Raw genomic sequence first — 57,671 nt, 5'->3', positions numbered from 1 at the left:
TGCTTTTTAGTGTTAAGTTTATCCAATCAGGTTCTTTATAATATAATAAACATCATTTAATCAATTTTTCTTTTCTTATCCTTCTTAAATTAATAAAACCTGGAATTGCTATAATATTGACAATAAAGCTGCTTAGGATAAAAACACATCTTACCTAAAATTTTTCTTCTAATAGCTTTAACTGCTTTTATCTTCAAGCCTATTTTAACTATTTTTTAAAGATGTCTATAAATTTTTATTTTTTATTATGTTATTTAAAATACTTTACAAAAAAGTTAAGATAAAAAAGCATGCCACCTTACCCCTATAGACGATGTTCCTATGAGAGAAGATGAATATCCATTTTTTAAATTAAGGCAATACTTTATTTCATTATGGAAAGGCGGATCTTAAGTTATCCAGGAAAAATAAGATAAATAAATATTAGCCCCCCTGATAGTATTTATCTTTTATTTGCAACGTATATTTTATAAGAAAAAAGCTAATTTTTAGAATTTTTACTTAATTAATTATAAATCTTAATTAAATCTAATAATATAACATTGATTATAATTTTATGCATATTATTAATCAAAAAACTTTATTTCCCTTTCAAAAACAATATAAATTGTGAAGAAATAATTAAAAATAAATGAAATCTGGTGATATAATGATAAAAGTTGAAAAATACGATGATGAAAAATATGCAATAATAGCAATAAGTAGACCTGAAAAATTAAATGCAATAAATTTTCAAACTGGATATGAATTAGTACAAAAACTTAGAGAGGTAAATGAAAATCCTAATATTAGAACAGTGATAATTACAGGAGAAGGAAGGGCTTTTTGTTCTGGGGCTGATGTTAGCGAAGAAGTTGAAGATATAGGGAGAGATTTAAAGTTATCATTTCACCCAATTATAAAAGAGATAAGATTTTCAAATAAAATTTATATTGCTGCTATAAATGGGGTTGTTGCAGGAGCTTGTATTGGCATTGTTCTATCTACAGATTTTAGATATGCAAAGAAAGAAACTAGATTTATAACAGCATTCCAGAGAATAGGCTTAGCCCCAGATACTGGTGTAGCTTATTTCCTTTTGAAGCATGTGAAGGATCAAAAAGCATATGAATTAACTGTGTTAGGAGGAGAATTTTCTGCTGAAGATGCGGAAAAGTGGGGATTATTAAAAATAGTTGAAGATCCCTTACAAGAAGCCAAAAAGTTTGCCAAAATGATAGCAAATGGACCATTCCAATCTTATATAGGTGGGAAAAAGCAGGCAAACTTTGTTCTTTATTCAGATCTTGAAAGATTTTTAGATTATGAGTTGTCTATACAAGAATATGTGGGTACAACTAAAGATTTTAGAGAAGGAGTGTTATCATTTAGAGAGAAAAGAGAACCAAAATTTAAGGGAATATGAGCAAATAGTATTTTTATTAAATAGTTAGAAAGATGATCTAGAATCTTCATAAAAAATCTTTAGAGAAGTATTGATGGTCCTTATGGAAAGGTTTTTGTGGGAGAGAAAATGATAACCAAATTAGGCCTTGGCTGAGATAATTGGCCCGTATCCTTAAGAGTAAAAACTTTAAGCCTGAGAAAGCAAATCCTCCCTAACCTTTCTTGCATATGGAATATAACAAAACTTTTACATTAATAAGATCTTTTAGTTGAGAGAAATCAACATCTTTCTAAGAAACAAGAAATCCCCATCATGATATGTAAATACTCCATATTAAAGATCGGAGTGGTTTTCTATATACCATTAAATATTTTGAATTAAAAAAAGATAAATACTTTAGCGAATACAATAAAAATAGGTAGGTTAATATGCCCACTAGCAAGATTATGAATTTAAATGAAGCAGTAGATTTAATTAACAACGGGGATTTAATAACAATTAGCGGTATAACATTTTTTAGAAATCCTATGAGCTTTATTTCAGCATTAATAAAATCGGATAAAAAGGATTTATCTTTTGTTGATAGAGAACCAGGATTTGGTTTAGACGTTTTAACAGCATCAAATAAACTAAAAATGATTAGGGCTGCAATGGCCACATTTGAGCATTTTGGTTTATCCCCAAATGTTAGAAAAGCAGCAGAAAGAAAGCAAGTTGATTATTTGGAAGATACTTGTGGGGCAATAATAGCAGGATTTAGAGCAGGAGCTCAAGGAGTTCCCTTTATGCCAGTTAGAGGTATAATTGGATCAGATCTCGTTAATATTCATGAAAAAAGAGGTACTTGGAAAATTATTAAAGATCCATTTACAAATGAAGATATTGCAATCATAAAAGCAATCGAACCTGATGTTGCTATAATTCATGTACATATGAGCGATGAATATGGGAATTCAGTCATTTTAGGACCTAGATATGAAGACGAATTAAAGATAAGGGCAGCAAAGAAGGTTATTATTACAGCTGAAAGGATTGTTGACAAAGAAGAACTAAAGAAAAGAAATACCGAGCAATTATCTTCAACTTCGATTCATGTTGATGCCGTAATTCATTCTAAAAATGGTGCATGGCCAACAGGTATGTATACAATGTATGAGGCAGATTATAAAGCAATAAATGAATATTATAATTATGCTAAAGATGGTAAGGCAATTGAATGGATAAACAATAATTTATTAAAAAGGTGGTATTAATGTCAGCAAGGCCGACTGATCTAATGATAAAATGCATGGGTAGTTTTATTGAGGATAAAGATTACGTATATCATGGATTGGATAGCATATTACCACAATTAGCTATGGTATATGCATCATTATATCTTAAAAAAGACTTTATATTTCATAGTGTAGCAGAACCATTTCTTGTTGATGCAAGCCAAGTATTAATTAGACCTTCAACTGGGGATCCTCATTCAGAAAGCAGTGGTATTGCTACTGTTACAACTATTGATGCATTTGATTTGGCTGCAAAAGGTAAAATGGATTTAATGTATTTTGGAACTGCTCAAATTGATGAATACGCCAATATAAATTTAACATCAATAGGTAGTTATGATAATCCAAAGGTTAAGTTACCAGGGGGTGCAGCAACTGCATATTTATATCCTATTGTCAAAAAGATAGTAATTTGGGCAAGACATGATCCTAGAGTATTAGTGAAGAAAGTTGATTTCATAACTGGTAATGGTAAAATGAGAATAGATAATAATTTGAAGACAGTATTATGCACAAATAGGGCATTGATAGAATTTACAAAAAATGGACCAATATTAAGAGCTGTATTCCAAGGTTATGATGTTGAACAAGTATTAAATACTGGTGGAATGAAGATTTCTGTTCCAGATAAGGTTGATATAATCAAAGAATTAAATGAAGAGGAATTAAATGTAATTAATAAGGCAGATCCAAATGGATTAAGATATGAAGAAAACTACGGGTAAGAATTATGGAGGATGTTTTTTGTAGGATAGCTAAGGGAGAAGAAAAATCCTATACTGTTTATTCAGATGATAAGATAATGGTAATTATGGATATATATCCTATGTCCAAAGGACAAACGTTAGTAATACCAAAGAAACATTTTGTCTTCTTTTATGAGATGCCTGATGATCTGATATACAGTTTCTATAAAACAGTAAATATCATTGGAAAAGCCATGATAAAGGCATTCAATCCAAAAGCAATTGCCTTAATAGCTAGAGGTTTAAGAGTCCCCCATTATCATTTAATACTTGTACCTATTAGAGATGGAGATATTAATGATAAATACTTTTCCGTTATGGATGCGTATCAAGGATTTCCAAAGGTTTCATCAGATGTTTTACTAGCAAGGATTGAAGATTTTAAGTCTTTAGCCATGAAAGGAAGACCCCAGGTTAGCGAAGATGAATTAATTGATGATATGAATAAACTTAAAATATCTTTAAAAGAAATTCAAAACACTTAAATTTTTTGAAATAAAAATTTATATTATTTATAGTATTTATATTCTTCATAGATATTTATAGTATAACAAAGTATAATAAAGATACAATTCTCCTATAAACTCAATATAGGTTAAAACTTTTTTCTGACTACCGTATTAAATAAACACTTCTCTTTCCAATTATACACATTTTTTCTTTATGCTTATTAGATCCTTTAGTTAAAATACAAATGTAATGGAACATCTTAAATTTCAAAATTATTATGTATTTTTAATAGTATAAGATATTGTATATTATAAAATATTTAACCACTTCTTTTACTTATAAATAAAGGTGAAAAAAGTGGATCCTATGCAAACATTTAAAGAACTATGGAAGAAAGCCTATGAAAATCCTGAGGATTTTTGGAATAATAAGGCCAATGAAAGCGAAGAAGATATTTATTGGTTCAAGAAATGGGACAAAACATTTAAATGGGAATATCCAAAGTTTAGCTGGTTTATTAATGGAAAAACCAATATTAGCTATAATTGCTTAGATTATAAAGTTAAAAGATATGGAACGAAGATTGCTTATATCTATGAAGCTCCTGAATATAATCAAAGTTATTCAATAACTTATAGTCAACTCTATTACATGGTTAAAGATTATGCAGCGTCTCTCAGAAAGGCTGGTATTAACAAAGGTGATAGGGTTTTGATATATTTACCTAATTCTATTGAAGCTATTGCCATGATTTTAGCAAGCGCTAGGATAGGAGCAATTTCAGTTACTGTCTTTGCAGGTTTCTCACCAGGTGCAATCGCTGATAGAATAGAGCTAACTAGACCCAAACTCATATTTACGCAAGACTATGCATCAAGGAGAGGAAAATTAATAGGATTAAACGATTATATAGAAGAAGCACTTAAATTAGTTTCTAAGGAAGTCTCTGAAAACATAAAGTATATCATAGTACGCAGGATGATGCCTGAGCTTGAAATAAGAATGAAAGAGGGAAGAGATCTGCTTATAAAGGAATTTTTAAATATGGGTAAAGGAGAAAGTAGTGATTATGTTGAAATGGATGCAGATGATCCAATATTCATTATGCCTACTTCTGGAACTACTGCGAAACCTAAACCTGTAGTTCATGTTCATGGAGGATATCAAATTTGGAATTATTGGGCCGCTAAATGGATTTATGGTCTAGAACCAAATGATATCATATTAAATACATCTGATATTGGATGGATCGTTGGTCAAAGCTATATTGTTTTTGGTCCTCTTCTGGCTGGTTCAACGACTATTGTTTACGATGGCGTGCCTGATTATCCAGAACCTGGTATGTGGTGGAAGATTATGGAGAAAAATAGGGCTACTCTCTTATGGACATCACCAACTGGTGCAAGGACTCTAAGAAGATTTGGTACTGAAAAAGCAAAAGAATTTGATCTAAGTTCCTTAAAAAGAGTTGTAGCTGCTGGAGAAGTATTAAATCCAGAGGTATGGAATTGGTTATATAAGGATGTTTTTGATGAAAGAATACCTGTTATTGATCATATGTGGCAAACAGAAACTACAGGTGCTCTTTTTGGATATCCTTATGGGATTGGGGGCGATGAAATTAAAAAATATGTAAAACCAGGGTCTGCAGGTTTACCATTACCAGGAGTTATTCCAGTTATAATAGATGAAGTCACTGGGAAAGAAGCAAGTCCTAATCAAAAAGGTATACTTTACTTAAAAAGACCATTCCCTGGACTTACACCAAGACTATGGGGTGACTTTGATAGATATGTTAAATCTTATTGGGAAGTTGGATTTGGAAAAGGCTATTATTTCACAGGAGATGCTGCTATGATGGATGAAAACGGTTTTCTATGGTTCAGCGGAAGATCAGATGAAGTAATGAAGATTGCTGGACATAGAATAGGGACAATTGAAGTTGAAAATGCATTAATTTCGCATCCAGCTGTAGCAGAAGCTGGAGTGACAGGAGTTCCTGATGAGCTAAGAGGAGAAGTAATAGCTGCATTTGTAGTTCTTAAGCAGGGTTATAAACCAAGTGAAGAACTTAAAAAAGAACTTATAGAGCATGTTAGGAAAACTTTTGGTCCAGTAGCTGTATTTAAAGATATAGAATTTGTAAATATGCTTCCAAAAACTAGAAGTGGAAAAATAATGCGCCGTGTGATGAAAAGATTGTTCTTAGGACAAGATATTGGTGACGTTTCAACGCTTGAAGAAGAGGCATCAATAAATGAAATAAAAGAGGCAATAGAAAAATTCAAGAAACTCTCTATTCAATAAATTTTTAATAAGATTATGAATCTATATTAAAAGATAAAAAATAAAATAAACTATATTTTTTATTTATTTCTTATGCATATCTTTTGTAACATAATTATGTTAAATTTATTAATACTAATACTCCACATTTCATAGTTATCAACTCCATAGGCTATAAGCATCACGTTTGAAATATATTGAGGCTTTAATAGATATGATTATTTAAATTTCATGAATAGCTGAAATAACTATTCAAATAATTGTAAAATTATTTAATTTAAAATTAATAAAAAACAAAAGAAATAAGGCCTAATGGCACTCTTTGTATCAGATATTCCTTTTAACTTATTCTCTTTTTATTATATTGATGAGTCCTTGACCTTCATATAAATGGGAACTTATCAGAATTTTAAAATTGAAATAAAGCTCATTAAAATTTTTATGTGGCGGACCCGGGGGGATTTGAACCCCCGACATTCGGCTTAGGGGGCCGACGCTCTATCCTGGCTGAGCTACGGGTCCTTATGGACCCTTTAGCTGGCACATTCTTAATGTGCCATATTATAAATTCATGAATAAAATTTTAAAGCTTTACTTATCCATATCTTTTATATAATTTTTTATTATTTCTTTTGCCCTTTCTATGGCTTCATTTAATTTTCCTTCTTTAACATATTTTTCATAAATTTCATCCTTTTCTACTTCAAAATATAACCTATACCTTATTTTTGGATTTTTAATTTTTTCTTTAATGTATTTTTTAAATTCTTTCATAGAATCATAAAGGGTTTTGATTTCAATATCATTTTCTAAGCAATTTTCAATTTTTTCTAAGCTTCTTCTTGCAGCTATTCCAGTATATCCTAAACTGGTTACTGCAACCTCCAAATTATCATATATTTTCTTTCTAAAAGGAACAATAACATTACCCATTGAAGAATTTGTTGCGTTATTTATTAACTTGCCTTTTTCTTTTGCAATTTTATAAATTCCATTATTGATAAATTCATTGTCTGTTGTTAAAACAATTAAATCATTGTTTTCTATAAGTTCATTTAAGTCTTCTGGTTTTTTAATTTCCATTTTTATTAGTTTTAGTTTTTTATCATTAATTTTCAATAAGCTCTCATTAAAATATGATGCTACAACAGTTACAATTGCCCCTGATTCAAGAAATGTTATGGATCTCCTTGCGCCTACATTACCTCCTCCTATTACCAAAACTTTCAAACCATCAAAATCAATGTATAAAGGAATGTGAGTCAATAATCCCCCACCTTTTTGCAATATCATTATAATCTATGAAACATAAAGGTTCGTCACCCCAAAAGTTATTATTTATTACCTTAGCCCTCCCCCTACTCCCACCACCACATATTTTCTTAAATGCACATTTGCTGCATCTTTCCCCTTCTAAGTTTTCTGATAAGTTGATAAACTTTTCAAGATTTGGATTTGCAATTTGAAGAATTTCTTCCAATTTTTGTTTTCTTAAATCACCTATTATATAATCATCTATAAATTGGCATGGCCTAACTGTTCCATCTGGATAAATGCTAATAGTTTTCCTTCCACAATCTCCCTGAGCTTGAATCATTTTTAAATATTTTAAGAAATCCTCTTTATTTGATGAAATTTTGTCTGCAACATAAATTCCTATAAAGTTTCCTCTAACAATTTCTATCTCAATTTTTGATTTGTATTCCTTTGCTTTTTCAATAAGAATATTTGTTAAACTTATTAGCTGATCCTTTGTTGGCAGATCAGATGATATTTTTACTGCCCTACCTATTGTGTCTAATAAATATAATGAAATTCTTCTTATGCCTTTTTTTACAACAAAATCTATCATTGCTGGTATTTCGTTTACATTATATTTAGTTATTGTTGTTCTAATCCCTACATCTATTCCATATTTTATTGAATTTTCAATACCTTTCATTGTTAATGAAAAAGCTCCATCATACCCTCTAAATTTATCATGATTTTGAGGGTAGATGCTGTCTAAAGAAATACCTATATACATGTATCCTAATTCCTTTAACTTCTTAGCATTTTCTTCAGTAATTAATGTACCATTTGTACTAAGAGTTAGCTTAGGCTTTTTTCTATTAGCTAAAACTTCAGAAACATCCCAGAATTCTTTCCTATAAAGAGGCTCTCCACCAGTAAATACTATCAATGGTAATTCCAATTTAACTATTTCATTTGCAACCTCGATTAATTTTTCTTTACTTAATTCTTCTCTATTGATTTTAGATGACGCATCTATATAACAATGGACGCAATTTAAATTGCATTTATATGTTATATTCCAAAATACTGCAGGTTTTAACTCATTAGTAAAAGTTGATGGATTATCCTTATTATAATGACCCTTTATCTTTGAAGATACAGTCCCTTCCCCTGTTACCATAACAGTTATTGGTATCATCTTATTACACCTGGCTTTAAATCCTCTAGGCTGTAGATAACCATAATATCTTTTGGCTTGCAATTTTTCCTTAGCTCTTCCACCATTTTATTTATTTTTTCCTTATCAGTTGCATGTATCATTGCATAACTAACATGCTTCCATCTACCTTCTGGTATTGATTGTCTTAAAACTACATGGGTAGAAAAGCTCATAGACGCTGCACACTCACATATTGATTCCTCATTATTATCTGGTTCCATAACTGCCATTCCGTTTTCTTTAAACCCAAGTTTTTCTCCATCCAATGCTGCTCCAGGATCTGCTAAAACTCCTTTATCCAATAACATTTTCAATGAGTTTTCAAGTTCTTCTTCTGACATGTTGTATTTCTTTAATATATATTCATAAGGCTTTTCATTTATTGGAAGGCTTTTAATTGATAATGGAAAATCTTTATCAATACCCAAATCTCTTAGCAAAGGTGGATTCTTTGGTAACAATGCATATCTGCCAGCCTTTGAAATTCCATTATATAAATCAAATTTTACGCTTAATTTATATGTCCTTTTTGATAATAAAACAACATAGGACTTTGAATTTGAATCCTTCATCATTCTTTCTGCTAACTTAATTAATTCATCATGACTAGATCTTTTTGCAACAATCCAAACATTATAAATAGGGTGATTTCTTAGATAGCTATGAGTCACTAATGGATCCTTCATAGCTATTTCAGCTAATTTTTTATAATTTTCACCGGATTCAAAAGCAATTAAAGCTGCCTCATTTCCTTGGGATCTAAAATTATAATAAAATCCTATTCTTTTTATTATTCCTTCATTTTTTAGATTATTTATTCTATTTAATAACTCATTTAATTTTATTCCTAGCTTATCAGCTATTTCATCATACGGTCTAGAATTTAATGGAAAATTATATTGCAACTCCATTAAAATATCTTTATCTATTTGGTCCATTTGCTTCACCTTAAATCATCATAACTAAGGCCATATTTTCCCAAGATTTTATCATATTCTCCTGGATTATATGAGCATGCTGGATCATCAGCAAAAGGATCTCCAGTATATGAAAATGCCCTTGCCCTGCTTCCTCCACATATATTTCTAAATTCACATAAACCACATTTTCCTTTAAATTGAGCTGACCTTAGTTTTTTAAACAATTCGGAATTCCTATAAATATCAACAATATTTTGTTTCCTTACATTACCTGCAGGATATGGTAAAAATCCACTTGGATAAATATATCCGTCATAAGAAACAAATACTATTCCTCTTCCATCCCTCGTTCTAAAAGTTTCAGCCTTTGTTTCTTTATTAGGCTCTCCCATATTTTCTCTTAGCCTTCTAACTAGGTTATAATAAAGTTCACCATGAAGAATTTCTTTATTGTAATCAATATTTCTAATCTCAAGATTTCTATACAATAAGGCAATCCTTCTAAACATAGGCCCCTCAGTTGTTCTTATTGTTAAACCATATTTGCTAGCCTCATATAAAAAAGCACCTACATCTTCCCACTCTTCTTTTGTGAGGTCTTCTTCAAACTTAGCCCTACCAACAGGTATCAAATAAAAAACTTCCCAAACGCTTATATTAAGCTTTTTTAACAATGAAACCATATCAGGCAATCCTTCTACAGTAGACCTCATAACTGTTGTGTTAATCTGAACCTTGATTCCCTTATCAACCATCTTTTTAATGTATTCAATGCTTCTATTCCATGTACCATTTATTCCCCTAATTTTATCATGAATTTCAGGATAAGGTGAATCAAGGCTTATTGATACAGATGATATTTTATGATTAACAATGTTTTCTATAGCATCATCATTCAACAAAGGAGTTACACTAGGAGATAAAGCTGCTACAACTCCTTTTTTATTTGCATAATCAATTAAATCCCAAATATCTTTTCTAGATAAAGGATCTCCTCCAGTAAAGACAAGAATTGGCGAGGGCTTGCCAAATTCACTAATTTGATCAATTAGTTTTTTGCCTTCTTCATTATTTAATTCATTTGGCAAAGGATTGTGAATTGCCTCGGCCCTGCAATGTTTACATGCGAGACCACAAGCTTTTGTTGTTTCCCAAAATATGAGTAAAGGTTTCTCATCTAATGGCCATTCTTTATGACTCATTTTTCAATCCCTATGAAGCAAAAGCATTTCAAATAAAAATCAACTTGTATAGATATATATAGAATAAATAAGTATATGTCTATATAAATATTTATTGTTTACTTAGATTTTTGCCTTGCTTTAATGATCTCTTCTGATATTTTAATTAATAAATCTCTTTTTTTAGAGACCTTAGGTATTACTATTCTTTTTGTTTGATCAATCCATAATCTTGGGTATTTTTTCTCCTCTACAACAGCATTAAATCCCAACTTTTTTGCTGCATTAATAATTTCTTCAATACTTGGTTTTAAAACAGCTTTGCCTTTGGAAATTTTTCTTCCATTATTTTTTGATATTGCTGAATCAATGTAGCATGGCCAAATAATATATTTATCTTCTTTAGGCATAATTCATAACCCTACTCAGCTTGTTGCATTAATTGTTTTTTTCTAATAGATGCAAGCTTAACTTCTTTCTTTAACCATAATTCTATTAATGGACAGGTCGATGGCTCATAATATCCTCCTAACCCACATTCATCTATATGAGGACATGTTGTACATGGTATATCCAAAATCGATGATAAGCTTATGTTTAATAATTTAGATTCAATAGGTTTTTCTGTAACAAATAACCTATAGGTTCTTCTGCCATTAACAATCACTTGCTCCCTTTTTATCAAGCCTTTCTTTGCTAATCTCAAAACAAGCCTTGAACCCTCTCTGCTATCTAAACCCATCATTTTCCATAGCTCGCTTTGCAAAACCCCTTCCTTATGCTCTTTAATTGTTTCCATAGCAGCCTTTTCTACTTCATCTGAATTGCGCGGCATGTCTTAAATCCCCTTTTCTAATATTAACGCTTTGAAGTCGATACCTCTAATAATATATGATTCCTAAAAGATTTATATTTTTAGTATAATGTGTATTAATAATAATTTTTCTAACAGTAAAAAAGATAATTTATAAATATAAAATAAAAATTATTTAATTAAAGTTATCTTGATATATTAATTAAAACCAATTATAATAAATATATTTTTTACCCCCTACTCTATAATTAAAAATTGACTTAATAGGTGATCGAATTGGAAGACTCAGTAAAAGAAGCTAAGAAATTGCTTGATGAAACAATTGAACTTGCAAAAAAAATCTACGGTAAGAGATGGATGAGAGAATTAAATATGATTGAAGATAGGTTTGGTGGAGATCCTTACGATGTTCTAGAATTCCTAAAAAAGGAAGCAGAAAATAAAGGAATTAAACTAGATCAAAAATAAATTTTTATAAAGTGTTTTATCTATAATTCTTAAGGTAACATAATAATATAACAAAAATAGCAAAACACTATATATGTAAAATTTATTTAAAAGTATTACCCTTGTATACCAATCTTTTTCTATAATTGTTTCCTTATGAAAAATATATGAAATATATGAGGAATTTCAATTATGATAATACATAAAACTATCTAGTATTACCCTTACCATACCTGGAATATAAGTAGAGAGGGGAGGTATTATTGCCGGTTCCGCCTAACAAAAGAAAGCTAGAAATACTTGGAAAACCTAAAAATAAGGTGCTAAATTACATTATAGTAAGCATAGATAATAAAAATACTAAAATAAAATTAAACAGTAATGTTTATGATAGCAAATTTAATTTAGTAGGAAAAATTTTTGATATAATAGGAAATGTAGAAAAGCCATATGCTGTTATTAAGCCTTTAAGTGAGAACATCAATCTTAATGATATATATTTTGTGGAGATTAAAAGATTTGGGAACCGGCATTATAAGAGGTGAATTTCTTGAAATGCCCAAGATGTAGTTCTGATAATTTAGTAACAACTATTGATGGTAAATTGGTTTGTCAAAATTGTGGTTTAGTTGTAGATGAAAATTTATTAGCTGATAGACCAGAGTGGAGATCATATAATGAAAAAGGAATTCAGAACACAAAAGGTGTAGAAAGAGCTTCTCAGCCAGAAACCCTGTTAAGACATGATAAAGGAAGTGGTGCTTTAGTATTTACACCCCCTAAATCCAGAAATCTTTTAAAATCGTTTAATAGTAGAAGAATAAGCATGAGACATGCAACTTCTAGATCAGAAATGCCTCAAATAGCTATGTTCTCTTTAGCAAATAAACTTAGCGAATATTTTAATTTACCCAGGAGCGCTTCTCAAACACTTGGATTGATTCTTCACGAATATATAGAAAAGAATGGGGGGTCCGTTGGTAAGTATAAAGAAGCGATAATTGCTGCTGCATTTGCTAAAGTTGTTGAACTATATAATCTAAACATATCTCAATCTGAAATCGAAGAGTTCATGGAAATAGATAGTAATAAATTATGGGAAGGTAAGAAGAAACTCAACGATTTAGGCATTTTATCCAAATATAGATTTATAGAAAGCGAAAATATGGGTTATACTGATAGCAAAGATAGAATGTTAACTAGAGTTGTTACGTATATAAATAGAATAGTATCTTCATTAAATTTAAACCAGACAATCATAGAACAATCAATAAGCTTTGTAAAAGAATCTTTGTCATCTGGTAAAACACTTTATGGTAAAAAGCCAGAGGCAATTGCTGCAGCAACAGTATATTTAATATCAAGATTAAATGGTCACGATATTAGTCAAAAAGAGATAGCTGAAACTGTTTCAATAAAGGAATCAACTGTAAGGAAGCTTTACAAATTCTTAATCACAAACATGTCAATAGTCGTTTATGTTTAACTTTCGTTTTTACCCTTTTTTCCTTTTAAATGTGAAACTTAGTAATACCTATCGGTGCAAAAATTGCTTACGATGATCATTACTATAGCAACTATAATTATAATAATTGGAATAATTTCATATATATTATATTATAATTCTAAAAAAATTTTATTCCAAAATAAAAAAATTCCAAAAAAATTTTTAAAAAAGATATACATTAATACAATAGAATGGTATATAACTACATCAAAAAACTATTTTTCAAACTATGCCAAATTAATTTTAGAAAATAAAGAGGATCTTGATGTAATCAGATTGAGTAAGTTAATAAGAAGATTAAACGATTGCCCAAAAGATTCAGAAAACTTATCATTATATTTACCTAAACTTGGGTTATATGAAGATGTTATAATGCTATCATCAAAAGGATGCAGCGTTTCATCGGAATCATTGTTAGAATCAAGAAATGCCCTCGTTGCATTAGGTATATCCAAATGGGAAAAAGAAGCATCTATAAAGCTCGGTAAAGAACCCATTTTATCAAAAAAAGCAGATATTATATCATTATATTGTTCTAAGGATAAAATATCAGCTTATGTTGATGGTTTAGAAATTGATATACCTCCTAAGGGATCTGAATGGAGAATAATGGACCCTAAAGAAAGCTTAGAACTTTTATTATCCTCATTAAAACCATCGAAAATCATGTATTGGGGGGATTGCGAAACAAAGTTTGATAATTATAATGCTATAAATGTAAAAAATCTTTATTCTATAGCCTTTCCTGATTCTGAAACATCAATAGTATCTGCATATTATCATTTAATGATACCATTTTCAACCAGTTTAGCAAAAGCTGTTTATACAATAGCGTTGTTATCAAAGAAAATAATTGAACTCGTTAATGTAGATTGGAAAAATATGCCTGATGATGTAAAATATGCAGAAACATTGCCAGATGTACAATTACCAAAAAATGAGGAAAGTTATGTTATAATATCGGATAAACCTAGACTAATTTATCCAATTTGGAAACCTTATACAATAAAGCCATTACCATTAAATGGAAATAAATGGGATTACGCAGCAAGGATATCTATGGCAATTTTAAAAGAAAGACATGGAGATATAACAAAAGCAGCGTTAATAAGGAGAGGTATTGAACTTGATAAATCATTACCATATCTAATTGTAGGTAATATAATTAAAAATAATGAGCAACTAAAAGATGGTTATCAAGTAGAACCTTGGGATTTAGATTGCGTAGAAAAAATTAACAAGGCAAAATTAGATTGCATTGGAAGCAATGAAGATTGTCTATTTATGCATGGTCTAACTATATGGGAAAAAGAATTAATAAATATAGGAGCATCGATTCCTTGTAAAAATAGCCTAACATCAAATGATCCTAGAGGAATAGAAATAAATGATTCAATTAATATTAAATTTAATGAATTATTTACAGAAAGTTTTATTCCTTATGAAATATCAAAGTCTCTTAATATAAATGGACCTACAAAAACTAAAGTAAAGGTGATCTCATATTCTTCAGATATAAAGGATCCAGTAAAAGCGTCTGAAGCTGCTTTAAAACTTCTTGGATATGAAGGAAAAAGATTAATTATTACACCAAACAATGCTTTAGCCAAAAACATAAGTAATATAATAGATGGTGTTTATATTGAAAACCCCAATGATATGGATTATTGGTTTAATGGAAATAAGGTTGGAGTAATCTCATATGAAAAGAACTTATTTTTACCTGAGACTTCATTTGTTGCAAGCAATGTTGTATTAGTATTTCCAGAAAGGATGATAAACAATTTAAATAAAACAATAAAAAATATTGGAAATTATGATTTTTATATTTATAGAACACTAGAGCTTTCATCAAAATATGGATCTAAAGCTATATCAAGAGCTCTTTCCTTGCATGAAAATAGAGAATTTATTGAATTGGTCGAACCTAAGGAAGATGTATTCATTAAAAATGAAATAAATTATAATTACTTATTAGATGAGGTAAATTCTTATTTCAATAAGTTATGGAAATCAAAACCAAGACCATATCAACAATTAAGCATATCATCATTTTTCAAAATGCTTGAAAAAGGAAACCCAACAGTTGAAATCGTAATTTTGCCTACTGGAGCAGGAAAAAGTGCTATATTCCAAATCATATCTAAAGTTCTTCAGGATTCCGGCTTTGGAGGATCGGCAATAATTGTTTCACCTCTTAAAGCATTGATACATGATCAAGTTGAAAATGCAAAGGCTAAGGGATTCAAAACGTTATATATAGATTCTAGCATACCATTGAGCAAAAGAATTGATGCAATCAAGTCTACCAAGGCTGGTTTCTTAGATTTCCTTTATATAACTCCAGAAAGGTTTGGAACAGAATTAATAGATGATATATTTGAAAATGGTTCACCATCTTTAATTGTATTGGATGAAGCGCATACATTATCAAAATGGGGTTTTAGCTTTAGACCAAGTTATTTATATATGGCAACAAAACTACAAAAAATTAGAAAAAATGGATATCCGCCTATAATAGCTTTAACAGCAACCGCACCGAAGGATGTAATAAATGATATTTTAGAAAGTTTAGGTTATAATCCTAATGATGCAGAAACTCATCATATATCTTTAAAAAATGAAGAAACACTAAATATAGATTACAATGGTAAACCTTTGGTTTTAATCGCCCCAACTATAAGAGATGAGCTTAAGTTCGATGTTATTGCAGTTCCAGATAGTGGAGAAGAAAGATTAAAGATTTTAGCAGAAAATGTAAGAAATCTAGAAGAATGGGCTGATAAATTTAACAAACCATGGTTAGGTTTAATTTTTGCTCCATATGTTGAAAGCAAAAATGCTTGGTGGTTTAATGCTGAGAATTTGTCAAAATGGTTATCTGATGAGCTTAATGAGGAAGTTCTATTCTATCATGGAAAATTAAATGAACATAAAAGAAGAGAAATAGAAAAACAATTAATGGAATTATCAAAAAATAGTAACGGACCGAGGATTTCTGTAGTTACAAAGGCTTTTGGTATGGGTATTGATATACCAAATATTAGATGGATAATACATAGCATGCCTAGCGAAAGCATAGAGGATTTCTATCAAGAGTCAGGGAGAGCTGGTAGAGATGGTAATGAAGCCAAGATAATAACTCTTTTTAATCCTAATGATATATTGAGAAGGAAAGCTCTTGCACAAAGATCTTCCATAAAAGCTAGTGAACTTCTGAAAATTTACAATAAAATACTTGCTTATAGATCGTTTTTCTCTGAAAAATCAGGAAAGGTAGAAATAATACCTGTTCCTTTAGATGTATTAAGTAAAGATGAATGGGCTTCTGTAAGATATTTAGATGTTTTAAGGAATGCAGGAGTATTAGATTATTCATTAATTAAAGGTCCAATAAAAGCGTATCAGGCTAACAAAAAAGAGATAGAAATGATATATGGTTGGTGTATACCTTTTGAAAAAGATTATTGTTTAACAAAAGGAGGCCTTGAAAAGATAAATAATGAGTTAAAACCTATAGATGTTTCTACAGCATTGTGCCAAGTTAACAATATTAAATACCAAGCATTTATAGCATTAAATAAAAACCTTAACATATCAAAAGAATATTGCAATAATTCGTTTTCATCTGATTACAACAAGAATTTAATAGCATTAATATCATTATCTCCTGGAGAGAAAAGGCAAACAAAATTCTTAGATGAAGATATATTTAATGAGGTTTTAAGATTTTCAAAGAGAGAAATTCAGAAAATTGAAGATATGCAAAAGATAATAGAAGAGGCAATAGCTATTAGATCAAGAAATGGACAAAATAGCGTTGACCCATTTATTAAGAAAAAAGTTGAAGAATACCTTACAAAGGATATGGAAAAATTCAATTATAAAAAAATTAAAGATCTAGGAAATGTAATAGAATGCACTCCACTAAAAGATTGTGCTAACAAAATAGCTCAAACCATAGTTGATATGGAAAATACATTTGGTAAAGGAAATGTTACAATTGCAGTTAATTCTATAGAATCTCTAGAAGAGGTTGAAAAAGAGTATAGAAAAATAACGGGAATAACTCCTAAATTCTCAAATGAGGCCTATAGAAAAATTTTAACTTATATAAACAAAGGAAAAGAGGAAAAAATTATGGACTTTGGTTATATAGTTGTTATTGCTAAGAAAAATAGCAGAAATGAAATTATGGAAGATTTCTTAAAGAAATATAAATATGCAGTTTCTTATTTTTACAAATTTTAAAAGGAAGTAATACTAACCATTTCGCTTTAAGTTTTTTAAATATATATGCTAATTAATGAAGGTGGTAAAAATATGTCTCTTCAGGCTTTACAACAAATATTTGGTACAATTGTTTCCCACATACCTGGAGTTTCAGCTAATGGACTCAGCTATTACATAGCGCTTGCAGGAATGGCTATATTGTTAACGTTTGTAATAACAGGGGTAATAATATTATTGGTAAAGGCGTTTAGAGCCACTTGGAACCTTACACCATCAGGATTCTTAAAACTATTGCTGACATTAGGGATTATATTAATCATCGTGGGGATTGTTGTTCCATAACAACCTTAGCTTTTTCTTCTTGTTCAACGCGTTTTCTTTTTAAGATCTTTAACCTAACAAAGTCTTCTCTCATGCGCTCATCCAATACTGCATTTATATACTTTATGGTTCTTAAATAGCTAGGTAATATAACATAATCTAAAGCATTTATTAATCTTTGGGTTTCTTTAAGCTCATCAATAAGCCTTAATATTGTTTCCTCATACATAGCTAAGTTAAGAATTGATGGTAATAATTCCTTCAACTTTATATATGATATTGTTAAATCAGGAGAACTTCCAGGCGGTAATGATGGTATTGCAATTGTATCCATAATTGGAGTAAATGTGGGAGTTCTTACTGAATATAATACTCTTAAACCAGTTTTTATTGTAAAGCTCTCGGGAATTGATGAGGCATAAAGGTCAACTTTTGATAAACCTTCACTTGCAACTCCTCTATAATACATTGTAAACAAATCTGTAATGTTCTTAAATACTTCGTTTTGATATTTATTATAATCTTCGGCAGTGCTTCTTATGTAATGGAGCAGTACTTCTCTTTTTTCTTCCATTATTCTTCTAACTCTTTTAATCATAGCATAATCTCTTTTTAATCTAATTAAGTTAATTTTTGTTGGCAAAGTTTTACGTGGATCTACGCTCAATTTTAAACTACCTTGTGTTAAATGTAAATAAAAATATTTAAGTTTTAAAATATTTTTATATTTGTTAAAATTAAAATAAAAATATTATTTAAAGAATAGCTATTAATCTTCAATAAAAATATAAAAAAGGATGAAAAATGAAAATAGAAGTAGAAAAGAATAAAGAACAAATAAAGATAATACCGGAAAGCGAAGAAGATCTATGGAATTTAATGCTTATATTAAAAAAAGGAGATTATATATACACAAAGGTTTTCAGAGACGTTTCTATGAAAAATTCAAAAAGAAAAGAGAGAAAGCCAATAGATATAAAGCTGAAATTAGAAAACGCAGAATTTCAACCACTTACTGGTAAACTAAGAATTTTTGGAACAATAGAAGAGGGACCAGAGCAATTTGGAGTAAAAGGAAGACATCAATCAGGGTATATATCATTAGGACAAGAAATTATTATTGAAAGAAAAGAATGGGATGAGAAAACACTAAATAAATTAAAGTCTAGTGGACCCAAGGGAAAGGCATTGATTATTGCCCTTGATTATGACGAATATGCAATTTCTTTAATTACATCATTGGGTGTATATAATTTAGAAAGCAGCAGTTTCTACTTTAGTGGAAAAGAAGATCCAAATAGAGAAAATGAAATAGAATCTGCATTAAACGATTTGGTAAATAGAATTATAGGTTATTTATCAAAAGAAAGAGCAAATGTTTTAATAATTGCTGGCCCTGGTAATTTAAAGGAAATTTTATATGATAAAATTAAAAAAATTGTAAATAACATAAAAATCATAATAGATAATGTCTCAAATGGAGGTATCGCTGGAATAAATGAAGTTTTGAGAAGAGATACGATTATTGAAGTATTAAAAGAGTTTTCATCAATTAAAGCCCAGGAAATTGTTAACGAATTCATGATGTTAGCAGCTAAAGATAAGGAAATGATAGCATACACTTTGAATGAAGTCTACAACGTATCAAAATTAGGCGCTATTAGTAAATTGGTTATATTAGATAAGCTAATTTATAGCATAGATGATAAAGAAAGAACAATGGCTCAAGAAATTATTGAAAATGCTGAAAAATACAGGGCTGATGTTGTAATTGCTACAGAAGATTCATTGGTAAGCCCAACATTATCTAATTTAGGAGGGGTAATAGCAATTTTAAGGTATAAATTACCTAAAAAGAATTATTAATTATCATGAATTTATATAATTTAATATTTCATCTAATCTATTTTTATTATTAGTTGCAATTATATCCCCTATAACATCAACTTTTTCTGCATTAACGTCTGCATTTTCACCTTTAGAATTAACAACATAACCTTCGCATTCTCTAATAAAACCAATTGCAGCTGCTACATCAACATTTCTTAACTTACCCCTTAAATCTATAAATGCATACGATCTTCCTAAACCAGTAAATATTAATTCAAGGGCAGAACTTCCAAGACTCCTTATTTTAAGGCCTTTTTTCTTGGAAATCAACTTAGCTAATTTGTATGCCTCATCTTCTTTTTCTAAATAGGCAAAAAGTATTTTAGATTCCTCATTGCTCATTTTTACCTTATTATTTCCTTCAAAGCATCCATTACCTTTAGAATATGAAAAAGGTAATCCGTTAAAATAAACTGGATAAACTACCCCTGCTATTGCATCGCTAACCTTATTTTTATTTGGAGGCAATACTGCTAATGAAACAGAACTCCATGGAATACAGTTTTCAAAGTTAATACTACCATCAAGAGGATCTAAAATAAAGGTATACTTTCCATTACCTATAATATTAGATTCTTCAGTAACTATTTTATAATCTAAATCATAACTTTTTATAACTTCATTGACAATTTTTTCTGACTCCAAATCAGCCCTTATAGTTTCTCCTCTTATTAATTTTATTGCATCATTATTACAAAAATTATTTCTTAGATATTTAACAGATTCGTAAGCTACATCAATTACTATCTTTCTAAGCTCTTCATTATCTATCATTATTCCCTACCACTTTCACTTAAAATTAATAGTTTAGGTTTTATATACTATTCTGCTTGAAATGCCTGTGAACCATTTTTTCCTCCGAAAAATCTTTTATATAAATATATGTTTAATGCCATAAAAACACTATAAGATACAAATGGCAAGTATATTAATGATATATCCATAAATGGTGAAGCAATAAATGTTCCAATTGATGAAAAGCCTAATCTTGATCCCTGATTAAGCCCAGAAATTCTTCCTCTTTCTTCTGGAGGTACCATGGAAAGCATGGCCGATTGCTGTATGGGTATTGCAATGACCCTTAATGCTGGAAAGATTATATAAATACCTAAAGAAACAGGTAAAATTCTAATGAATGGAAATATCAATATTAATGGTATTGTTAACCCTCTAGTTATATAAATACTCCTTAAGAACCCAAGAGCTTTATCAATTTTAGGGGCTAAAAGCATCGAAAATGTAGCGATTAATGATGCTATTGTTGTATATATGCTCATATACGATCTTGAAACATCGTAAAGAACTATAAATATTGGAATCAAAAATGGTGTAACTAAACCGCTTGTTAATCCATTTAATATGCCAGTTATAGAAAACTTTAATGTCACATTTCCTGATTTCATTTTAATTGATTTTGCTCTTATATGTTGCGATTCTATGAAATAGACAAAGATTAAGGGTATTATACTAATTATTGTTGCTAATTCTAACTCGATCCTATAAGAAAATATTCCTCCTAATAATGTACCTCCAGCAGCTGCTATATTTCCAAAAAATGCCATTAATGATATTAAAGTGGTTCTATTTTTTCTAGTTGTAAAATCTGCAATTAATGCATTTTGAACTGGAGCTACAGCCCCGCCTATTCCTCCACCTGCCATTGCGCCAGTATTGCTTATTCCTCCTAAAATTGCTGCAATCACTGCTGTAATAAAATTAATTTTGATTAATAAAATTAAAATGGATATAGTCAATACAAGCGATGAAAAAAGAAGGCTCAACTTTCTACCTATGAAATCAGCTAAGTAACCAAAGGCTATTGAGAATAATGCTGTAAACAATGCTGCTAAGGCATATACTAAACCTAATGTGGATAAATTGAAATGAAGCATCTTTATTGCTATATAGGGATAAACAATTGAAATTATTCCTGCTGAAACGCTTCTCATTATCCTTATTATTGCAAGATAATTTAGGGAATTTCTTGTATTGCTCATATGAACCCCCTAGAATTATATCTATGCAACATATATAAATATTTTATACTATATTTTATATGATATCCCTTTCTCGCATATCATAGAATTCTTATCTATTATGTTTCCATTTTCATCTAATATTCCATAATAGTATGCAACAGTTGACGACATTGCAGCTATATTATCACCATTTTTATATATTACCATCTTTTTATAATTATCTTCTTTATTATCAGGATAATCAGAAATGCATGCTGATGATATTTTTATATTATCTTGATCTCTTTTAATCTTCATAGCAATAACATTAAATGTTCCTATAAAAGCCCCTATTTCTTTAATGTACTTATCTGCATCATACAATATTTTATCTATATCTCCATCGAATTTAGATAAAAGCAAACCTAGTATTTCGCTGTCTGTATATAACCTATAATCAACATTTAATTCCTTTGATATAATTTCTTTATCAACAACTCCGTTGTGCGCTAATATTAGTAAAGAATCCTTGTTATGTATTAAATAGGGGTGAGAATCTATAAAACCCCTTATTGGTTGCCCTTTAGCTGCCAACCTAGCGTGAAATATTGCATGATAATTTTTATCTTCATCAATGTTTAATGAAATTTTATCTTTAAATATGGGAGATCCACTTTTATAAAAATTAGAAATGTTACTATTAGCAATATAATAACCCCAACCGGTATCATGAGTTAATCCTTTAGCAAAGATATCATTTCCAGCTGCATTCATTAAAGAATTATACAATTTTTCTATAAAACTTCCCTTAGCATTTGCTATAAATAATCTACACATTTTTACTCCTCCCATTTCCCGAGTTTTAAAGCCAAAAGCAAGTATATTATAGTTTCAGCAAGCAATATCAAAAATGAATAGTAATTTATAATCCTTTTAGTCATAAAATCTTGTAAAAATATCGATGCTGGAGTTGCTGGAGATAGAATAAGAGGATAAAGTGCTATTTTTGGCAAAAAAGTGTATGGATAATATAAGGGAGGTAACATGGTTAATATAACTGAGAGTAAACTACCAACGCCCCAAGAATTCCTCATATGAGAAACCCTGCTACCTGTCATATATGCTAAACTTGTTGCAGCAACCATAACAATAATAAGCGTTAATATAGTTAAACCTAATAATGATAATGAAAATATCTTATAAAGAAACCCTAAAACAAAATAAACAAATAATCCTGGTAATGAATATAGTAAGTTTCCAAGTCCAATACCTAATAAATATTCTATTGGGGAAACATCTGCTGCTATTAGTAGCTCTTGTAATTTTAATTCTAATTTGAAAAATGATGTATCTCCTATTGCGGTTAAAGCATTACTAGTTATTATAGATATTATCCCCCCTAAGATGGCATATTGAACTAGATGTCCTTTGCTAACGATGTATATAAAGAATAAAAGGGATAATGGTAATGCTAAATAAGATAGAACATAATAATAACCTCTTTTTATAGAAGAATAACCATAAAACCAAATGAATGCCAAAACAAACCTCCAATTAAATTTACTCGTTCTCAATCTCAACACCACTCAAAATTAAAACATCTTCTAAGCTTACTGGTTTTATAGAAATTTTATTGCTTCCATTTATTTTAACTTCACTAATCAATTTCTTTGCTTCTTCAGGTGTAACGTATGATATTTTTAACTCTCCTATTGATATATTACCAATTCCTTCAACCCTAACTTTCCCTTTAAGTGGCTCCATAAGTTCTTCTAAATTTCCCACCTTTATAGTTTTTCCTTTATCGATTATAGCAATTTGATCACATAAAGCCTGAGCTTCTTCCATATAATGTGTTGTTAAAATTACATTTCCTTTGAGCTGCCTTATTGCACCCCATACTTCTAGTCTAGATATTGGATCTAATCCAACAGTTGGCTCATCTAGAAATATAACTTCAGCTTGTGAAGCTAATGCCATTGCAACAAAAACTTTTCTCTTCATTCCCCCAGATAATTCATCTGTAGATGTATCAATAAAATCTCCAAGTCCTACTTCCTTTAAAGCCATTTTTGCAAGATTAAATGAATCTCTTATTGGAAAACCTCTTGCAGTTAAATACATAACTAGATGCTCAAGTGGGGATGAAATTCCAGCAGGTTTAGACTCTTGGGGTATACTACAGATCATTTTTCTTAATTTGTGCCTATCTTTTATTACATCATAACCCATTACAAATGCTTCACCCGAAGTTTGTCTCAATTGAGTAGAAAGAATTTTTACAAGTGTTGTTTTTCCTGCGCCATTTCTTCCTATTATGCAAGATATTCTTGAATTCAATTTTAAATCTAGTTCATCAAGAGCTTTAATCCCATTTCCATATATTTTTGTAAGCTTTCTTGTTTCAACAATGTTTGGCAATTTAATCCCCATTAATTATTTCTTTTTTCAATATATATTTTTTTGCTATATATGGATAACATTTTTTACTATAAAATATCGTTAATATTATTTGTGCGGGTAGGGTCGAAGGGTTCGCCACCCTTTAAAACCGAAGGCGTAATGCGGGACCAGTAATCCCATCATGTCATGCTATGTAATGAATGGTCCCTATGATAAGATGAACTCCGCGCCGTGGAGTTTGCAGTGGTTGAGGGTCTATCGGAGGATAGATACCTACAACCTTAATCGGGAGAACCTGGCCAGGCCCGGAAGGGAGCAACCTGTGCCCGAATGCAAACGTTCACGGTTTGCGGAGTAGATTTATCGTAGGGGTAAAACCTTCATTGCATAGCATGACATGATGGGAAGCCGCACATAATTTTAATTTTTGAATATTCAAAAGTGGTAAAAAGTATATATGATCTATAATTAGTTAGCACTTATATTTTTCTAGTAAAGATAAATTATAAAGGGATTTAATTTGAACATTGATAAGAAATATTTATGGATAGTATCAATATCGACATCATTTGCAGCAATATTAACACCTTTAGATAGCACAATAGTAAGCATTTCATTACCATTTATTTCAAGAAGCTTAAAGATGAGCTATATAGAGACTATTTGGGTTCCCTTGGGATATCTTATAGCATTAACTGTGTTGCTTTTACCTATAGGAAGATTATCAGATATAAAAGGTAAGAAAAAATTTTTTACAAATGGTTACATAATTTTTATTATTGGTACTTTAATGAGTGGTTTATCATTCAATGGATTTGAATTAGATTTATGGAGAATAATTCAAGGAATTGGTGCAGCATTTATATTAGCAGTTGGAGGTGCCATCATAACAGAAACATATCCCCCTAATATGAGAGGTAGAGCGTTTGGTATATGGTCCTTTTCAGTATACTTAGGAACAACAATAGGACCGGTCATAGGAGGTATTATAGTTAGCATCACATCATGGAGATATATATTTTTCGTTACACTTCCATTAGCTATTATAGGTTATATTTTATCAACAAAATATATAAAAGAAACGAATATTAAATTAAATGAAAAAATGGATTATACAGGATCTGCCTTACTTATTATAGGTCTATTCTCTATTGTTTATGGTTTGACTTACGGATCATTTATAGGGTGGAATATTTATTCCATATTATTTTCCATATTTGGTTTAACAGTGTTTGGATTATTTTTGGCCTATGAGTATAAAAACTCATATAAAGCAATATTAGATGTTAATTTGCTAAAAAACAATGTCATGTTTACAGCAGGAAATTTGGCTGCTCTCCTTAATTATACTGGTTATTTTTACTTATCATTTTTCATATCATTTTATATGCAAATAATTTTAATATTTTCTCCTCTGATAACAAGCATCGCATTGATATCTCTTTCGTTATCAATGGTAATATTGTCTCCAATTAGTGGTTGGCTTTCCGATAAGATTGGCTCAAGATTATTAGCTACAACAGGTATGCTTTTAATAATGGTTGGCTTATTACTTTTGATCCCACTAGGTCTTAAGGCAACTTTATTCGATGTATCTCTTAGGATGATTATTATAGGAGTAGGAATGGGATTATTCTCATCACCAAACACAAGTGCAGTTATGGGTTCGGTAACGAAAGATAAATTAGGTGTTGCTTCTGGATCTTTAAATCTCATGAGGTTTTTAGGTCAGTCTTTAAGCCTCGCAATTGCAAGCTTAATAGTTGCATCATATATTCCAAAAAATGTGCTATCATCTATATTTACTGGAGTAGCTATTACAAATTATCAAATATCAGCTCAGTTCTTCATTTTAGGACTTAGAAGACTTTATTTAATCTCATCTATAATAATAGCTGTTGGTGCTGTTTTATCAGCATTAAGAAATAAAAGGAAATCTTGATAAACTCTATAATTCAGCATACTAATTTTTTATTCAACTAATTTTTTAATATTCTTATATAAAAAGGAATTAATATCATGACTTAATATTTAATAACAATTTCAAATATAACATATGCATAAACCTTATTATCGAATTTCTTTATTTTTGGTAAGACATGCTTATATTTATAAATCCTTTTTTATAATCATTAAAATTGAGGGCCGGTAGCTCAGACTGGAAGAGCGCTCGGTTGGCATCCGAGAGGCCCCGGGTTCAAATCCCGGCCGGTCCATATAACTGGCCGAGATTTTTATTTTCAAAAACATATAAACTATCTTATAATCAATAATATAAGGGGTAAAAATGATAAAAAATGAAGTTAAGGCCTGGATATTATCTATTGGAAATGAAATTTTAATAGGAAGGATAACAAATACAAATGCAACATGGCTATCAAAACGTTTAACATTCTTAGGAGTTAAAGTAACCAGAATTATTACGGTACCAGATGAAATTGATGATATTATTGAAGAATTGAGAAGAGGATTAAATAATGCAGATTTAATTATAACAACTGGTGGATTAGGGCCTACTTATGATGATAAAACAATTGATGCTGTTGCAAAGGCTGTTAATAAAAAACTTGTATTGAATCCAATTGCTTATAATATGATAAAGGCAAAATTTGAAAAGTCTAATCTACCCATGACAAAAGAAAGAGAAAAGATGGCGTATCTACCAGAAGGTGGAATTCCTTTAAACAATTCTGCAGGTACTGCCCCAGGATTGTTTTTGGAAATAAATAATAAAATTGTAATTTCATTGCCAGGAGTACCTAAGGAAATGGAGGCGATATTTGAAGAAGAAGTAATAAACAAAATAAATAAGATATTACCGCCAATATCTGTTATTGAATGCGGCTTTAAATTAGAAGGGGTTCCAGAATCATCAATTGCTCCAATTTTAGAACAAGTTGATAAAAAATTTTCTAATTTATATATAAAAAGTCATCCTAAAGGAATTGAAGTAAGTAAGCCAATACTTGAAATAAAAGTACTTGTATCTGATAAAAATAAGGAAGAAGCAAGGAAAAAGGCTGAGGGTGCATTGCAAATTGTCAAAGAAGAAGCAAAAAAGCTCAATGGAAAAATATCTGAGGAGTATTGTTAATAAACAAATAATCCTAACCATAGTTATCGCATTAATTGGAGTATTCATAATCATTATAAATTCAAAATTTTTTTATAATCAAAAATTATTATGGGCTGGAATTGCTATAATGGTGGCATCCCCATATATATCATTTTATATTATTTATAAAATTTATAAAAATAAAATATAAGTAAAGTATTGACTTCTATTTTTAACTTCCAAATACAATAATTATCAGGGATCGAAATGTCTGAGCAAATTAAAGAGAGTAAAAGACCTCCAAACCTAGAAGTTTCAGGAGATAATGAACTAATAAGGAAGGTTGAGGACGCATTAAAGGAAGTATATGATCCAGAAATACCAGTAAATGTTTATGATTTAGGTTTAGTTTATCAAATAGAAGCCAAATATGTCAATAATAAACCTAAGGTTATGATAGTAATGACTTTAACAGCTATAGGATGCCCAGTAACAGGATCAATATTAGCATATGTTGAAGAAGCAATAAAAGACAGAATTCCGGATATTGATGATAACATAGATATAGAAGTTACTTTTGAACCTCCTTGGAATCCTGATATGGTTAGCGAGGAAGGTAGAGAATTACTAAAAGAAGTTTATGGATATGATGTTGTTGAAGAATGGAAGAAAAACATGCAAAATGTTCAACAAGGATTACAGTCTTAATAACAACTCATAATATATATTAATTTTAACTAAAATATAATTTTGGGGCATAGAATGGTTAATAGAGCCAAGTGGATAATAGGAATAGATGAAGCAGGAAGGGGAAGCATTATTGGAGAGCTTATGGTAGGATCTTATGCTATACGCGAAAATGATATTGATTTTTTAAAAGAAATTGGAGTTAAAGACAGCAAGATGCTTACACCAAATCAGAGAGAAAATTTGTATGAGATTCTAATCAGAAAAGGATTATTTTCAGTTATTCCTATAAAACCATATGATATTGATAGAAATAATATAAACACATTAGAAGAGAAAGCAGCAATACAAAATATTTTAAATTTAAAAAGACAAATTGGGAATATATTTGAGATAAAATCAATAATTATAGATAAGTTTGGGTATCTAAAATTAATGCCATCAAAACTGAAACAACTAGGATTTAAAGGTGATTTGATAGTTGAGCCTAAAGCAGATGTTAATTATCCAGTCGTATCTGCTGCGAGCATAATAGCAAAAGTCATTAGAGATAGAAGAATTGAAATATTAAGAAAATTATATGGCGTTAAGGGAAGTGGATACCCATCAGATCCAGAAACAATTGATTATGTTTTTTCAGAATTGAAAAAAGGATACAAACCCTTATTTATAAGATATTCATGGGAAACATTAAAAGGCACAGAATACTATATTAAGAAAAGTAAAAGAACCTCCAAATCCCTTCAAGATTTCATGAAATAGGGGTGTAAAAGACGAGTAAATCTGCAATAAACAACAGACCATTTGAAGCGCTTTTGAAATTCATGGATAATTATGGATATTCAAAAATAGGATCAAGAGAATGGCTTGAATTAAATAAAATAAGTAGATTAGGTTTTCAGTATTTAGCTACAGAAACTTTAATAAGAGAATATTCTTTTATAGAAGATGAAACATATCGTGGAAAGGAAATCTATTCTGAAGAGTGGAAAGGAAATAAAAAAATTATATTATATTCCGATGGAACAGAAAGCGCGGATGTTGTTGTTAGTAGAAAAGTAAATCCAAATGTAAAATCACTCTCATGGAGATCTTTGCTTGATTATTTACCACAGCCCCCCTTACCTTTATTTGTTATAGATATGAGCATGAAATTTATACATACCCCTGAAGAATTAGCTAAGTTGAGACTCCAAATAGGAGTAAGCTTATCAACACTAAGAGAATATTTATGGGATGCTCATTTAGCAATAACAGGAGCTGATGAGGAGACAAGTAAATGGTTATTAGAAGTTCTAGGATATAACAAAGTCTCTATCTCTAATGCAAGGCCAAGCGAAATACTTTGGGGATTTGATGCTGATAAGGTAATTATATTAAGACCTGATGCACCAAATCCTTTAAAACCTGAAGATGTCTTAACAGCAGATGCATTTCTTATTGGGGGAATTGTTGATAAAATACCAAGGCCAGGAATGAGTAGAATGCTAGATAGCCTGGTACCATGGGGCATTCCAAGAAGATTAGAACTAAGGGGTTCGGTTATTGGGGTTCCTGAAAGGATAAATAGAATAATAGAAATATTATTAAAAACTAGGTATTTATACAATGGAGATATAACAAAGGCTATTATATCAACTATGACAAAGAAAGATAGAATATCAAGAGCATATCGTGAAATTATAAAGGATTCAAAAGATGAAGGAGGAGTTAAATATGTCACAAAAGAAAATTATAATATGCTTAAAGCCTGGTTACCATTAACATTTGATGAATATCTGGAAGCAGCTAAGAGGGCACATATAGAAGTTAGGGGTTAATTACTTTTTGCTAATAAATAATTAATGTTTTAATTTATGTAAAATACATGATATAATGTGAATAAAAACAGAAAGCTAAAAATTAATACACGATTCAAGATAAAGCCTCCTATTTACATAAAGGAATTAGTGAAAAAAGAGTATAATAAACAAATAATCCTTATATGCTTTAAATAAACTAAAAATATCCTTAATAAAATTTAATATAAGGGGGATAAGTTTGAAATTTATAAAAATTGGTAAATTTAATGTATCAATTTTAGGTTCAGATAGTTTCGGAGTTAGATCATTGGCAACATTTGTAAATGTATGCAATAAAAATATTGGTATTGATCTAGGAGCCTCATTAGCCCCAAGAAGATATGGACTACCGCCTCATAAAATCGAGTTAGAAAGATTAAGTAAAGTTTTGTTAGAAATAGAAAATGCAATAAACATATCTGATTATATAATAATAACTCATTATCATTATGATCACTATATTAAAGATAAACCAAATCTTTATTATGGAAAAACATTATTTATTAAAGATCCAAAAAAGAATGTAAATAGGAGCCAATCATATAGAGCAAAGGTGTTTTTAATTGATAATGAAGTTCAGAACAAGGCAAATGTAAATATAGCTGATAATAATAAATTTGATTTTGGGGATTTAAAATTAGAATTTTCAAACGCATTATGGCATGGAGAAGATAAAACAAAGGTTGGAAAGCTAGTTATGGCTAGGATTATATGTAACGATCAATCTATAATATTTGGAAGCGATACTCAAGGACCAGGTAATCAAGAGGCATTAGAAAAGTTAATTGAGTGGAAAGGTGCAGAGCTATTAATAATTAGTGGACCCCCTACATATTTTGCAGGCTATAAGGTTTCTCAAGAATCAGTAGAAAAAGGCCTTGAAAATATGAAGAGTCTTATAGAAAAACACGTTTCAAAAATTATAATTGCTGATCATCATTTGTTAAGAGACATACACTATAAAGACATATTGAAGGATCACTATAAATTAGCAAACGATAATGGTGTTTCTTTAATAACAGCAGCGGAATTTATGGGATACCCAATAGATCAATTAGAAGCAAGGAGGAAAGAGCTTTGGGGAAAATAGATATTATATATCTTGAAAGCGCTTTAGAATTGATACCTAAAGAGATTATAAAAAAGAGAAAAATCAAATCAAATTCTAGCATTTTGGATATAAATTTTCATTATAAGGATATGCTTAAACTTAAAGATTTTAAAAAAAGAGGAAGACCTGATATTATACACAATTCATTACTTAACATATTAGAAAAACCCTTTGTCATTGATGGTAAAGTGGATGTATATATGCATGTCTACGATGGGAGAGTTTTTAAATTTTCTAATGATATTAGAATACCCAAAAATTATGATAGATTTAAAGGGCTGATGTCACAGCTATTAATTTATAATAAAGTTCCTCCAAATGAAGAAAAACCATTAATTTATTTAGTATCAAAAAACCTTGATGAATTCTTAAATGATAAAAAAATTTTGCTATTAACTGAAAATGGTGAGGAACATAGCGTAGATGATCTAATAAATATAGCATTAGAAAAGAAAATGCCCATTGGAATAGGAGCATTTGCTCATGGAGATTTTAATGAAAAAACTAAAAAATATGCATATAAACAAATAAGATTATACCACGGATATAAATTCAAGTCATGGGATATTACATGTTTTATATCATCAAAACTTATGGAAAAAGCCATTTAAATAAATTAACCTAAAACAAGAATTAGAAATTGGGGAATTAAAATTGGCCAGGCTTTTTGGAACAGATGGAGTAAGAGGTATTGTAGGAGAGCTAATAACGCCAGAATTTTCATTAAGGATGGGCCATGCAATAGGAGCATACTTTGGAAAAGGTTCTAGATTACTTATTGGAAGGGATGTAAGGTTAGGTGGGGATATGGTTGTTAGATCATTAACTGCAGGCCTACTTGCTGAGGGAATCAAAGTTTACGATGCAGGCCTACTTCCAACACCAGCTTTACAATATGGAATAAAGTCTTTGGGTTTTGATGGTGGAGTTATGATTACCGCAAGCCATAATCCACCTGAATATAATGGAATTAAAGTTATATCAAGCGATGGGATAGAAATACCCCATGAGAATGAAGATATTATAGAAAACTATTATTTTAACAATTATTTGTCAAAAATGGAATGGAGATCTTATGATAATTTTGTAAAGAGTAGGGATGATATAATTGATATTTACATAGATGCTATAATTAACCAGGTTGATGTAGAAAAAATTGCTAAGAAAAACTTTAAAGTTGTTGTTGATTGTGCTAATAGTGTTGGATCTTTAACTTCTCCATTATTATTAAGAAAATTAGGTGTAAAAGCCTTTACAGTAAATTGTAACTTAGATCCATATTTTCCAGGAAGGAATCCTGAACCAAATGCAGAAACATTGCAGAACACATTAAATTATATAAAATTAATTAAAGCAGATGCAGGTTTTGCTCATGATGGAGATGCTGATAGAGCGATGGTATTAGATAATGAGGGAAGAATACAATGGGGAGATAGAACGGGCGCATTGTTAACAGAATTTTCATCTAAAATATGGAAAAATTATAATAAGAAAACGTATACAGCTGTTTCGAGCAGTATACTTGTAGAAGAATATCTAAAACCTAAGGGAATTGATGTAGCTTGGACGCCTGTTGGGAGTGTTACCATAGCTAGGGAAATAACTAAAAACAATGATGCCATTAGTGGTTTCGAAGATAATGGGGGTTATTTGCACGTACCCCATCATGTGGTAAGGGATGGAGCTATGACAATTGCATTAACTCTATACATGCTCTCTGAAACTAATGAAACATTAAATAATATTTATAATAAGCTTCCACAATATTATGCAATTAAAGCAAAAATAGAAGCTAATAGAGAACAGGCCTTATGTGGTGTAGAAGCAGTTAAAGAAAAATACTCATCTTATAGAATGATTACGATTGATGGGGTAAAGGTTTTTGGAGATGATTTTTGGTTACTTGTTAGACCAAGTGGTACTGAACCCATATTGAGGATAACTGGAGAAGCAAAAGATAAAGAAAAAATTGAAAAAATTATCAACGATACAATAAAATATGTTAAAGAGAGATGTATAAGGTGATGTAAATGAGATACTATTTCTTTGAATTGCTAGCCTGCCCTGAATGTAAAAGTGACAATTTAATGCTATATGAACTAAACGTAAAGGAAGATAAGGTTGATATAGATCCAGAAAAAATTAAATGTAAAGAAAAGTGTGCTTTTCAGAAAAAACCAGCTAATGAAGTTCCTATTGATATATGCAAGAGATGTGTTAATTTAGATGTAATTGATGGTATTATTATATGCAAGAATTGTGGTAGATGGTATCCTATAATTGATGGTATACCGAGAATGCTTAATGATAAGTATAGAAAATATCATGAAGATGTGGAACTCTTAAGAAAATATCTTGATAAAATTCCTTTAGATATTAAAAATTTAATGAAAATACCAGAATTAGGCAAATAATTAAATTATTAAGCTTTTATCTAAAAATATTATAATAGGTGAAACTATGCCAGATATTGCCATATGGCTAACAATAGGAATTGCTCTAATAATGATTGGATTCTTAGTTATACTTATTGGCACTATTTATTCATCATCAAAAAAAGACCAAACTCAAAAATCTGAGGTCGGAGGGGTAATAATGATTGGGCCAATTCCAATAATTTTCGGAAATTCATGGAGGGCTGCAAAAATAGCTATTATATTGGCAATAATTTTAATAACTTTAGCAATTGTTTTTATGTTAATTGGAAGGATAGCATTCTAAAAAGAGTGTTCTAATTAAGATAATCTTTTTGCAAATTCTTCTACTAATAAATCATATTTGCTTTTCAATTCATCAATTTTACTTTTATAATCATTATCTATTTTCTCCTTAAAAACTTTATATATTTCTTCCAGCTTTTTTAATCCTTCTTGTTCCAACCTTTCCTTATTCTTATCAATATATGACATCTTTTCACCATCCTCGATTTGTTTTATACATATACTAAAATTTATGCTTTTAATTTCCTATATTAATAAACTAATTTTTATTAATTAAAACCGTAAATTTTTAAACTTTAAATTTCAAATAAATTATCGGGATTTGTTATGAGCGTATCTGAAAAAGATGTAATGGTCTCAACAACTCCTTATATACCAGGATATAAAGTAACAAAAGTTCTAGGTATTTGTCTTGGCATAACAGTTAGATCAAGGGGGCTTGGGGGTAGAATTTTAGCAAGTCTAAGGAGTATAGCTGGAGGAGAAATAAAAGAGTTTACTGAAATGTCAGAGCAATCTAGAGTTCAAGCCATAGAAAGAATGATAACTCATGCAAAAGGATTAGGAGCAAATGCGATAATAAGCTTTAGGCTAGATTCGAATGAAGTAGCTGAAACTATGGATGAAATTATAGCCTATGGTACAGCAGTGGTTGTTGAACCTGATAAAAGTATAGCTGAAAGCAAGATGGAATAAATATTAAAGATTTACAAAAATAAGAATGTTATCAATTAATAACTGCTTACTTTCTCCTACCCTAAAGGGTTAACTTTAGTTTTGTGTAAATACTTAAACTGCTAAAATAAAACTATTTAATCTTTTCTTATATCGTAATTAAAATGATGAAAATTGGCAAACATAACTACCTGGTTAATAATAGGATTTACTTTAATAGTTATTGGTATGCTAGTTATATTTTCAGGTACAATTTATTCATCAATTCAACAAAACATTACCCAAAAATTTGAAGTAGGAGGTATAATAATGATTGGACCAATTCCAATAATTTTTGGAAATTCATGGAAAGCAATTAATATTGCAATAATATTGGCAATAGTTCTAATGATATTAGCCATAGCTTTGATAATAATTAATAGAACTTTTCTTCCAAAAATCCCAAGCTAAATTTAAAAAGTATTTTGCAAATTTCTTAACAAAGTTTTAACTCTTATTTTAATGTTTGCTATCTAATTTAACATATCATTAATTATGTTATTAATATATTAAATTAACTAAAAATCAATTATCTAAATTTTTGCTATAATGTTTCTATAAAATTTAATTTAAAATCAAATTGCATTAAAAATTGAAAAATTATAATTGTGCTTTGTATAAAAATACAACAACAGCATAGAAATAAGTATTACCATAGCTTGATACATTCCATGAATAAGGAATTGATACAAATATCTTTACAGGTTTATAATAATTTGTGGGATTTGGAGCATTAATAGGCTGCAATACTAAATTACCATTTGTGGGATCTATATAACTTACAGATGCAGGAGTAAAGGATTTAACATTTTTAAGAAAAGAAGCTCCATATCCTAAATTGCTGTAATTATTTAATACACTAATCCCATATAACATGAGATTATAAATTGTTGTGTCAAGCGTTAAAGAAACATTTTTACTTGGATTTCCAGAAAAAGCTGGGAATTGATAATAAGCATAGTTATTATAAGTAGATATAGATGAATATGCAGAAGTTAATGGATTTCCAAATATTGGATTAACCTTATACGCGATTCTAAGCATTTGATATGATTTGGCTATATCTCCTAAACCATATGTTATTGAATAAATACCTGCACTTGGGTTTAAGGAATAAATGGATGGATAAGGTATCATTGTAACTGAGTTAGTATTATTATTATAGATTCCCAAAAAGATATCATAGGTAATTATATATGTATCGTTCTTTGGTAGATTTAGCAGAGTTAAATATCCTAAGCTTGTATTTAAAGTAGAGGTAAAAACATCGGCAACTATCTGAATTTGAGTTCCATTAATTGTAGAACCATCAACTACTGTTGTTCTATTTCCTAACACACCAATCCAATATCCATAATCCCACCATGATACTATAACAGCATTATTATCAGTATTATTTTTGATATAACTCAATGCATCTAACCAAGCAGAGTTTATTGGAGAAATTATTTTCGATCCTCCATTAGATGTTGGAACAGAAATTGGACCCAAATAACCAGTTTCTATATCTGGTGCCATTAATTTCAGTGTATTATAATCAGATCTGCTATAGTTTAATGCCATACCTAATACGATAACAGATAATATAACTCCAGCAGCTATCGAAGAATAGTTAGGTTTTTCTATAGTTTTTCTTGTTTTCTTATTGTATTCCTTTGATTTAAAGGAAAGGAATAAACTTATTGATACTCCAGTAGATAACGATAAGTAAAACGCAGCAGAAGATAAAAAATAAGCTTCATTTATGCTTGTATATACAAAAATAAATCCATATATAAACAAAGCTAATTTAAGTATTTCTATTCTTGACATTTTATCTTTATTTAAGTAAATGATATAAAATTCCATAATAAGGCCGATTATCGTTACAAAAAATAAAATTCCATAATCTGCCATTGCCTGACTAAAGGTGATTGATTGGTATTCTGCTACTGTTAAAGAAACAACACTATTAATTGGCGTAATACCTAATCCTATTAATACCCTACTCGGTAGTGAAATTAAACCTGTAAGTATTAATGAAACCAATATACCAAATGCAGCAATGATAAACCATAAATGTACTTTTATATCAAAATTATCCTTTATGTTTATTTTCCTTAATAGCTTAACTCTCCACATCTCTTCTTCTACCAAATACAACATAATAATTCCAATCAAGCCTAATCCTACACTATGTGTGTAAAATGATAATCCAATCGTTGGAGATAAGGCTATGACACTTGTATATCCTAAAATTATAAGAATATAATTCAAAAGACTTCTCCTATTAGGTCTAAATATAAATGGTTCTAAAAGGATATATATTGCTAACATTAAAGCGATATATTCATATCCACCCCAAAACCATCCAACTAATCCTCCAAATATACCAGCTAAAATAGAGTATATTGCCATGACTTTTATGGATATTTCTCATTCAGTGAACTTGCAAAAAAATATAAAAACCATGAGATTAGTGCAAAACCAAATATTCTTTTACCTGGAAAATTTGCAAATGTTTGATCAAACAATATAATTGGATAAAATCCTATTACAGATGCTGATATAAGACCAGAAATTTTTGAGCCGGTTATCTTACTAACAGCAAAGAAAACTCCTAACATAGCAATGATCGAAAAAGCAACTGGAAGCAATCCCAATATTTCAATTAATTTTGACTGGCCTAAACCAAGGATTTTTGATATAATAACAGTTAATATTGACATTCCCAAATATTCAGTTTTTAAAAAATTTCTTCCAATTGGATACCACCAAAAAGTCACATGCTTTAATCCATCAAAGTTAAATAAATGATTATAAAAATAAAGGGATAGCCAATATCTTTCCCATGGATCTGCCTCATTTAAATATTTTAGTCCATAATTAATTGCTGGAAGCAACCTCAGATATGTTGAAAAAATTACTACTATTACAAATACTACATAAGTTAATATTGATTGAAACTTATTAGATGTAATAATTTTTTTAAATCTATTTGACATTTTGATTCCCTTTAATTTACTCAACATCAAATTAAAAAATTTTTTGAAAAAAACTTAAGATATATCAATTATTATTTTTATAAATCAATAATTAAGAAGAACAAACATTTAAATAAAATATAAATCAATAATTAAGAAGGCTTATTTCAACTTGTCTATATACATTAGAGTCAAGTGTATATATTTAATCCTATAGATAATATGTATAAGTCAAATCCAACAGAACTTATTTATATCTACTCAGAAATACAATTTTTTAATATTTTGTTAAAACAAAATATTTAAGAAAAATTATTTCAAAACTATAAGAGTCTGTCTTAATTTTATTTATTATTTTTCATTTAATTTCTTTAATAACTTTCTTTTTCATACTATTAAATGGTGACCTTATAGTGTTAGGAACCTCTAATGATTATTTAAATAGGTTAAAAGAAAGAGAAAAAGATATTGATATTTATGTTGGAGGAGAAAAGGTTGAGGATGTTTTAAATAACCCAGTTATAAGGCCCTCAATTAATGTTATAACAAAAACATACGAATTATCTTTAAAAAATGAATATAAAGGTATTTTAACGGTTATGCAAGATAATGAAGAAATAAATAGATTAGTTTATGTTGAGAAAAGTATAAATGACTTAATAATGAGAGCAGAATCACAAAGAATACTTAATTCTCATATTGGTAATTGCAATTATAGATGCACAGGCCATGATGGAATTAATGCTGTTTATGCATCTACTTATGATATAGATTCTAAGTTAAACACAGAATATCACAAAAGATTTCTTAGATGGCTAAAAGATGTACAATCAAAGGATTTGGTAGTTGAAACAGCTATGACAGACGTTAAGGGAAATAGATCAAAAGGACCTTTGGAACAAAAAAATGATTTTGCTTATGTACATGTAGTTGAGAGGAAAAAAGATGGAATAATTGTTAGAGGAGCAAAAATGCATATTACCGGTGCTGCAATAGCGGATGAAATATTGGTTATACCAACAAAAAATATGAAACAAAATGAAAGAGACTATGCAGTATCTTTTGCAATAAAACCAGAAACAAAAAACGTTCATTTTATATCTAGTTGGCACCCAATGGATATAATGAAGAAGGTTTCTAAAGATCTTGGAACAGATATAGATTATCCATTACCATTTGGTCATAGAAATACATATTTAATAATTTTTGATGATGTTTTTGTTCCTAATGATAGAGTTTTTATGGACGGAGAATATGAGTTTACAGGCAAATTAATAGAATATTTTGTATCTCATCATAGAGCGGGAGGGGGACCTTGCAAAGCAGGTTTTGCCGATGTTATCCTTGGTTCAGCTGCATTAATGGCAGATGCAAATGGTGTGCTTAATGCAAGTTACATACAGGACAGGCTTTTAGATATCATGAGACATGGAGAGTCTGCTTATGCAGCTGGATTAGCGGCTATGGTTAAAGGATATAGACATCCAAGTGGGGAGTATATACCAGATTTTAGATTAGCCAATATAACCAAATTAGATTCAATTGAACATCTAAAAGAAGCTATTATAGCGTCAGCTGATATAGGTGGGGGAATTACAGTTAATGCACCTTCGTCTAAGGATCTAAATATTGAAGGACTTTCAAATAAGATCGCGGAAGCTTTAAAAGGAAATGAAAATTACACTGCTGAAGAAAGGCTAAGAATAGCAAGACTTTTACAGCTATGGGTTGCAGGACCTCATCTTGTTGGTCTAATTCAAGGAGGAGGTCCTCCTGCAGCAGAATTATTAGCCCTCAAAAATGATATGAAAAATAGATTAAATGATTTAATAGAAAATGCTAAAATAATGGCTGGAATTAAAAAAGAATAACACCTTATATTAAAATAATTAAACAAGAAACATAAAACAAAAAAGTAAATAACCCTTAAATTATAATAAAATCTAATAATTATTTTTATAATTTAAAGAAAAGTATTAAAAAACATTTATTAACTATGGATTCTGAATATAATGGGAGCAAAAATGAATAAATTAATTTGGTTAGCAATAATATTAACTCTTGGCCTAGCTATATCAATAACGGGCATTGCATACTATTTAAATTATAAAGAATATTATAATAACATAAATAACTATTATAACCTTCAATCTTTTACTAGATATCCTATTAATGAATCAATGGAGTTGGCTAATGAAATTCCAAATTATGTCCATATATATAAAAATAATAATTCTATTGTGATAGACAACAATAATATAAATTTGGTTGTATTAGCTATGATGGGTAATGATGCAGCAAACATGACAAATTCAACTGTTCCTTCCTATTCTCATGGGGACGTCTTTGTAATCTATGGTTTAATAAATCCAACATTAATTGTTCCATCAGGTTCAACCATTCATGTGTTATTTATCAACTTAGATGATGATATGTATCATAACTTTATTATCACAACAACCCCTCCACCATATCCATATAACGTTATGCCTTATGTTGGCATGAATGGGGGTATGGGACCTTCTATGAGACTCTATATGACTTGGTTGCCTCCAGCTAATTATAACAATAACTATGCATATGGCTATGAATACACATTTATAATCAATTCGCCAGGAAATTATTGGTATTTATGTACATACCCAGGTCATGCTGAGAATGGCATGTACGGTGAAGTCATATCACTTCAGTAATATTATTCATGCAATATCTTTCTTAAAGCATTTATTAGTATATATGAATTCTAATCAATTAAAGATTAAAAATATAAAAGTTATTTTTAACTTAATAATACTATTTGTTTTGTTATTTGGAAAATTTCAATACTCTTAATTTTTAAAAATTTTAAAAATTATATTTTATTCTATTTACTTCATTTATTACTTCTTCAAAATTTTCTTGGGCTTTATTATACGCATCTACTATATTTAATTTCTTATAAAAATAATAATAGGAAACTAAACCTGTTATTATATCTCCTGATCCAGTTCTATCCTTAGCTATATTTCCTGAAGGCTTTATTTCCTTTGCTTCATTTTTATCAATAATAACAGTATTCTCAATACCCATTGTATAAAGTAAAATCGAATTTATAGCAAGATTTTTAACGAGGTCAAGTGGTAAGTCATCGCTTGAAATGTGAAATAAATCTATATAGTTTAATGGAACTAAATCCATCCACGCTTTTAACGACCTAACATAACCTTGAGGATCTAAAACTATTGGTTTATTTAATAATTTTATTTGTTCAGCCGGAATTTCATTAAATATAGGAGATAAAATAATAAAATCGAATTTAATATTCCTAGTTTTATTAATTAAATCATTAACATCTATTGGTATTATTTCACCAATAAATTTTGTTAACCTTTTGTCCTGATTATACTTATGATAGAAAACTGCTCCCTTTACTTTCTGACGAATACCTACAGTAATTATATTAATTTTTTCTTGTAAATTAACCGTTTTTTCCGTTTCATAACCAATCGGTCCATAAAAATAAACATTACAATTCATTTTTCTTAATGCAAAACCTGCATATAGGGGCGGACCACCAGCGCAAATAACTTCATTATTATTTATATTAATTATATCAACAGTAGGCGATGAGATTATTAATGCATTGCAAACCAAGTCTTATCACTCACAGGTTTTCATTGTTATATATACCATTATATAATTTATCAGGTATATCTTTTAGTTTTATAAAAATTATTTGAGCAATTCTTGCATATTTTTCTATCTTAATACCTTTATCATTTAATACATTTAACAATGCTTCTCCTCTTCCACTATAACCAGGATCCCATAATGCACAACTAAGATTTGCTCCCATTCTTAACAAACTACTTCTAGGAAAACATATACCTATAGCTTCTTTTGGAATTTCTACTATATCAAAGAATCTTATTTTATAAGCTCCTTTAGATAGATCATACAAATTATCAATAGGCGCGATTTCTTCAGTATTAGGTAAAACCCTCTTTCCTTCTCCTAAATATCCTTCTTCTATAAATTTGAACACCTTATCTAACCTTAAATCCACTCCTGCTGGTTGTATTTGAGATTCATTAATCCCTTTTATATAATTTGACATTTCCTTACCATTATAAGCCAATTAAATTTCACCATTAAATTATTATACTAGAAAAATTTATTTATTAATGTTCTACAACAATTTATATAATAAAACTTTAATTATAAATAAAATGATACTATCTTAACTCTATTTCCGTTTTCATCATACATGTATATTTTACCATCTTCTTCATCTTGTGTTTTTCTATGTGATCCATCACAATATGGTTTATTCTTTGAAAGACCGCATGCACATACATGAATTTCTTTACCATTATCTAACTTTATAGCATATGGATGATTTCTTTCATGCAATACAATCCTAGCCATTCCTTTCACCGATTTTTCTGAAAAATTATAAAAATTTAAAAAAGAATATATATCTAGGATTATCTCCAATTTAAAAATTTTTTTGCTAAACATTAATTATTAATTTAAAATATTTATAGACAATAATGATATCTATTAAAATCACTTTTCATGAAATTGAACAAATAATATGTCATCAAGTTTTTTTATGAAACATTTTTCAGCCCATGAATGATTGCACTTTTATCATAACATATGTTGTAACCCCTTAAATTCTTTTGGCATATGTGACTCAAGCTTCAATTAGAAGAAACACTTTTTACTGAAAATCCAGCTTTTAATCCTTAATCTACATCATTATCAATGTTTATCCCTTCATCCAAATTTTTAATTTTCTCGATAAGCTAAATTTGTGTGAAGAACTTATTTTCTTATAATTCATTGTTCCTTGGTAAGTTCACAATTAATTGTGTTTAAAGAAATGATCATTATATTCATATATAACCTTGCCTCTTATTAATATTTTCTTTATTAGCTATCGATTGAGCAATTTTTTTTGTATTTCTCAACAGCATTATATCTATAAGACTCCAATAGCATGTTTCTTTATACATGAACAGTCTATTTTATTTAATCTATTCTTAGAAATATCATTACTAATTTTATCAAATAAGATTTTAAAAGAATACTTATAATAGAATCACACTAAAAATTTATTCTATAAATAAAGTAGAATTATTTCACTATATGTGGAATTATAAATATAGCAAACATTAAATTGAAGAACACTATTATAGTAATAATTGTATATAGATAATCCTTTTCTCTAGCGAACTGTATTATTCCTATAAAAACTCTCAGAACTGGTGTTGCTATTAATACTACTAGACCTAACATTATTAAATCAAGACCATTAAAGCTCATTATTCCTGATATTATGCTGTTAAATCCTATAGTTTTGGTATTTATATTAGATTTTGGATTAATAAGTTGGTTTAAAGTATAAGGATATGCCCCATTATGTATTATTAATAATGCAAAACCGAATATTATTAGTATAGCTGAAATAATAACTCCTATCCTTAATGCCCATCCTATAACATCTTCGAATTCTACCATTTCTCTCACCTTATTATACCTAAACCTCTCAATATCATTTCTACTCCTAAGAATGCTAATATTGCCGTAAAAACATATCTTATTGTTTTATTTTTCATACCTGGCAAAACCTTTGTTCCAGCAAACGATCCAAGAAGTACTCCTAAAGCTGTTATTCCTGCTAATATAGGTTGAATGTATCCATGCACCCAATATATTGAGCTACCAGTTGCTGCAGTTACTCCAATCATAAAGTTACTAGTTGTAGTACTGACTTTCATGGGTAAATTCATTGCCCAATCCATACCTAATACCTTTAAAGCACCTGATCCAATACCCAATAAACCTGATATCATACCTGCAAAAAACATTATTATTTCTCCTAACCACCATCTTACTCCATAATATTTTACATCTTGTTTAAGCGCATAATCATGATATTCTCCATATAGTTTGAAAAACTTGGTTGTCCTATCTGGTTTCATGGGTTTGGGAATTTCAAATTTTGACCTTTCCAGTTGAAAATATATTTGTATAAGTAAAACAATACCGAAAACAATGTATATTATGGATGCTAAATGATGTTGGTAAACCCATGTTGCAATTAATGAACCTATAATAGCTCCTCCAGATGTCGCGACTTCCAGTCCCATACCTAATTTAACATTAGTTATTCTATCTTTAACATATGCGCTTCCCGCACCACTTGATGTTGCTATAGTTGATATTAAGCTAGCTCCAGTTGCGTAAATTATTGGAACTCCTAAATATAATGTATAGATTGGTACTAAAAAGGTCCCTCCACCTAGTCCAACAAGAGATCCTAAGAAGCCTGATACTATGCTCGCCAACGCCAATAATGCAAAGTATAATAGCTCGAGCATTTAATATTTGCCACCTCTTCTTAATAACCGGTAAACGATGCAATATAAAAAATTAATCTGTTAGTTTATATATGATATTAATTATGTATCTTTTAAATATTTATTTTTTATCTTATAATATTATTAGATTTATCAATTTAACATTTTATAAGGATTGTTTTTATATATAATAAGAGGGCAGAAGTGGAAGAATCTTTTCAAAATTTTATAGCGGATTTAATAGCAAGAAGGATATCAGGTGATATAGTTTATAGTAATAATCCTAATATAGGTTTAAAAAAATGGAGAGATTATTTTGAGGTTTCACAACTAGAGGTTGCTAGAATAATGGGAGTTTCAGCAAGCGTTATAAGCGATTATGAAAAAGGTAGAAGAGTTCCTGGGGCCAAATTCATACAAAGATATGTTAGAGCATTACTAACAATTGATCATCAGAGAGGTTGGAAAAAATTAGATGCATTATCAAAGGCCTTAGGCATTCCAAGAAGAGCTATAATTGATATGATGGAATTCAATGAACCAATTACTATTGGGGATTTAATAAGTTTAGTTGATGGAATATTACTTTCACCAAATTATGCAGATTCAATTAGAGTATATGGTTATACTTTAATAGATAGCATAAGGGCTATTGCCGAATTAAGTGGACCACAATTTTATTTCCTTTTAGGATCTACCCCAGAAAGAGCTATAATATTCACAAACGTTACTGCTGGAAGAAGTCCTATGGTAGCAATTAGGGTTTCTCTCGTTAAACCTGGTATAATTATAATTCATGGCCCTAGAAGATATGTTGATCCTTTAGCAATAGAATTGGCTAGATTAGAAGGATTACCGCTAATATTAAGCCTAGCCAAAGATATAAATACATTAATTAGAAAATTGAGATCAAAGGCTGGAAGCGATGAGACTAACTTCCTTTCAGTTTTAGAATAGCCTCAGCGATATCTCCATTTGATTCGATTAAAGCCTTCTTTGCAGTTTCCTTATCAACGTTTGCCTGCTCCATAACTAAATTAATATCTTCTTCACTAATTGAGACCTCTTCTTTTTTCTTAGTTTCCTCGACTTTTTTAGGTTCTCCAACTACGTAAACCATTGTGGGTTGGTTCTTTGCTTTAATTATCATAACTTGAGGATCTTCAATTATTAACTTAGAACCATCGGTTTCGTCAATTGTAACTTTTTCGGCCTTAACTTCTTCAATTTCCATACCTAATCTTTTCATCGCCTTTTTTAAATCTTTTGGATTCATACCCATCAATTTTCATCGCCTAAATTAAGTATCCATCTATATTTATTGAAGATTTAATTATTTATATATTTCTCTATTATATGTTTTAATTTTCAACTATATTCTATGAAAGAAAATGTATTATATTATTAAATATTAAGCTCAATTATTAAGTATAAAATAGGATAAAAATCGAGGCATGTAAAAACAATGACTAAAATAAAAATATTAGGAAGTGGCAAAGAAGTAGGAAGAGCAGGAATTTTAATAGAAGAAAATAGTAGATCAGTATTATTAGACTATGGTGTAAATTTTGATGAAGATGATAGGCCTATATTTCCTCTTCATGTAAGGCCAAAAGATATAGATGTTGTAATATTAACTCATAGTCATTTAGATCACATTGGAGCAGCACCATCATTATATATATCAATAATGCCTAAAATTGGCGCAACACCATTAACTTTGGACGTAAGCAAAATACTCTTAATGGATATGATTAAGCTTAATGGTCCCTATTTACCATTTGATGAACAAAGCGTTAATGATATGTTAACTTCAGCAGAAACAATGGATTATGAAAAACCTTATGAATATGGAGATTTTCAAGTTACATTAATGGATAGTGGGCATATACCAGGAAGTGCAAGCGTTTTAGTAGAGACAAGTAATAATAAAATTCTATATACCGCTGATATGAATACTATCGAAACTAAACTTAAAAATCCCCATAAATTAAATGGTGTTGAAGCTGATACATTAATAATAGAATCTACATATTCAACATCAAATCATCCTCCAAGGGATGAAACGGAAAAAAGGTTTATAGATGATGTCAATGATGTTGTTGAAAAGGGAGGAATTGTATTAGTTCCTGCTTTCGGGGTTTCTAGAGGACAAGAGATAATGGCATTGCTAGAAGAAAAAGGTTTTGGTTACAATATATGGGTTGATGGAATGATAAGAGATATAGCGGAGCTTTACATTGCACATAGCAATTATCTAAGATCACCGGGATTATTATTAAAAGCAATGCAAGAGCAAAGATTAGTTAAAGGGTGGAATGATAGAAGAAAAGCTTTAAAACAACCTGGAGTAATTATTGCTAGCGCTGGCATGATGAAAGGAGGGCCTAGTCTCTATTACCTTAAAAAATTAGCTCATAATCCTAGAAATGCAGTTTTTATGGTAAGCTATCAAGCTGAAAAAACTCCTGGTAGAGATATACTAGAAACAGGAAGTTATTACGATGGAAATACAAAAGTTGAAGTAAAGGCAAGGGTTGAATGGTTTGATTTTTCAAGTCATACTGATAGAAGAGGAATATTAGAAACAATAAAATCTATACAGGGAATTCAAAGAGTTATATTAGTACATGGAGAGCCTGAAGGGCAAAAATCATTAGCAGAAGAAATAAGAAACCATAATACCAATCTAGATATAATAATACCAGACAATGGGGATGAAATAAATATAAGTAATACTTAAAATTTCTTATAAAATATTATCTTCCGCTAGCAAAAATTAAGTAGATGTGGAATTTGCCGAGTGCTGAGCCGGTGGCTATGAAGAAGATTTTAACCTGAATTTTGATTGTTTATTTTTAATATGTAATTAGCTATTTCTAAAAAACCTTCACCTCCTGGTTTACTAGCAACATATTTTACAGTTTTCTTTACTTCTTCTGATGCATCACTAGGACAAGCTGATAAAATACCAAAATTAAGCATATCCAAATCGTTTTCACCATCACCTATTGTAGCTACTTCTTCTTCTTTAAACCCAAGCAATTCACTTGCAATCTTTACTCCAAACCCTTTACCACCCATTTCTGGCAATATATGCAATGCATAGCCGCTCCACAATACTTTAAATCCATATTTGTTAGAATTTTTTTCAATTTCATTAATTAAATCTTTTATTTTGCTTTTATCCATATTTCTAGGTATAAAAAAAGCTAAATCGTGAAATCTAAATTTATTTTGCCAGCTCTCTATAAGTCCCATCTTTAACGCTATGTCCTTTAATTCATCAGGAGGTGTTTTATTACATATGTGTTTATATCCATGAAAATAAATTATACAACCATTTTCTGCAATTGCAGGTCCTGATGCACCAATATAACCCCTTAAACCTAATGTAACTGGTAAGGAATTCCCTGATATTAATGAAACTTTAATTCCATTAGATTCTAATAGCCTAATTCCATTTATTGCTTCAATGCTTATTCTGACGTCTCCTCTTCTTATTGTAAGTGTACCATCAACATCAGTTGCTACGTATTTTATCATTTTTGATCTACCTCATTTAAATATAATCTTTATCTAATTTAAATTTTAAAATGTTAAAGTTTAATAAGAGTACTTAACCTATTAAAAACATGGTGAAACTATTGGCAGAAGTTATAGAACAGCTTGCACGTAAAAAAATAGTAAAAGATCCGGATACAATATTATCTTTAATACCAGATAATTCCATAGTTGCAATGTCAGGCTTTAATATGATTACTGCGCCAGAATTTTTAATTGAAAGACTGTACAAATTATATATAAAAACTGGCCATCCCAAAAAATTGTTCCTTATCAGTGATACTTTTCCAGGCGCTCCTGGAAGAGGGCTTGATCGTATTGCAAAAATGATTTATGAAAGAAAAGATGAGGACTTTATTGATGGTACTCTCTTTCCATACTACGGATGGAGCGAAAGTTTACAAAAAATGGTTAGAGAGGAATGGTTTGATGCATATGCTTGGAGCATAGGAATAATGGCATATTGGTTTAGAGAAGTAGGTAGTGGGAGGCCTGGTGTTTTAACAAAGGTTGGTCTCTATACCACGGCAGATCCCAGATTCGATGGAACAGCAATTAATGAAAAAGGAAAAAAGATGAGGAGAGTTAAAGTACATTTAATTAATATTGATGGCGAAGAATTTTTATTATATACGGCACCAAAACCTCAGTTCGCTCTCCTTAGAGCTACAACAGCCGATGAAATGGGTAACCTCTCTTTGGAAGATGAAGCAGCTTATGGCACAGTTCTAAATATAGCTCAAACAATAAAGGCTATGCCAAATAAAGGAGTTAACATAGCCCAAGTTTTAAGAATAGCCCGTTATGGATCAATAAATCCAAAAGATGTTGAGGTTCCTGGCCCATTAGTTGATTATGTTGTTATTTCTCCAAGAGAATATCATTGGCAAAGTGCAAGCTTCGATTATGATCCGTCAGTTTCTGGAAAAATTATACCCCCTTTAAGCAGAGAAAGCTTAACTCAAGTAGAATTAAATCACAGAAAAATAATAGCAAGAAGAGTAATGCTTGAATTGCTTGAATTGCTAAAGAAATATGGAAGACAGGTAATAGTTAATTTAGGTGTTGGTATTCCAGCAACAGTTGCTGATGTTGCTGTAGAAGAAGAGGTTCAAGATTTAATAGTTTTAACTGTTGAATCGGGGACCTGGGGAGGTAAACCTTTATATGGGGCAGACTTTGGGGCATCTATTGGGCCATTTGCAATCCTCTCTGTTCCTGATCAATTTACCATGTATGAAGGAGGAATAATAGATGCAGCCAGTTTAGGTTTTATGCAAGTAGATAAATATGGAAACGTTAATTCATTTATCATGCCTTCAAGACTGCCAGGTCCAGGAGGCTTTCCAGCAATTGCTGCTGGTTCTCCACAGATCTTTTTTGCAGGAGAATTTACTGCAGGAGATAGAGTTATTGAGATCCATGATGGTAAACTAAAAATAATAAAAGATGGTGATATAATAAAGTTCGTTAAAGAAGTTTACAGAGTTGGTTGTTCAGGTAAGATACTAAGCAGAGCCAACAAAAATGCTTTATATATTACTGAAAGAGCAGTGTTTAAGAAGGCTGATGAAGGTATAGAATTATTGGAAATAGCGCCTGGGATTGACTTAGAGAAAGATATATTAAACAAAATGGAATTTAAACCAATTATTATAAAAGAGCCAAAACTTATGGATCAAAGAATATTCTATCCTAGAAGAATGGGAATCAAAGAAGAAGCCATCGAGGCAATTAAAAGATAATTTTTAATATTTACTATCTCATTTATTTTTCAGGGTGTTAAATGTGCCAATAGAAGTAAAAAGCTTGGAAGAGCTAGAAAAAATAGCTCAAAAGGGTATAGAATGTAGAGTTAAAAGAAATAATAAAGATGGTATGGCCAAAATAAAAGTAAGAACCAATAAATATTTATATACATTCAAAGTAGAAAAAGACAAAGTTGATGAAATATTAACAAAACTTAATTGCAAAAATGTAGTCGATTTGGATAAACAAAAACCAAAACAACAAAAACCAAAGAAGAAAGAGGAGAAAAAGGAAGTAAAAGAGGAAGCCAAAGAGGAAGTAAAAGGAGGAGAGGAGAAGAAAGAGACTAAAGAAGAGGAGAAAACTCAAACAAATATTGCAAGTGAAGAAAAGAAGGAAGAAAACCAATAAATTTAATTCTTCTTATTTAATAAACAAGAATTATTATTTAATGCCAAAGAATATATGTTTTTAATAACATATTTTATTAAAAATGATTTATCAAACAATGAAATAAGAGAAACATATAATGGAATATTCATAGAAGCTCCAGAAGCCTTTGGATGGCCTCCTCCACCTAGACTTTTTGCAATTAATTGCACATTAGCCTTATCTCTACTCCTTAATGAAAGACTTACCAAATTAAACCCCTTCTTCTTTATTATAACCGCAATATCACTATTAGATCTAGATAATATCATAGCTCCAACAATACTGTCTGATGGAATATCAGTATCTTTAAAAACACCGGATACCTTGCATGAGTTTCCATAAGTTTTTAATGTAGACAATATTCTATCATAGCCTTCCAGCTCTTTCCTAATATAATATCTTAAATGTTCTTCCAATTCCTCGTCCCAAATAATTCCATTAATAAATTTATCTATTACCTTGAATTTCCATTCTAGCCCATTTAAACCTCCGTTTGCATAGGTAGCTCTAAATAGCTTTGCTCCAAGCTCATCGTCCCATTTCCAAATATCTGATGCACAAATAGCCTTTTCTAATTTTTCCAAGAAATCATCTATATTTTTCTCAAATATTTTTGATGCATATTTAATTGCAACTCCAGTTCCGCATGTGCTAGTATCTACAATTACATTTACACCTATAGATTTAATTAATTGTATATCTTTATCTTCCCATACATGGTGATCGAACCAATATATTTCAACACCTTTTTTACTTATTTCTTTGAAGTAGTTGTAAACATAACTAATATTATTTTTATTAGATCCTATATCAACAAGAAATAAATAATCTCCCTTATTTACAGAATCTATAATTCCCTCAATAGCATTTTCTACATTATATGGTTCAGCAAAAATTATTACAGAATCATTTAGTTTTTTGCCTAATATCCTTAAAATTGATGCAGCCCCTCCCATGCCATCTAAATCATTATGAGTAATTATATAAATTTTATTTACATTATTAGAGCCCAAGATTTCTTGATACCTCCTCAATTAAAGGTTTTAATATATTATAAGTTTCTTCTAAAGACTGAGGGACTACCTTAACCCCTCCTATAATTGTTATGTAATTAGCATCACCTTTCCATCTAGGAACAATGTGTATATGTACATGCCCTGGAACTCCTGCCCCAGCAGCTTCTCCAATATTTACCCCTATATTAAATCCCTCCGGCTTGTATGCTTTAGTTAAAGCATCTATTGAAACTTTTATTAATTTTGATATTTCCAACATTTCATCATCATTTAATTCAGTTAAATTTCCAACATGCCTATATGGGGCTATCATTAGATGACCTGAATTATAAGGAAATTTATTAAGAATTATAAATGAAAATTTTCCTTTAAATACTACTAATGCTTCTTTCATATCTAGTTTTTGTGCTTCGCAGAAAATGCACTTATTCTTTTCATTTTTTTCTTCATTTTTTGTTCCAGAAAAATTTTTTATATAACTCATCCTCCATGGTGCCCAGAGATTATCATACCATTTTTCAGCCCATTCCATTGTTTTAACACCTAATTATATTATAGCACCTAGTATAAGAGAGACCGGAAGACTTATTAATATAAATAATATATATGGGAGACCGGGTTGAGCCCAAACTATGTTATCAAGATTTCCATTGCATTCTTCTATTATTGTTTCATGAGGTTCATCTACAGAAATATTTTTTGTAGAGGTTTGAGCAAAATACCATTTATATTTTTTCATTGATAAAAGATCCCTTGCTTTAATTGGGGCAGCAGAAAAGCATCTTTTATTAAATCCTTTGCACTCCCTTAAAGTTAGGAAAGTCCTTGTTATCAACTCTAATATGGATGCAATTAAAAGAGTTAAAATTATGGGGGGAAATATACCACCAAATGGATTTATTGGTAAAGATAATGCAAGAAATATAGAAGCCCACATATCCCCTGCTCCCATATGACCAATAATATAAGCTATAAATAATCCCAAAACGCTGAATATGCTTATTAAATAATAGATAACAAGTGTTTGTATAGAATAATAAAATGAGAATGAAATTAACGAAAAAACTATACCAATTTTAGAGCCAACATACCATAACCATAAAGGTACTTCTCTATACTTTATATCTAAAATGGAGGCAGGTATAAATATTGCAAAGGCTAGCATTATTAAAAAATATTGCATGACTTTTAATATTATCAATTTCTCCCCTTGATCCAAATAACATATTTAATAATTTATATTTAAATGGGCATAATTAAATAAGTTTGATCTTAATCTTCAGCATCTTTAATTCCATATTCGGTTATTACAAATACGGTCTCACCCTCTGGCAAATGAGGGGCATCAACAATTCTTGCTATTCTTTTGTTTCCTCTACTTCTTTTCAATTGAACTCTTACTCCTGGGGCATGTGCTACTATATTTCCTCCAACAGCAGATGTTGGATCTCCATAAAACACGTCAGGCCTTGCCATAACTTGGTTCGTAACTACAACTGCTATATCATATATTTCAGATAGTCTAATTAGTTGATGAAGATGCTTATTCAATAATTGCTGTCTCATAGCCAAATTTTCTCTTCCTGGGAACTCAGCTCTAAAATGACTTGTTAATGAATCTACTATTACAAGCTTTACATTATCCTTAGAAAGCATATCATATAATTGATCTACTATTGCCATTTGGTGATGGGAATTAACAGCTCTTATCCAATAAATGTTTTCCATAACCTTATCTGGATCCAAATTTAAACCTCTTGCAATTTGTTCTATTCTCTCCCATCTAAATGTGCCTTCAGTATCAATATAAACAGCCTTAGCATTTAATCCTCCTTTATCCTCTGGTAATTGAACATTAACAGCTAAAGCATGGCATATCTGTGTTTTACCTGTTCCATATTCCCCAAAAAACTCTGTCATATCCCTAGTTTCAATTCCTCCTCCCAATAAGTCATCCAAGCTCTTACTTCCCGTTGTTATCTTATGTATATTCAACCTTTCTTTCTTCAATTCTAATGCGGTTCTAAATTTGATATCTAATGTTTCCCTTGCAGCGCTTACAATTTTTTGGGCTGAGGGTAATGGAATCCCAGTTACTTGGGCAATTTCTTGAGGAGTTGCAACAGCTATTGCCTCAATACTAGTATATCCTGATTCTATTAATTTTTGAGCCGTATTAGGCCCTACTCCTGGTAGATCAGTTATATCTTTTGGCCTAGCCTTCTCTTGTTCATTATTAGTATTTTCTTCCGACATCTTACCATCCTCAATTAACTAAATAGCTATTAAAAGCTATAATTTTATATTACATTATTTGTGTTGTAAGTGATGATATAATTCTATATTACATTTAGATTTAGTTTGTTCCCTCCTCAGTGAATATATTAATATTTCTACAGAAACTAATCTAAATGGTGCATTAAATGAGAATTTTAATGATTCATCTAAGAGAAATAAAATATTGGGCTGTTGAAGAAGCTATAGAAAACCCTCCAGATCCTCCTTCAAAATATGAAGGAAATGAATGTGTCGCAGGTTTTATAAGCGTTGAAGAAGATGATACTCCTGATTTGTCTCATGAAGCAGCCTTAGAATTAGCCCAACATGCAAATAGATTCAAATTAAATTGTATAGTAATTTATCCTTTTGCTCATTTATCACCAAGCCTGGCAGAGCCAAACAAAGCAATTAATGTTCTAAAATCAATTGAAGATGAGTTAAAGAAAATGGGATTTAATGTAAATAGAGCACCATTTGGTTGGTATAAAGGTTTTAGCATTACATGTCCTGGGCATCCTATGTGTGAACTATCTAGAACAATTACCCCTCCTAAGGGACCATTTTATATTAAAGATCAAAATAAACTATCAATACAAGATGCAATAAATAATAAACTTCTTGATAGTTCTCTATTAATTAACAATCCTTGGGATAATGAATCAATAGGCGCCCAAGAAAAATTCGGCATACTTAGCGATGGGATAAATAATATAGGCAAATTTATGATAGATACTTTTATGGAATTTTTAATTAAGGAAAACAATGAAGAAAATCTAGAGATTAAACATGGTAATCATAAAGAGATCTATGGAATTGATGGTCTATCATCAATTATAAAGTCTGTTTTAGATTATGGAAGATATTTAAAAGACCATGGAGCATCAATTCAAGGATTCATACCAGGAAGTGATATATTGTTATTGCCAAAAATTAGCAAAAAGGATGATTTTGATAAGGAATTTAACAATATAATTAATGGCATAAGTAATAAATTATCTGAAATAAAAGCATCATCTAGCGAAGGATTTAACATTAATTATGACATTGATTACGATTTAAATTTAATTCTATATAAGTCAAGAAATAATGGGTTTGTTTTATTGGGTGGATATGGTAATGTAAGAGGGAATTCATTAACCTTTATTGGGCCAATAAGAAATATAATTTCTTCTTTAATTGATTATGGTTTAATCTTAGCAGATAATGGTATAACACCAAGTTTGCCATTTTGGTTATCTCCTTATCAGGTTGCCATAATACCTGTAAAGGAATCACATGAAGAATACGCAAAAAACATATTTAATGAATTAAATTCAAAAGGTATTAGAGTTTATTATGATCCTCCTTCTAAGAGTTTAGGAACTAGAATCAGGGTAGCGGGAAAATCTTGGGTCCCAATGATCGTAGTAGTTGGTGATAAAGAGAAAGAATCTAATACAGTAAATGTAAGGAAAAGGTGGAAACAGGGTTCCCAAGAAGTTTTAACACTAGATGAATTTTACAATGAAATTGAGCTTTTAAAATCGGAAGGTCCTTTAAATAAATACCTTAATCCTCCAGTTTCTTAACTGGTTCATGAAAAGTGTTTTTCTTGCAGTAAGGGCAATAATGATAAAAATTCTTCATTTTATCTATTTCAAAACTTACTGGTAATACCCATTCATTTTTGCATTCCTTGCATCTTAACTTCCATTTTGTCATTTATTCCACCTTGTTTTCCTAATGAAAAATGTTAGAAGAGAATTAAAAATATCTTATAAAACTACTTTTTCCATATTTTTTTAAAAAATTTTTTTAAGTATTTAATAAAATGGTTAATTGATAATACAAAACTGAATCTTTTATTTTAGTACATCCTACTTTTTAAAAGAAAAAATTTATAAATATCCATGATATAACTTATAGCATAGTGAGGAAACATGTCGTCTAAGTTACCGCCTGTAAAGGTTAAGGATCCCACAACTGGTAAGGAAGTTACATTAACACCAATAAAAGTATGGACATTAGCGCCCAAGAAAGGAAAGGGCGTTAAAATAGGTTTATTCAAGAGTCCGGAAACAGGAAAATACTTCAGAGCCAAGGTAGAGTAAATATTTAATTTTAAAATTTATTTTTTATTTTTTGTAGTCTCCATTTTTTATAGCATTTATCATTCCTTTAACAGATTCTATTAGAAAGCCATCGGTAAAGAATTGTATATTCTCATTAACTGCATTCATAAAGTCTTTATCAGCATCCATTAAATCTTTAACAATTTTATTTAAATCCTCAACACCTTTAGCTAAATCTTCATTTATAACATCAAGCCACAATTTCGTTCTATCAACTCCTATTTCCAAATATTCATAACCATTTTCATGTATTCCATAATGTGTAGGAGCTATATACTTTGGTTTAAATGACTTCATTTTTTCTAAACTTTCTAAGTATTGTATTGGCTTAAATGGTGTTGGTGAGGTAATTGCATATACCTTACCGCTTTTAAAATTAAAGATGCCTCCTGCCGAATCTCCTGTGAAAATTATATTTTCTGGATATAATAATATGCTCATATGATGGCTTGCATGGCCTGGAGTATATATAAATTTAACCTTATGTTTTCCAATATTAATTTCTGAATAATCATCTGGAACAATCACATTAGATTCTTTAACTGGTAATGGCTTTCCATAATTATCTGCTAAAAGCTTTGAAAACTTATTTGCAGCGTCCCACAATTGGGAAGGATCAATAATATGCTTTGCACCCTTTGGATGAACATATGCTTTAGCATTAGGATAATCATTTATTAAATGCCCGGTAGAGCCTGCATGATCTAAATGAATATGTGTTGATATTATTATATCAGGTTTTAGATTTAAATCTAATAAAGCATTTTTCAATTTATTATATTGACTTGCAGGTCCAGGTTCAATAATTGTAACCTTATCATCTACTAAAATAAAGGAAGAAACTATACCATGTAAATCTCCAGGAGAAACATCAACTATGAATAAATCACCAAATTTCTCATATTTGTTCATCCATATCCCCAAAATACCTTTATTAAAAGAAATTAATAAAACTTATTTATAAATAGATTATGGTAAATAGGGATTAATAATTTTTGATAAGTGGGAAGATATTATATGGGACATTCTTAATGGCTCGGGGATCGTTGAGTAAAATTGATATGAATTAATCAATTGTATTGCTTCTTCTTTGTTAACCCCCCGGTTAACAATGTATAAAACCCCTCTGTTTGTCTCAATTTTTTTAATTTCTTTTAGCTGATTTAATGCTAGTTCTCTAATATAGCTATCCTCAAAATGTGGCCTCAATGCCTTTAACAAATTTTTTATAGATGGCTTATAATTATATATAACTATTGATGGTAAATTAGTTAGCTTTTGGATGCCTGGTAGTGATATAACATTAAACCCGGCTATAGTTATTGAATCAAATAAAACAACAGATTTTTCATTGTTTGCCAAGGTTTTTATAAGGTATGATAATACTGATGTTGCATCTAATCCATCTGTATGAACAAAACCAATCTTTATATTTTCAGGCCAAACTTCCTTATATGATATACATGAGACTAAGGTTTTACCATATCCTAACTTTTTAACTTCACCATCATCACAGGCTATTATTTTTTCTATTATCATCATATTTGACCTCATTCAATAAATCGGCAATCATTGGATCTTCTTTTAGCGCTTGTATTATAGCATTAACTTCTGCCGCCAATGAAATAACCCTAGTTTTCCCATATCTTCCTCTGCTAATTATTCTGCCTGAGATGATACCTAGCATATCAAGTTCACTTAATATTCCACTTACCCTTCTTAATGTTATTTCTTCTAATCCAAGTTTGGAAATCAATTTTTTGTAATTATCATATATATCTCCAGTTGTCGCATAATCTTTACCCATAGCAGTTGCTAATAATATTGAAGTCATTATTAGTTTTCCATGAAGAGGTAATGTTTTTACTACATCCCCTACCCTATCTCTTTCTATTTCAACTCTTGCCTTCATTACATCATCTTTTGTTACAACATTTCTATTTTCTCTTTCAGCAATTTCTCCAGCAACCCTTAGCAAATCCAAGGCCCTTCTAGCATCACCATGTTCTCTAGCAGCTAATGCTGCACATAATGGAATAACTTCCTCATCTAAAGCTCTTTCATTAAAAGCCTCTTCAGCTCTTTGATTTAATATATCTTGCAATTGTTTAGCATCATATGGAGAAAAAACTATTTCTTCTTCACTTAGGCTGCTTTTAACTCTAGGATCTAAAGATTCTATCATTTTAACGCTATTAGTTATCCCTATTATGGAAACTCTTGACTTGCTTAATTGTTCATTAATTCTAGTTAAATTGTATAATAAATCATCCCCATATTTTTTAACTAGAAAATCGATTTCATCTAAGACTATTATATAAACTCCTTCAAGATTTGTTAATTTCTTTACAATCCTATTAAAAACTTCACCTGTAGATAAACCAGTAAAAGGTATTCTCATATTAAAATAATCTGCTATATCTGCTAATATTCTATAAGGGGTTTCTCTATGCCTAACATTAGCATAAATATAACCAACTTTGATACCCTTTTGTTTAGCATTTTCTTCTAGTTTTCTTAATACAAATTTGGTCACAGCTGTTTTTCCTGTGCCTGTTAAACCATAAATAAAGATATTACTAGGTCTTTCCATCCTTAAAGCAGGTGATAATGTTAGGGCTACCCTTTTTGTTTCATCATCTCTATGAGGAAGAAATTCTGGTACATAATCAGGTAATAATACTTCTCTCCTTTTAAATACTCTTGGCTTATATGCTGCATTGAATATATCATCAATTTCTGACATTTTTCCACCTGATCCATAGGAAATAATAAATAGGAAAAATTTAAGGGCAGTTCACCTAAAATA

The 57,671-nt window shown here is 29.9% G+C and carries 61 protein-coding genes, 2 tRNA genes and 1 other RNA gene; 33 read left to right on the top strand and 31 right to left on the bottom strand.

From position 1 onward, the window contains the following. Nucleotides 1-649: 649 nt before the first annotated feature. The 5 genes from CALAG_RS00310 to CALAG_RS00290 all read left to right on the top strand — a co-directional run bounded on the left by CALAG_RS00310 (nucleotide 650) and on the right by CALAG_RS00290 (nucleotide 6,164). Nucleotides 650-1,405: an enoyl-CoA hydratase-related protein gene (locus tag CALAG_RS00310; protein ID WP_048816628.1), complete on the top strand. Its 756-nt coding sequence runs from the start codon at nucleotides 650-652 to the stop codon at nucleotides 1,403-1,405. A 410-nt stretch (nucleotides 1,406-1,815) separates the two neighbouring features. Further along, complete coding sequence (locus CALAG_RS00305) at nucleotides 1,816-2,640, top strand: CoA transferase subunit A (protein ID WP_015231752.1); 825 nt, start codon at nucleotides 1,816-1,818, stop codon at nucleotides 2,638-2,640. Next, nucleotides 2,640-3,386, top strand: a complete 747-nt coding sequence (locus tag CALAG_RS00300) for a CoA-transferase subunit beta (protein WP_015231751.1) — start codon at nucleotides 2,640-2,642, stop codon at nucleotides 3,384-3,386. The genes CALAG_RS00305 and CALAG_RS00300 overlap by 1 nt, the downstream gene beginning before the upstream one ends. A gap of 5 nt (nucleotides 3,387-3,391) precedes the next feature. Then, a complete protein-coding gene (locus tag CALAG_RS00295; RefSeq protein WP_015231750.1) occupies nucleotides 3,392-3,892 on the top strand; it encodes an HIT family protein in 501 nt (166 codons plus the stop codon). A 331-nt stretch (nucleotides 3,893-4,223) separates the two neighbouring features. Further along, the gene (locus CALAG_RS00290) at nucleotides 4,224-6,164 is read left to right on the top strand and encodes an acetate--CoA ligase (protein WP_048816851.1); all 1,941 of its coding nucleotides are present in this window, start codon (nucleotides 4,224-4,226) and stop codon (nucleotides 6,162-6,164) included. A gap of 423 nt (nucleotides 6,165-6,587) precedes the next feature. Here the strand turns inward: CALAG_RS00290 and CALAG_RS00285 are convergent. From CALAG_RS00285 to CALAG_RS00255, 7 genes are all read right to left on the bottom strand, one after another. Further along, nucleotides 6,588-6,665: transfer RNA gene (locus CALAG_RS00285), tRNA-Arg, on the bottom strand. A gap of 69 nt (nucleotides 6,666-6,734) precedes the next feature. Beyond that, nucleotides 6,735-7,409, bottom strand: a complete 675-nt coding sequence (locus CALAG_RS00280) for a precorrin-2 dehydrogenase/sirohydrochlorin ferrochelatase family protein (RefSeq protein ID WP_015231748.1) — start codon at nucleotides 7,407-7,409, stop codon at nucleotides 6,735-6,737. Further along, a complete protein-coding gene (locus CALAG_RS00275) occupies nucleotides 7,384-8,640 on the bottom strand; it encodes a radical SAM/SPASM domain-containing protein (protein WP_245529244.1) in 1,257 nt (418 codons plus the stop codon). The genes CALAG_RS00280 and CALAG_RS00275 overlap by 26 nt, the downstream gene beginning before the upstream one ends. After that, nucleotides 8,574-9,536 carry an AsnC family transcriptional regulator gene (locus CALAG_RS00270; RefSeq protein ID WP_015231746.1) on the bottom strand — a complete coding sequence of 321 codons (963 nt, stop codon included), beginning with the start codon at nucleotides 9,534-9,536 and terminating at the stop codon, nucleotides 8,574-8,576. The genes CALAG_RS00275 and CALAG_RS00270 overlap by 67 nt, the downstream gene beginning before the upstream one ends. 5 nt (nucleotides 9,537-9,541) lie before the next feature. Beyond that, nucleotides 9,542-10,720, bottom strand: coding sequence for a TIGR04053 family radical SAM/SPASM domain-containing protein (locus tag CALAG_RS00265; RefSeq protein WP_015231745.1), 1,179 nt, complete (start codon nucleotides 10,718-10,720; stop codon nucleotides 9,542-9,544). 98 nt (nucleotides 10,721-10,818) lie between these two features. Further along, on the bottom strand, nucleotides 10,819-11,109 hold the full coding sequence (locus CALAG_RS00260; protein ID WP_015231744.1) for a signal recognition particle subunit SRP19/SEC65 family protein: 291 nt from the start codon (nucleotides 11,107-11,109) through the stop codon (nucleotides 10,819-10,821). An 11-nt stretch (nucleotides 11,110-11,120) separates the two neighbouring features. Next, nucleotides 11,121-11,534: a helix-turn-helix transcriptional regulator gene (locus CALAG_RS00255; RefSeq protein ID WP_015231743.1), complete on the bottom strand. Its 414-nt coding sequence runs from the start codon at nucleotides 11,532-11,534 to the stop codon at nucleotides 11,121-11,123. 255 nt (nucleotides 11,535-11,789) lie between these two features. Between CALAG_RS00255 and CALAG_RS00250 the strand changes: the two genes are divergently transcribed. From CALAG_RS00250 to CALAG_RS00230, 5 genes are all read left to right on the top strand, one after another. Next, on the top strand, nucleotides 11,790-11,981 hold the full coding sequence (locus CALAG_RS00250; RefSeq protein ID WP_015231742.1) for a hypothetical protein: 192 nt from the start codon (nucleotides 11,790-11,792) through the stop codon (nucleotides 11,979-11,981). Nucleotides 11,982-12,223: 242 nt separating this feature from the next. After that, on the top strand, nucleotides 12,224-12,505 hold the full coding sequence (locus CALAG_RS00245; protein ID WP_015231741.1) for an H/ACA ribonucleoprotein complex subunit GAR1: 282 nt from the start codon (nucleotides 12,224-12,226) through the stop codon (nucleotides 12,503-12,505). A gap of 5 nt (nucleotides 12,506-12,510) precedes the next feature. Further along, entirely contained in the window at nucleotides 12,511-13,446 is a 936-nt protein-coding gene (locus tag CALAG_RS00240; RefSeq protein WP_015231740.1) for a transcription initiation factor IIB, read from the top strand. A 72-nt stretch (nucleotides 13,447-13,518) separates the two neighbouring features. Further along, nucleotides 13,519-17,718: a DEAD/DEAH box helicase gene (locus tag CALAG_RS00235; RefSeq protein WP_245529264.1), complete on the top strand. Its 4,200-nt coding sequence runs from the start codon at nucleotides 13,519-13,521 to the stop codon at nucleotides 17,716-17,718. A gap of 72 nt (nucleotides 17,719-17,790) precedes the next feature. Continuing rightward, a complete protein-coding gene (locus tag CALAG_RS00230; RefSeq protein WP_015231738.1) occupies nucleotides 17,791-18,042 on the top strand; it encodes a hypothetical protein in 252 nt (83 codons plus the stop codon). On the opposite strand, the gene CALAG_RS00225 is transcribed toward CALAG_RS00230, so the two are convergent. Continuing rightward, complete coding sequence (locus tag CALAG_RS00225; protein WP_015231737.1) at nucleotides 18,017-18,688, bottom strand: V-type ATP synthase subunit D; 672 nt, start codon at nucleotides 18,686-18,688, stop codon at nucleotides 18,017-18,019. The two genes, CALAG_RS00230 and CALAG_RS00225, sit on opposite strands and share 26 nt — an antisense overlap. 137 nt (nucleotides 18,689-18,825) lie before the next feature. On the opposite strand from CALAG_RS00225, the gene CALAG_RS00220 reads away from it, so the two are divergent. After that, nucleotides 18,826-19,887: a pelota family protein gene (locus CALAG_RS00220; protein WP_015231736.1), complete on the top strand. Its 1,062-nt coding sequence runs from the start codon at nucleotides 18,826-18,828 to the stop codon at nucleotides 19,885-19,887. 3 nt (nucleotides 19,888-19,890) lie between these two features. Here the strand turns inward: CALAG_RS00220 and CALAG_RS00215 are convergent, their stop codons facing one another. The 5 genes from CALAG_RS00215 to CALAG_RS00195 are packed head-to-tail and all read right to left on the bottom strand — an operon-like array spanning nucleotide 19,891 to nucleotide 24,281. Then, nucleotides 19,891-20,685, bottom strand: coding sequence for an inositol monophosphatase family protein (locus tag CALAG_RS00215; RefSeq protein WP_015231735.1), 795 nt, complete (start codon nucleotides 20,683-20,685; stop codon nucleotides 19,891-19,893). Between the two features lie 47 nt (nucleotides 20,686-20,732). Continuing rightward, nucleotides 20,733-21,908 carry an MFS transporter gene (locus CALAG_RS00210; protein WP_015231734.1) on the bottom strand — a complete coding sequence of 392 codons (1,176 nt, stop codon included), beginning with the start codon at nucleotides 21,906-21,908 and terminating at the stop codon, nucleotides 20,733-20,735. Between the two features lie 48 nt (nucleotides 21,909-21,956). After that, a complete protein-coding gene (locus tag CALAG_RS00205) occupies nucleotides 21,957-22,706 on the bottom strand; it encodes a class II glutamine amidotransferase (RefSeq protein ID WP_015231733.1) in 750 nt (249 codons plus the stop codon). Nucleotides 22,707-22,708: 2 nt separating this feature from the next. Then, nucleotides 22,709-23,452, bottom strand: a complete 744-nt coding sequence (locus CALAG_RS00200) for an ABC transporter permease (protein ID WP_245529263.1) — start codon at nucleotides 23,450-23,452, stop codon at nucleotides 22,709-22,711. Continuing rightward, nucleotides 23,430-24,281: an ATP-binding cassette domain-containing protein gene (locus CALAG_RS00195; protein WP_048816850.1), complete on the bottom strand. Its 852-nt coding sequence runs from the start codon at nucleotides 24,279-24,281 to the stop codon at nucleotides 23,430-23,432. Before CALAG_RS00195 ends, CALAG_RS00200 begins: the two co-directional genes overlap by 23 nt. A gap of 101 nt (nucleotides 24,282-24,382) precedes the next feature. Between CALAG_RS00195 and ffs the strand changes: the two genes are divergently transcribed. The 12 genes from ffs to CALAG_RS00135 all read left to right on the top strand — a co-directional run bounded on the left by ffs (nucleotide 24,383) and on the right by CALAG_RS00135 (nucleotide 33,687). Beyond that, an RNA gene (gene ffs, locus CALAG_RS07755) (signal recognition particle sRNA) lies at nucleotides 24,383-24,687 on the top strand. A 105-nt stretch (nucleotides 24,688-24,792) separates the two neighbouring features. Then, on the top strand, nucleotides 24,793-26,214 hold the full coding sequence (locus CALAG_RS00190; RefSeq protein ID WP_015231730.1) for an MFS transporter: 1,422 nt from the start codon (nucleotides 24,793-24,795) through the stop codon (nucleotides 26,212-26,214). A 200-nt stretch (nucleotides 26,215-26,414) separates the two neighbouring features. Further along, nucleotides 26,415-26,488 (top strand) — tRNA-Ala (locus CALAG_RS00185). A gap of 71 nt (nucleotides 26,489-26,559) precedes the next feature. Further along, nucleotides 26,560-27,366, top strand: a complete 807-nt coding sequence (locus tag CALAG_RS00180; protein ID WP_015231729.1) for a nicotinamide mononucleotide deamidase-related protein — start codon at nucleotides 26,560-26,562, stop codon at nucleotides 27,364-27,366. Between the two features lie 228 nt (nucleotides 27,367-27,594). Beyond that, nucleotides 27,595-28,035 carry a metal-sulfur cluster assembly factor gene (locus CALAG_RS00170; protein WP_015231728.1) on the top strand — a complete coding sequence of 147 codons (441 nt, stop codon included), beginning with the start codon at nucleotides 27,595-27,597 and terminating at the stop codon, nucleotides 28,033-28,035. Nucleotides 28,036-28,089: 54 nt separating this feature from the next. Beyond that, nucleotides 28,090-28,776 (top strand): ribonuclease HII, encoded by a 687-nt coding sequence (gene rnhB / locus CALAG_RS00165; protein WP_015231727.1) that lies wholly within the window; start codon nucleotides 28,090-28,092, stop codon nucleotides 28,774-28,776. A gap of 62 nt (nucleotides 28,777-28,838) precedes the next feature. Continuing rightward, the gene (locus CALAG_RS00160; RefSeq protein WP_015231726.1) at nucleotides 28,839-29,834 is read left to right on the top strand and encodes a hypothetical protein; all 996 of its coding nucleotides are present in this window, start codon (nucleotides 28,839-28,841) and stop codon (nucleotides 29,832-29,834) included. A gap of 220 nt (nucleotides 29,835-30,054) precedes the next feature. Continuing rightward, nucleotides 30,055-30,945, top strand: a complete 891-nt coding sequence (locus CALAG_RS00155; RefSeq protein WP_015231725.1) for a hydrolase — start codon at nucleotides 30,055-30,057, stop codon at nucleotides 30,943-30,945. After that, nucleotides 30,933-31,577 (top strand): hypothetical protein, encoded by a 645-nt coding sequence (locus CALAG_RS00150; RefSeq protein WP_015231724.1) that lies wholly within the window; start codon nucleotides 30,933-30,935, stop codon nucleotides 31,575-31,577. Before CALAG_RS00155 ends, CALAG_RS00150 begins: the two co-directional genes overlap by 13 nt. Nucleotides 31,578-31,620: 43 nt before the next feature. Next, entirely contained in the window at nucleotides 31,621-32,991 is a 1,371-nt protein-coding gene (gene glmM, locus CALAG_RS00145) for a phosphoglucosamine mutase (RefSeq protein WP_015231723.1), read from the top strand. Between the two features lie 5 nt (nucleotides 32,992-32,996). After that, nucleotides 32,997-33,380: a Trm112 family protein gene (locus CALAG_RS00140; protein WP_015231722.1), complete on the top strand. Its 384-nt coding sequence runs from the start codon at nucleotides 32,997-32,999 to the stop codon at nucleotides 33,378-33,380. Between the two features lie 46 nt (nucleotides 33,381-33,426). Further along, nucleotides 33,427-33,687, top strand: coding sequence for a TIGR00304 family membrane protein (locus CALAG_RS00135; protein WP_015231721.1), 261 nt, complete (start codon nucleotides 33,427-33,429; stop codon nucleotides 33,685-33,687). Nucleotides 33,688-33,701: 14 nt separating this feature from the next. On the opposite strand, the gene CALAG_RS07875 is transcribed toward CALAG_RS00135, so the two are convergent. Continuing rightward, on the bottom strand, nucleotides 33,702-33,875 hold the full coding sequence (locus tag CALAG_RS07875; protein ID WP_015231720.1) for a hypothetical protein: 174 nt from the start codon (nucleotides 33,873-33,875) through the stop codon (nucleotides 33,702-33,704). A 138-nt stretch (nucleotides 33,876-34,013) separates the two neighbouring features. On the opposite strand from CALAG_RS07875, the gene CALAG_RS00130 reads away from it, so the two are divergent. Further along, on the top strand, nucleotides 34,014-34,382 hold the full coding sequence (locus CALAG_RS00130; protein ID WP_015231719.1) for a YbjQ family protein: 369 nt from the start codon (nucleotides 34,014-34,016) through the stop codon (nucleotides 34,380-34,382). A gap of 153 nt (nucleotides 34,383-34,535) precedes the next feature. Then, nucleotides 34,536-34,811 (top strand): TIGR00304 family membrane protein, encoded by a 276-nt coding sequence (locus tag CALAG_RS00125; RefSeq protein WP_015231718.1) that lies wholly within the window; start codon nucleotides 34,536-34,538, stop codon nucleotides 34,809-34,811. A 189-nt stretch (nucleotides 34,812-35,000) separates the two neighbouring features. Here CALAG_RS00125 and CALAG_RS00120 read toward each other — a convergent pair whose 3' ends face one another. Beyond that, nucleotides 35,001-36,797, bottom strand: coding sequence for a hypothetical protein (locus CALAG_RS00120; RefSeq protein ID WP_048816625.1), 1,797 nt, complete (start codon nucleotides 36,795-36,797; stop codon nucleotides 35,001-35,003). 5 nt (nucleotides 36,798-36,802) lie between these two features. Next, nucleotides 36,803-37,384, bottom strand: coding sequence for a hypothetical protein (locus tag CALAG_RS00115; RefSeq protein ID WP_048816624.1), 582 nt, complete (start codon nucleotides 37,382-37,384; stop codon nucleotides 36,803-36,805). Between the two features lie 392 nt (nucleotides 37,385-37,776). Here CALAG_RS00115 and CALAG_RS00110 point away from each other — a divergent pair, with 392 nt between their 5' ends. Both CALAG_RS00110 and CALAG_RS00105 read left to right on the top strand, forming a co-directional pair. Continuing rightward, on the top strand, nucleotides 37,777-39,234 hold the full coding sequence (locus CALAG_RS00110) for a 4-hydroxyphenylacetate 3-hydroxylase N-terminal domain-containing protein (RefSeq protein WP_015231717.1): 1,458 nt from the start codon (nucleotides 37,777-37,779) through the stop codon (nucleotides 39,232-39,234). 153 nt (nucleotides 39,235-39,387) lie between these two features. Further along, nucleotides 39,388-40,056 (top strand): plastocyanin/azurin family copper-binding protein, encoded by a 669-nt coding sequence (locus tag CALAG_RS00105; RefSeq protein ID WP_015231716.1) that lies wholly within the window; start codon nucleotides 39,388-39,390, stop codon nucleotides 40,054-40,056. A gap of 151 nt (nucleotides 40,057-40,207) precedes the next feature. Here CALAG_RS00105 and CALAG_RS00100 read toward each other — a convergent pair whose 3' ends face one another. The 5 genes from CALAG_RS00100 to CALAG_RS00080 all read right to left on the bottom strand — a co-directional run bounded on the left by CALAG_RS00100 (nucleotide 40,208) and on the right by CALAG_RS00080 (nucleotide 43,731). Beyond that, nucleotides 40,208-40,996 (bottom strand): carbohydrate kinase family protein, encoded by a 789-nt coding sequence (locus CALAG_RS00100; RefSeq protein WP_015231715.1) that lies wholly within the window; start codon nucleotides 40,994-40,996, stop codon nucleotides 40,208-40,210. 10 nt (nucleotides 40,997-41,006) lie between these two features. Further along, complete coding sequence (locus CALAG_RS00095) at nucleotides 41,007-41,480, bottom strand: deoxyuridine 5'-triphosphate nucleotidohydrolase (RefSeq protein ID WP_015231714.1); 474 nt, start codon at nucleotides 41,478-41,480, stop codon at nucleotides 41,007-41,009. A gap of 80 nt (nucleotides 41,481-41,560) precedes the next feature. Beyond that, nucleotides 41,561-41,770, bottom strand: a complete 210-nt coding sequence (locus CALAG_RS00090; RefSeq protein ID WP_048816623.1) for a CDGSH iron-sulfur domain-containing protein — start codon at nucleotides 41,768-41,770, stop codon at nucleotides 41,561-41,563. 714 nt (nucleotides 41,771-42,484) lie between these two features. Further along, nucleotides 42,485-42,868: a DUF1634 domain-containing protein gene (locus tag CALAG_RS00085; RefSeq protein ID WP_048816622.1), complete on the bottom strand. Its 384-nt coding sequence runs from the start codon at nucleotides 42,866-42,868 to the stop codon at nucleotides 42,485-42,487. Between the two features lie 5 nt (nucleotides 42,869-42,873). After that, nucleotides 42,874-43,731 (bottom strand): sulfite exporter TauE/SafE family protein, encoded by an 858-nt coding sequence (locus CALAG_RS00080; RefSeq protein WP_015231711.1) that lies wholly within the window; start codon nucleotides 43,729-43,731, stop codon nucleotides 42,874-42,876. A gap of 183 nt (nucleotides 43,732-43,914) precedes the next feature. Here CALAG_RS00080 and CALAG_RS00075 point away from each other — a divergent pair, with 183 nt between their 5' ends. After that, on the top strand, nucleotides 43,915-44,667 hold the full coding sequence (locus CALAG_RS00075; protein ID WP_015231710.1) for a helix-turn-helix domain-containing protein: 753 nt from the start codon (nucleotides 43,915-43,917) through the stop codon (nucleotides 44,665-44,667). Here the strand turns inward: CALAG_RS00075 and CALAG_RS00070 are convergent. After that, nucleotides 44,642-44,995 (bottom strand): nascent polypeptide-associated complex protein, encoded by a 354-nt coding sequence (locus CALAG_RS00070; RefSeq protein ID WP_015231709.1) that lies wholly within the window; start codon nucleotides 44,993-44,995, stop codon nucleotides 44,642-44,644. The two genes, CALAG_RS00075 and CALAG_RS00070, sit on opposite strands and share 26 nt — an antisense overlap. Before the next feature lie 180 nt (nucleotides 44,996-45,175). On the opposite strand from CALAG_RS00070, the gene CALAG_RS00065 reads away from it, so the two are divergent. Next, nucleotides 45,176-46,453: an MBL fold metallo-hydrolase gene (locus CALAG_RS00065; protein WP_015231708.1), complete on the top strand. Its 1,278-nt coding sequence runs from the start codon at nucleotides 45,176-45,178 to the stop codon at nucleotides 46,451-46,453. A gap of 89 nt (nucleotides 46,454-46,542) precedes the next feature. Here the strand turns inward: CALAG_RS00065 and CALAG_RS00060 are convergent, their stop codons facing one another. Next, nucleotides 46,543-47,256 (bottom strand): phosphoglycolate phosphatase, encoded by a 714-nt coding sequence (locus CALAG_RS00060; RefSeq protein ID WP_015231707.1) that lies wholly within the window; start codon nucleotides 47,254-47,256, stop codon nucleotides 46,543-46,545. Between the two features lie 89 nt (nucleotides 47,257-47,345). Here CALAG_RS00060 and CALAG_RS00055 point away from each other — a divergent pair, with 89 nt between their 5' ends. After that, the gene (locus tag CALAG_RS00055) at nucleotides 47,346-49,019 is read left to right on the top strand and encodes an acyl CoA:acetate/3-ketoacid CoA transferase (protein ID WP_048816621.1); all 1,674 of its coding nucleotides are present in this window, start codon (nucleotides 47,346-47,348) and stop codon (nucleotides 49,017-49,019) included. A gap of 43 nt (nucleotides 49,020-49,062) precedes the next feature. Continuing rightward, nucleotides 49,063-49,434, top strand: a complete 372-nt coding sequence (locus tag CALAG_RS07975) for a 50S ribosomal protein L38e (protein WP_015231705.1) — start codon at nucleotides 49,063-49,065, stop codon at nucleotides 49,432-49,434. A 2-nt stretch (nucleotides 49,435-49,436) separates the two neighbouring features. On the opposite strand, the gene CALAG_RS00045 is transcribed toward CALAG_RS07975, so the two are convergent. From CALAG_RS00045 to radA, 4 genes are all read right to left on the bottom strand, one after another. Then, nucleotides 49,437-50,468 (bottom strand): DHH family phosphoesterase, encoded by a 1,032-nt coding sequence (locus CALAG_RS00045; RefSeq protein ID WP_015231704.1) that lies wholly within the window; start codon nucleotides 50,466-50,468, stop codon nucleotides 49,437-49,439. Then, entirely contained in the window at nucleotides 50,458-51,003 is a 546-nt protein-coding gene (locus CALAG_RS00040; RefSeq protein ID WP_015231703.1) for an HIT family protein, read from the bottom strand. Before CALAG_RS00040 ends, CALAG_RS00045 begins: the two co-directional genes overlap by 11 nt. A gap of 15 nt (nucleotides 51,004-51,018) precedes the next feature. Continuing rightward, nucleotides 51,019-51,672, bottom strand: a complete 654-nt coding sequence (locus CALAG_RS00035) for an A24 family peptidase (protein WP_015231702.1) — start codon at nucleotides 51,670-51,672, stop codon at nucleotides 51,019-51,021. Nucleotides 51,673-51,743: 71 nt separating this feature from the next. Continuing rightward, entirely contained in the window at nucleotides 51,744-52,727 is a 984-nt protein-coding gene (gene radA / locus CALAG_RS00030) for a DNA repair and recombination protein RadA (protein WP_015231701.1), read from the bottom strand. Nucleotides 52,728-52,894: 167 nt separating this feature from the next. Between radA and CALAG_RS00025 the strand changes: the two genes are divergently transcribed. After that, nucleotides 52,895-54,319 (top strand): threonyl-tRNA synthetase editing domain-containing protein, encoded by a 1,425-nt coding sequence (locus CALAG_RS00025; RefSeq protein WP_157463131.1) that lies wholly within the window; start codon nucleotides 52,895-52,897, stop codon nucleotides 54,317-54,319. Here the strand turns inward: CALAG_RS00025 and CALAG_RS07965 are convergent. Then, complete coding sequence (locus CALAG_RS07965; protein ID WP_015231699.1) at nucleotides 54,300-54,452, bottom strand: hypothetical protein; 153 nt, start codon at nucleotides 54,450-54,452, stop codon at nucleotides 54,300-54,302. The genes CALAG_RS00025 and CALAG_RS07965 overlap by 20 nt on opposite strands. A 218-nt stretch (nucleotides 54,453-54,670) precedes the next feature. On the opposite strand from CALAG_RS07965, the gene CALAG_RS00020 reads away from it, so the two are divergent. Then, a complete protein-coding gene (locus CALAG_RS00020) occupies nucleotides 54,671-54,841 on the top strand; it encodes a chromatin protein Cren7 (protein ID WP_015231698.1) in 171 nt (56 codons plus the stop codon). A gap of 24 nt (nucleotides 54,842-54,865) precedes the next feature. Here CALAG_RS00020 and CALAG_RS00015 read toward each other — a convergent pair whose 3' ends face one another. The 3 genes from CALAG_RS00015 to CALAG_RS00005 are packed head-to-tail and all read right to left on the bottom strand — an operon-like array spanning nucleotide 54,866 to nucleotide 57,608. Continuing rightward, nucleotides 54,866-55,774, bottom strand: a complete 909-nt coding sequence (locus CALAG_RS00015; RefSeq protein ID WP_015231697.1) for an MBL fold metallo-hydrolase — start codon at nucleotides 55,772-55,774, stop codon at nucleotides 54,866-54,868. A 57-nt stretch (nucleotides 55,775-55,831) separates the two neighbouring features. Next, the gene (locus tag CALAG_RS00010) at nucleotides 55,832-56,401 is read right to left on the bottom strand and encodes an endonuclease dU (protein WP_015231696.1); all 570 of its coding nucleotides are present in this window, start codon (nucleotides 56,399-56,401) and stop codon (nucleotides 55,832-55,834) included. Then, on the bottom strand, nucleotides 56,373-57,608 hold the full coding sequence (locus tag CALAG_RS00005) for a Cdc6/Cdc18 family protein (protein ID WP_015231695.1): 1,236 nt from the start codon (nucleotides 57,606-57,608) through the stop codon (nucleotides 56,373-56,375). The genes CALAG_RS00010 and CALAG_RS00005 overlap by 29 nt, the downstream gene beginning before the upstream one ends. Between the last annotated feature and the right edge of the window lie 63 nt (nucleotides 57,609-57,671).

Source organism: Caldisphaera lagunensis DSM 15908, assembly GCF_000317795.1.
Taxonomy (GTDB): domain Archaea; phylum Thermoproteota; class Thermoprotei_A; order Sulfolobales; family Acidilobaceae; genus Caldisphaera; species Caldisphaera lagunensis.
The sequence above is the reverse complement of the archived record's forward strand: the minus strand, read 5'-3'. Positions and strand labels throughout refer to the sequence as shown.

Bases quoted from the DNA above. Each gene is read 5' to 3' on its own strand.
- CALAG_RS00310 (WP_048816628.1), top strand. From the start codon at position 650: ATGATAAAAGTTGAAAAATACGATGATGAAAAATATGCAATAATAGCA.
- CALAG_RS00305 (WP_015231752.1), top strand. From the start codon at position 1,816: ATGCCCACTAGCAAGATTATGAATTTAAATGAAGCAGTAGATTTAATT.
- CALAG_RS00300 (WP_015231751.1), top strand. From the start codon at position 2,640: ATGTCAGCAAGGCCGACTGATCTAATGATAAAATGCATGGGTAGTTTT.
- CALAG_RS00295 (WP_015231750.1), top strand. From the start codon at position 3,392: ATGGAGGATGTTTTTTGTAGGATAGCTAAGGGAGAAGAAAAATCCTAT.
- CALAG_RS00290 (WP_048816851.1), top strand. From the start codon at position 4,224: ATGCAAACATTTAAAGAACTATGGAAGAAAGCCTATGAAAATCCTGAG.
- CALAG_RS00270 (WP_015231746.1), bottom strand. From the start codon at position 9,536: ATGGACCAAATAGATAAAGATATTTTAATGGAGTTGCAATATAATTTT.
- CALAG_RS00265 (WP_015231745.1), bottom strand. From the start codon at position 10,720: ATGAGTCATAAAGAATGGCCATTAGATGAGAAACCTTTACTCATATTT.
- CALAG_RS00260 (WP_015231744.1), bottom strand. From the start codon at position 11,109: ATGCCTAAAGAAGATAAATATATTATTTGGCCATGCTACATTGATTCA.
- CALAG_RS00255 (WP_015231743.1), bottom strand. From the start codon at position 11,534: ATGCCGCGCAATTCAGATGAAGTAGAAAAGGCTGCTATGGAAACAATT.
- CALAG_RS00235 (WP_245529264.1), top strand. From the start codon at position 13,519: ATGATCATTACTATAGCAACTATAATTATAATAATTGGAATAATTTCA.
- CALAG_RS00230 (WP_015231738.1), top strand. From the start codon at position 17,791: ATGTCTCTTCAGGCTTTACAACAAATATTTGGTACAATTGTTTCCCAC.
- CALAG_RS00220 (WP_015231736.1), top strand. From the start codon at position 18,826: ATGAAAATAGAAGTAGAAAAGAATAAAGAACAAATAAAGATAATACCG.
- CALAG_RS00215 (WP_015231735.1), bottom strand. From the start codon at position 20,685: ATGATAGATAATGAAGAGCTTAGAAAGATAGTAATTGATGTAGCTTAC.
- CALAG_RS00210 (WP_015231734.1), bottom strand. From the start codon at position 21,908: ATGAGCAATACAAGAAATTCCCTAAATTATCTTGCAATAATAAGGATA.
- CALAG_RS00205 (WP_015231733.1), bottom strand. From the start codon at position 22,706: ATGTGTAGATTATTTATAGCAAATGCTAAGGGAAGTTTTATAGAAAAA.
- CALAG_RS00180 (WP_015231729.1), top strand. From the start codon at position 26,560: ATGATAAAAAATGAAGTTAAGGCCTGGATATTATCTATTGGAAATGAA.
- CALAG_RS00170 (WP_015231728.1), top strand. From the start codon at position 27,595: ATGTCTGAGCAAATTAAAGAGAGTAAAAGACCTCCAAACCTAGAAGTT.
- rnhB (WP_015231727.1), top strand. From the start codon at position 28,090: ATGGTTAATAGAGCCAAGTGGATAATAGGAATAGATGAAGCAGGAAGG.
- CALAG_RS00160 (WP_015231726.1), top strand. From the start codon at position 28,839: ATGGATAATTATGGATATTCAAAAATAGGATCAAGAGAATGGCTTGAA.
- CALAG_RS00140 (WP_015231722.1), top strand. From the start codon at position 32,997: ATGAGATACTATTTCTTTGAATTGCTAGCCTGCCCTGAATGTAAAAGT.
- CALAG_RS00135 (WP_015231721.1), top strand. From the start codon at position 33,427: ATGCCAGATATTGCCATATGGCTAACAATAGGAATTGCTCTAATAATG.
- CALAG_RS07875 (WP_015231720.1), bottom strand. From the start codon at position 33,875: ATGTCATATATTGATAAGAATAAGGAAAGGTTGGAACAAGAAGGATTA.
- CALAG_RS00130 (WP_015231719.1), top strand. From the start codon at position 34,014: ATGAGCGTATCTGAAAAAGATGTAATGGTCTCAACAACTCCTTATATA.
- CALAG_RS00120 (WP_048816625.1), bottom strand. From the start codon at position 36,797: ATGGCAATATACTCTATTTTAGCTGGTATATTTGGAGGATTAGTTGGA.
- CALAG_RS00115 (WP_048816624.1), bottom strand. From the start codon at position 37,384: ATGTCAAATAGATTTAAAAAAATTATTACATCTAATAAGTTTCAATCA.
- CALAG_RS00105 (WP_015231716.1), top strand. From the start codon at position 39,388: ATGAATAAATTAATTTGGTTAGCAATAATATTAACTCTTGGCCTAGCT.
- CALAG_RS00090 (WP_048816623.1), bottom strand. From the start codon at position 41,770: ATGGCTAGGATTGTATTGCATGAAAGAAATCATCCATATGCTATAAAG.
- CALAG_RS00085 (WP_048816622.1), bottom strand. From the start codon at position 42,868: ATGGTAGAATTCGAAGATGTTATAGGATGGGCATTAAGGATAGGAGTT.
- CALAG_RS00080 (WP_015231711.1), bottom strand. From the start codon at position 43,731: ATGCTCGAGCTATTATACTTTGCATTATTGGCGTTGGCGAGCATAGTA.
- CALAG_RS00065 (WP_015231708.1), top strand. From the start codon at position 45,176: ATGACTAAAATAAAAATATTAGGAAGTGGCAAAGAAGTAGGAAGAGCA.
- CALAG_RS00060 (WP_015231707.1), bottom strand. From the start codon at position 47,256: ATGATAAAATACGTAGCAACTGATGTTGATGGTACACTTACAATAAGA.
- CALAG_RS00055 (WP_048816621.1), top strand. From the start codon at position 47,346: ATGGTGAAACTATTGGCAGAAGTTATAGAACAGCTTGCACGTAAAAAA.
- CALAG_RS00040 (WP_015231703.1), bottom strand. From the start codon at position 51,003: ATGGAATGGGCTGAAAAATGGTATGATAATCTCTGGGCACCATGGAGG.
- radA (WP_015231701.1), bottom strand. From the start codon at position 52,727: ATGTCGGAAGAAAATACTAATAATGAACAAGAGAAGGCTAGGCCAAAA.
- CALAG_RS00025 (WP_157463131.1), top strand. From the start codon at position 52,895: ATGAGAATTTTAATGATTCATCTAAGAGAAATAAAATATTGGGCTGTT.
- CALAG_RS07965 (WP_015231699.1), bottom strand. From the start codon at position 54,452: ATGACAAAATGGAAGTTAAGATGCAAGGAATGCAAAAATGAATGGGTA.
- CALAG_RS00020 (WP_015231698.1), top strand. From the start codon at position 54,671: ATGTCGTCTAAGTTACCGCCTGTAAAGGTTAAGGATCCCACAACTGGT.
- CALAG_RS00015 (WP_015231697.1), bottom strand. From the start codon at position 55,774: ATGAACAAATATGAGAAATTTGGTGATTTATTCATAGTTGATGTTTCT.
- CALAG_RS00010 (WP_015231696.1), bottom strand. From the start codon at position 56,401: ATGATAATAGAAAAAATAATAGCCTGTGATGATGGTGAAGTTAAAAAG.
- CALAG_RS00005 (WP_015231695.1), bottom strand. From the start codon at position 57,608: ATGTCAGAAATTGATGATATATTCAATGCAGCATATAAGCCAAGAGTA.